Genomic DNA, 56,112 nt, shown 5'->3' on the forward strand with positions numbered 1-56,112 from the left:
CTGTGAAACAAGGCGGTCTGACTTGAGTAGCACGTTTCTACTATGTATGAGAGAATCTGATTGAAGAATATCTTAGGTTTAGACGACCATAATAAGGCTAACGAAGCGAGCACAATACTGTGCTCGCTTCGTTGTGTTAAAAGCCACCAAGGCGTAGTAAAATGATGATTGATTATTTTAAAAGGATGGCTAATAAATGTACGCGGTACAAACTAAGCACCGGATTCCAATCAACTTAAAACAGCTGACAACCCTAGCAGCTACGATGACCCCGACGTTTTTCTTTGAGGGTAGCGATGGGCACACGCTACGAATTGGGTTGGGTGCTGTCAGCGAGCATGTGACATTACCTCACCATCAGGCCTATGCCGAAGCTAGGCAGTGGCTGACCGCAGTTAAAGGCGAATTGCCGATTGGAACAGATGTTGCCATTATGGGCGGCTTTCCGTTTGAAAGTGCCGGGTTGCGGTTAGCGGAGATGGCCGAAGCTAGCGTGTTATTTTTACCGCAATTGTCGTTGCTGAAAGTTGGCCCTGATACGTTCGATGTAACAGCGATTGATACTACAGCCGGTGCAGCCCGTTCTCGCCTAGACCAGTTTCTAGCAGCGGTTCAAGCAACTGTGCCCCGAGTGTCTACCAGAGCGGCCTTGCACCAGGCGACCGAGTTAAAGGTTGAGGCGTTTAGGCGTGGTGTTGAGCAGACGGTCCACCGGTTACAGATGCAATCGGACCTGAAAAAAGTGGTCCTATCCAGACGATTACAGGCTACTGCTGAGCAAGCCTTTCTGCCTGAGACCGAGTGGTTACGGATTCGGCGTCAAAATCCAGAGACCTATCATATCCTACTTAAATCCGGGTCCACGGCCTTTTTAAGCAGTACGCCTGAACGATTGCTCAAAATGACTGGCGATCGGTTTGAGACGGCGGCGGTTGCTGGCACAACGCCCCGCGGTGCTACAACTGATCAGGACGTGATGCTCGGTCGCACCCTACTAAGGGATGCCAAGAACCGATGGGAACACGACCTTGTGGTGACCACGATCGATAGTATTTTACGCACGGCTGGCGTCGTTGCGACGCACCGATCCGAACCAATCTTGATGAAAAATCGCACCGTTCAGCACCTTTATACGCCATTTTCTGGCGTGGTGGGTCAGTCGGTTGACGCGTTTGCGGTGGCCGGGGCTTTGCACCCCACGCCGGCACTGGGTGGGCTGCCTACTGCGGCCGCCTTGACCGTCATTGCAGAAGTTGAACAACAACCACGCGGGTTATTCGGCGCTCCGATCGGCTACGTTTCTCTAAATGGTGAGGCTGAATTTGCCGTTGGTATCCGAAGCGCACAGTTACGAGGAGTCAGCGCAACATTGTTCGCGGGAGCTGGTATCGTGGCCGAATCGGTAGCCGAAAACGAGATCCAAGAAACGCGCCTCAAGTTTCGACCGATGATGGAGACGCTGTTTAAAAGAAGTGCGGAGCAAGGCGGTTAGACCGCGGAGCGTAAGGCAGAAGCCCGAAGAATCCCGGGCTTGGATTCTTGGGGATTTTGGCTTAGGCAGTAGCGGTTTGCCTTGAGGAGCACGTTAAAATAAGAAGTGCGGAGCAAGGCGGTTAGACCGCGGAGCGTAAGGCAGAAGCCCGAAGAATCCCGGGCTTGGATTCTTGGGGATTTTGGCTTAGGCAGTAGCGGTTTGCCTTGAGGAGCACGTTAAAATAAGAAGTGCGGAGCAAGGCGGTTAGACCGCGGAGCGTAAGGCAGAAGCCCGAAGAATCCCGGGCTTGGATTCTTGGGGATTTTGGCTTAGGCAGTAGCGGTTTGCCTTGAGGAGCACGTTAAAATAAGAAGTGCGGAGCAAGGCGGTTAGACCGCGGTACAGCCTATTGCAATCGGTCTTGAAGTACCCGCCAAAAGGAGGTCCCATTGAAATCAAATAATAGTTTAACAACCTATGTCCAACGGGTAATTGATGCACTTGTAGCGCAAGGTGTGACCCGTATCGTCATCTCACCTGGATCCAGATCAACGCCCGTCGCCCTGTTGTTAGCACATAATGCGGCACGCTATCACTTGAAACTCTTTGTTGACGTCGACGAACGGTCCGCTGCCTTTTTTGCGCTTGGAATGGCGAAGGTGAGCCACCAACCGGTATTGTTGGTCTGCACTTCCGGAACAGCCGCGGCAAACTACTATCCCGCAGTCATTGAAGCACAATTAACCCACCAGCCTTTAATTGTGTTGACCACTGACCGTCCCCCTGAATTAACAAATATCGGGGCTCCTCAGGCGATTGACCAAGATCGCCTTTATGGGCAATACGTTAAACAGTTTGCTCAGTTGCCCTTACCATCAGCTGATGCCACAACCCTAGACTACGTGGCGTTTAACGTTCAACGACTGGTGTTAGCAAGCGAAACGACACCGCTAGGACCGGTTCACTTAAACCTTCCGCTTCGAAAACCCTTGATGCCAGATCTGGAACCGGTGGCCGGGCCTCCTGTCGTCCGGAAAATTACGAAGCCGGTGGGGGATCGCCAACTCAGTCCAACTCAATTAACCCAATTAGTGGGCCAATTAAGTGGGCGACGCGGGTTATTTATTGCCGGTCCGCAAGAAACAGCCGATGATTGGTCCGGCCTGGTTCAACTAGCTGAAGCGGTAGGATGGCCCATTTTGGCAGATCCTCTGAGCGGGTTACGGCAGACTGATTCAAGTCTGGTTATTTCTGGGTATGAGCAGCTATTCGCGCCGCCAATCACATTAGCAGCGGCCCAGCCCGAATTGGTTATTCGGATTGGCGCCACGCCAGTATCAGCTCATTTGGCAGGCTGGCTCAAAGCGTTTGATGGCCCCGTGACACTTGTTGACGCTGCAGCGACGTTAGCTGACCATACCCTGGCGACGACGGCAGTGATCCGGACCACGGTCGCCACGCTAGTCACTCAACTGACGGGCCGTTTGGCTGGGGCGCCAGCTGTCTACACTCAGGCTTGGCAAACGCTAGAACAAGTGTACCGCCAGCAAGTCAAGCTCGCGTTTCAAACTGACCAGCTAACGGAAGGCCAGGTTGCTTACACCGTAGCCACGCAGGTGCCATCAGCCAATGTGTTTGTTAGCAATTCGATGCCAATTCGCGACGTTGATCAGTTTGGAATTCCCCAGACGCACTCGTTGAATTGGTGGTGTAATCGGGGGGCTAACGGAATTGACGGGGTTGTCTCCAGCGCGTTAGGAATGGCCGCTGTTAGTGACCGAGCGAATTATTTGGTGATTGGCGACCTTGCATTTTTCCATGACATGAATGGGTTGATGATGGCGCAACGGCACCAGTTGGCATTGACGATTATTGTGATTAATAATAACGGTGGCGGGATTTTCTCATTTCTTCCCCAGGCCGCGGCTGAATCGTATTTTGAGCCCCTATTTGGCACGCCGCAGAATTTGAAAGTATCCGCGGTTGCTCAGTTGTACGAGGCCACCTATGAATTAGTGGCCTCCACGGCTGACCTTCAAGCCGCACTCCAGCAATCTACAACGGGATTACGCTTGATTGAAGTTCGAACGGACAGAAATGAGAATGTGGTCGCCCACCGTAAACTGGCGTCAGCCTTGAAGGCGGAAATGGAGGCTCACCTTGAAAATTAAAGTTTCGCAGGGCCGAGTCAACGTGGCTGTCCATCGTCAAACCACAGCCCCTAGTTGGCTGCTACTGCACGGTTTTATGGGCAGCCATCACGATTATGACAGGGTTGCTAAGCGGCTGCCCGGAACGGTGATTGTCCCGGATTTACTGGGCCACGGTGAGACGGAGGCGAGGGCTGGTGTGGGCTTTGATATGACCACTCAGGTTGCGGTTTTACACGAGTTATTACATCAGAACTACTCAGCGTTGTTACCGCTGACCATTGTCGGGTATTCGATGGGTGGTCGCGTTGCAATTGCGTACGCTGCAAGTTATCCAGCCGACGTTTTGCGGCTCGTTGTCGAAAGTGGTCGGCCAGGCCTGGCGACGGAAGCGGAGCGGTTGGCCCGCCGAGCCCATGATGCACAACTTGCTGACCGCTTGCTAACGGCTGGCTTACCGGCTTTCGTGTTAAAGTGGGAGCAGTTGCCGTTGTTTGCAAGTCAACGCCACCTGTCAGCCGTTGTCCAACAGGCTGTTCGGGTAGGCCGATTGCGTCAAAGTCCGAGCAATCTTGCCCGGAGTTTACGAGAGATGGGCACTGGTCAGCAGCCCAATTATTGGCCAGAACTACCTAAAATAACCGTTCCCGTCACGTTGCTAACCGGCGAGTTGGATACTAAGTTTACGGCAATCGCCCGCATGATGTTAGCTCAACTGCCAAAGGCGACCCATAACGTGATCGCCGGTGTTGGGCACAACGTCCACTTGGAAGCCCCTGACCGGTACGTGGCTAGTCTAGTCAGGGAGGCGTCGTATGAGACTGACTGAGTTACGCGTCTTGCCTGTTGCGGTTCCGCTTCGCCAGCCGTTTCGTTCAGCTCATGAACAGCTAAAAATGCGCCAGTTGACTTTGATATATCTGCGGTCAGATGCGGGATTTGAAGCGGTTGGGGAGCTAGAAGCATTTACTGAACCGGGATACAGCCCGGAGTTACAAGAATCCGAACGGCAAGCGTTGCTGGAACAGTTGGTACCGGTGTTAAAGGCCGCGCCAACGGTGCCAGAGTTAACCGCTGAGTCGCTCTGGCCCAACGTTGCGGGTCATCGGATGGCGAAAGCCGCCATCGAACTCCCCCTTTGGTCACTGAAGGCGCAAGAGGCAGGGTTAACCTTAGCTGAGCTCCTTGCCCGCTCGGTGGGAGATACCGTTCAGCCGGCTATCCCAGTCGGCATTAGTCTTGGGGTGGCTGATTTGGCGACGCAGCTTAAACGCATCAAATGGGCAGTGACTGCGGGCTATTCGCGGGTGAAGCTCAAAGTAGCCGGACTTGATGACCTATCAACGGTTAAAGCGGTTCGGCAGGCTTTTCCGAGACTTCAATTGATAGTTGATGGTAACGAAGCATTCCAATTAACTGATGCGGCGGCCTTAGCCACCCTTGCAGCCGCTGAAGTCATCATGATCGAACAGCCATTACGCGCTGGTGACTTTGTTGGCCATGCTAAATTACAAGCTAGCCTGCCATTTGCAATCTGTCTCGATGAGGATATTTTGAGTGTTGAAGATGTTGAACGGGTTGTTCGGCTGGGAAGTGCCCGCAGTCTTAATTTGAAACCAAGCCGGGTCGGTGGTTTCGCCGAGAGCTTAAAAATTCTCAGGCTCGCTAACGCTCATCAGCTAGATTGCTGGGTCGGTGGTATGGTGGAAAGTTCAGTGGGGCGTTACTACGCGCAGTCGTTGGCCCAACTCAGCTTGTTCAAGTTCCCCGGGGACGTTGGGCCAAGCGAGCAATTCTTCACGGCGCCGTTAAGTACCTGGCAGCCACCATTGCGCAACCGTCGTTTACAACTCGGCGACCAGCCGATGCCCAAATTGACGCCTGAAATGGCAGCCCGGTTCCAGCGACAACGCAACTTGTTGGCCTAAATGCTGATAGAACGCTATTTCGAGCTTGTATTTAGCACTCGTTAAATAAGAGTGCTAAATACTTGAAAGTTTGACCAATTCTGACTATTATAATCATTGAAGGTTAGGAAAAACCTAGCCAATAGATTAAATGGTTTGAAAGGGGATTGTTTTTCATGGCTCGTTATTTAGCAAATCGGAATTTTGATGATTTAGATCCAATGAACTTCTTTGGTGGTCTCGAGAACTTCGGTCGCAACTTCTTTAGTGACAACTCGATGAAGACTGATATCAAAGAATCAGATAAGGATTACGAAGTTTCAGCTGAATTGCCAGGGTTCAAGAAGGATGACATTCATCTGGACTACCGTGATGATACCTTGAGAATCAATGGGGTGCACGATCTGCAACGTCAAGACAAAGATGACGATGGTCGAGTGCTACGCCAAGAACGCAGCTTCAGCAATGTATCGCGCAGTTTCTATCTCCCAGGCGTCGATATTGACCAGGTGAAGGCAACCTATGATGGTGGCGTTTTGAAGCTGACGTTGCCTAAGAAGGCCACGACGAAGGATGATAACCATCAGATTTCCATTGACTGATCACCACTGAATTTAACCTAAAAGAGCTGACCCTAGGGTTAGCTCTTTTTTTGATTCATACAAATTAGACATAATGTCTTGAAAGGCTATTATTAGCCAGTTAATCCAGTTATACTAGGGTTACTTGACTGATTCTAGGGGGATTTTTATGAATACAAATGAGAAACAGTCGCGCAACGGGCGGCTGTTAACTGCTGGCCTCGTTTTGCTATCGGCCAGTGCGCTGATGGCAGTTGGGCAGCGTGCTTCTGCTCAAACGGTTGCGCCACCAACGACGATTAGTACGGCGGTTAATTCGATACCAGCGGCAACAACTAATTCGGCCACGAGTGAGGACCGTCCTGATGAGCCGTCTGAAACGGCAGCCGCTGATGGGGCCAGTCCAGACGTCCCAACAGCTAATCTATGGGGGGTCACTACTCAATTAAAGTTAGAACCTGAAACGGTTGCTGATTCAGCTGATGGGAAGACCCAGGCTGCCGTTACTGATTCATCGACGCCAGCTGGGACTGAAGCGACCAACTCCGAGCTAACCAACACAGTTTCAACGGCTGATGCACAGCCGGTTGACCAACTGGCCCCGGCGTCGACGACGACTGCAACGAATGTGCCGACCTCGACAAGCGATACCGCAACAAAACAAGTGGCCACAACGCCGACTACAGCGGCCACCACGACATCACCGGCAACAGCCGCTACTGATACCAGCTCGCAACCTGTTACTCAGCAATCAAAGACTGATATTAATCTGGCCGGCGAGCCATCGACGCCGAACGTTGGTGTCAACCCGACGCTGCCAACGGATTTGACGGTGGCAAACGTTGGAACATCGACGGATACAGCAGTTAATCCGTCAATGAAAAACCCAATTTACAACTTAGTGACGGACGCCACTAGTTTTGGTGCCGCCCTGCTGTTGTATCCGTTAGTAGCCAGCCGGCAGATGACGCAGGTTGTTTCTTGGGTCCGAACACTGCTATCGCCAGGCCGCTACGATATTTCCACAACTTGGAAACCGCTTGCGGATACTTATGATCCCGCTAATACCCAGGCTTTTTATACGGCTGCTCAAGACTGGTACGATAACGATGTTGTTAAAGAGAAGTGGTCGGTGCCGACTGCTGACGGCAAGGGGCAAGTTAGTGGTGTTTACCTGAAAAACGGGGACGCCAAGAAGACGGTGATCTACGGTCAGGGCTGGACAACTGAGCCGCAATGGATGGGCTATGTTTCCAAGGTCTTTTATGACATGGGCTACAACGTGTTAATGACGTACACCCAAGGTCAAAGTGCTAGCTCGGGAGAGTTCATCACCTTTGGCGCTAAAGATGGCGCTGATTGGTCTAACTGGATAAAAAAAGTTAACGAGGTCAATGGATCCACTGGCGACATTGTGTTGTATGGTCAGTCACTTGGCGCGGATGTTGCGCTCCAAGCAGCGGCCCAGCCGAACTTACCAAGTAACGTGAAGGCTGTGATTGCAGATGCTGGGTTTACAACCTTGCCATCGTTGTTCTATTCATTGTATTCAGGCGCTGCAACGACACTAAACGGCCTGACTTCTAAGATTGGATGGCATTTGAACGGTCAGATTCCATTCCTGCCATTTGATAAACTGGTTCAAAATTTGAATCGGATTAACAAATTCTTTACGGGAGTGACGTTGGATGATGCGTCAGGACTGACAGCGGTCAGCCGGTCAACATTACCCACGTTGTTCATTTCGACGACGGATGACAGCTTCATCCCAACGGCCCAGACCCAGGCGCTGTACAACCAGAGTAGTGCGACTTTGAAACGACTCTGGGTTCTGACTAGCGCAGTTGGTGGTCACGCGTCCGCAACAAATGCGGTCACTGATTATCAGGCGCACGTGGCCGCATTCATGAAAGCGGTCGATGCGATGAATAGTGGTCAAACCATTCAACAGGCAACTGATCAAACACTTGCAGCTTAAGCAATTTAAAAAGTACGGACAACTCAAATTTTTGAGTTGTCCGTACTTTTTGATTTAATGCTAAGTTAGTACTGTTTACCAAGTTCATACACCAATTCCGGTTCATTCCCCGTTCGTTGGTTCTTATTCAAGAGGTCAATCATCCCAATTTCGTCCTCGCTCAAGTCAAAGTCTAACTGGTGATTTTCAATGATGCGACTAGTGGTCTTGGACTTGGGGATAACGGCCACGCTCTCGGCCAGTTGCCATTTTAAGACCAATTGAGCAACTGAAACAGTGTGGTGGTCCGCCATTTTTTTGAGCATTGGGTTATTCAACACCACACCACGGCCTAACGGACTCCACGCTTGGGTCACGATATTGTGCGCGGTATCGTAGGCGACCATGGGTTGTTGAGTTAGGAGTGGGTGCCGTTCAATCTGGTTGACGACGGGCATTTCAGTAGCTTGCGTGGCTAAGAGTTCGAGGTGGGCGATGGTGTAGTTGGAGACCCCAATCGACCGAACTTTACCGTCTTTTTTAAGCTGTTCTAGCGCTTGCCAGGTTTCAAAGAAATGCTCGTGAACGGGCCAGTGAACCAGGACGAGGTCCAAATAATCGGTTTTTAACCGTTTCAATGAATCATCAATGCTATCAATGGCGGGTTGGTAACCCTGACTGAGTTCGGCAATCTTAGAGGTAATGAAGACCTGGTTTCTAGGGATTTGAAGCCGAATTAAGCTATCCCCTAGTAAGTCTTCATTTCGGTAGAGTTGCGCCGTATCGAACAGGTGGTACCCCGCTTCAAAAGCCGTTTTAATGGCAGCGTCCATCTGCTCTTGGGACTCAAGTAAGTAGGTGCCAAATCCCAGTAAGGGCAGTTCGTTTCCGTCAGCGAGTTGAACTGATTGATTAAAAGTTTCCATGTTAAAACCTCCATCTCTGCCTTTCAGTATAGCAAAGATGCGCTGATTTCTTGGAATTTATTTAAAGCCAATCTTTGAAGCCCAGAGTCTTTATCGATTTCGGTATAATAGACTTAACAGAACTGCTGGGGAGGCGACAAAATGGCGATGACAAATCCAGAAATCGGGTTAACGCAGCCCGAAGTTGAGAAACGAGTAGCGGCTGGGCTGCGAAACGAACCTGCGGCGCCGCTGACCCGATCGGTTAAGCAGATTTTTTCTGACAATTTACTGACCTGGTTCAACCTGATAAACATCATTTTAGGTGTTTTGGTCTTTTTTACGGGCAGTTATAAAAATATGCTGTTTTTGGGTGTTGCGATCATCAACACCGGAATCGGCATTTTCCAAGAGGTACGCTCAAAGCGACAGGTTGACAAAATGAGCTTGCTGGCCGAAGCAACCTATCACGTATTGCGTGAAAAAACAACGCTTGAAGTGCATCAGGATGCGATTGTGCAAGACGACATCCTGTTGATTGGTCGTGGCGATCAGCTCCCAGTTGATGCTGTTGTCGTGGCGACTAGTGGGATTGAAGTGGATGAATCTCAGATTACGGGTGAAGCCAATCCCATTCAAAAACGGCCAGGCGATTCCCTAACGTCGGGAAGCTTTTTGGTGAGTGGCCGAGCAACGGTTCAGGTCACCCTGGTTGGTGGCGATAGTTTCATTAATGAGCTATCTAATGAAGCCAAGACGGAGACGACTCGTAGTAGCGAGCTGCTAACTATTATTAATCGGATCATTAAGGTGTTGACCATCGTCATAGGACCCCTAGGGGCAATTTTATTTACTGCGCGGTTGCTTCGTGGTGCGGCACTGGACCAGGCCATCTTAAATACGGTAGCTGCTATGGTCGGGATGATCCCTGAAGGCTTAGTATTACTGACATCTGTTTCCCTTGCGGTCTCAGCGATGAACCTGTCTCGTCGTCGGGTCCTTGTCAGAGAACTTCCCGCTATCGAAGGCTTAGCCCGAGTTGATGTGTTGTGTTTGGATAAGACGGGCACAATCACGAGTGGCAAGCTCGTGTTACGCGATATTGTGCCACTGGCTAACCAATCTTTAGATGATTTACGGCAACTAGTTGGCGGGGTAGCTAACGCCATTAATGATGATAACGAAACGGCAACGGCACTGAAGACCGCCCTACCTAACCCGGCGTGGTCAGCGACGGCCGTCATTCCCTTTTCCAGCACCCGAAAATGGAGCGGTGCTGAGGTCAATGGGCACCGCTATGCCATTGGAGCACCCGAGTTCATGATGCCCGCCTTACCAGCACCATTGAAGAAGCAGGTTGAGGCGCTAGCCCACGACGGATTTCGCGTATTGTGCTTGGCTGAAGTGGCGACAATGACTGGTGACGGGTTAAGTGGCGTCCAGCCCTTGGCGTTGATTAAAATTACGGATGAGTTACGGCCAAATGCCGTGACCACTTTTAACTATTTCGCAAACCAAGACGTGAGTCTCAAGGTCATTTCTGGTGATAATCCGACGACGGTTTCTAATATCGCAGGTCAGGCCGGGATTGCCCATGCCGACCGATTTATCGATATGAGTTCGTTGGGCGACACCATCGACTATGACGACTTGGTGGCGCGTTACACGGTCTTTGGTCGCGTAACGCCACCACAAAAGAAGCAGTTGGTGATGGCTTGGCAGCGAGCAGGTCATACAGTGGCAATGACGGGTGACGGGGTTAATGATATCTTAGCGCTCCGTCAAGCTGATTGTGGTATCGCAATGGCTAGTGGAAGTGAAGCCGCCAAGAGCATTGCGGACTTTGTTTTGATTAACTCCAACTTTGATGCCATGTTGAACGTGTTAAATGAGGGGCGTCGCGTGATTAATAACATCGAACGGGTCGCTGCACTGTATTTGATTAAAACGATGTATTCCGTTGCCCTCAGTCTCATCTTTATCTTTATGGTGAGTGGCTATCCGTTTCAACCAATTCAACTCACACCAATTTCAACGCTGACCGTTGGGATTCCGACGTTCTTCTTAGCCCTTGAACCGAATTACCAGCGCATTACTGGTCGGTTTATGAAACAGGTCATGGTCGTCGCGGTTCCGGCTGCCACTTGTATTGTGAGCTATATTTTGCTGATTTTCCTAATAGGTGGCGTTCAGTTCCACCTGTCGTATGCTCAGACGTCCACGTTGAGTGTGATGCTGACTGGGGCGGTCTGCTTAGTGGCACTTTTGATGGTGGCACGGCCGTTGAACCGGCTGAAAATTGGCTTGGTAGGGTTGATGGCCGTCGCCTTCGTGTTGGTTTTCGTCATGTTTAACCACTTATTTTCGCTTGTTTCAGTCTTCGACTGGCAACTGGCGTTCTACTATGTGCCGCTATTGATTTCAGTTTATCCGGTTTACCTGTTAGTCCAAGAAGTCTTAGGGAAGGGGATTTTCAGCAAAATTCGGTGGAAGCGGGACTAGCCATCTTATTTTCATAACTAGCTAAAATTAATTTAGATGCAGTTATCTAGTTTTATACACTAGATATCGTGTATAATAGAGTTACTAGCTAGAAGGAGGAATTAGCATGGCCGATTTTGATCAGTACCACCGATGGGAGAGTCAGATTCGAAAGATTAAGTTGCCGCACTGGGATGAGTTACCGAAGTTCGACCTCTACGTCGATCAGGTTGTCGCATTTGTTAATGACACGCTGGGGCCGTTGGGAGTTGACCTCATGACTCGGCCGATGGTTAATAACTACGTAAAGCAACAGGTTGTGTTATCGCCGGTGCAAAAGAAGTACCAAACGATGCACTTGGTTGACTTGCTACTGATAGGGTTGTTTAAACCATTATTTTCACTCGAGACGATTCGTAGTGGGATTGATCAGATTACGGTCGGCGATTTCCCTAAGCAGGCTTATGATAACTTTATTGATACGTTGAACCGGGCGCTCGCCCACATGGGCCAGGAAGACAAAGAGGTTCAGCCTGAACCGAAAACGCTGAACGAAAAGCTGATGCAGGTAGCGGTTGAGGCGATTATTAGCCGGATTCAATCGGAGCGGCTGTTAACGATGATGCAAAAGCCCGTCCGGAAAGTCAAAAAACTATAGTAGAAACACAGCGCACTAGACGATAATTCTGGTGCGCTTTTTTGGTTCTGAAAATAAACCCGGCGTTTTTGTGAAAATGAACAAGCTAATAGTAAGAACATTCACAAGACGATAAATAAAGCGCTTACATAACAAGTGAATTTTTGTAACCAATGAAAACGCTGTCGCAACAGTGGTTAAACCGTCAGAAAATATATTGAGAAAAATTGAGCAAAACTATTTACATTTCAAAAAAGCGTGTTATTATAATAAATGTGAAATGATTAACAAGGATATTTTCATTACGGAGGTCATACGATGCTTAAAGAAAATACTAACCAACCAAAAGCAAAAAACGTTAAAGATAACGAAACCCCAGAACAAATGATTAACCGGCTTGTTGATAAGGCCCATGACGCCCTTTGTGCCATGGATGATTTTGACCAAGAAAAAGTGGACCACATTGTTCACCAGATGGCAATGGCTGGTCTCGATAACCACATGATGTTAGCTAAGCTGGCTTACGAAGAAACCGGCCGTGGCGTAGTTGAAGACAAAGCAATTAAAAACATGTTTGCCACTGAGGAAATCTGGAACAGCATCAAAGACGATAAGACCGTTGGGATCATTAATGACGATCACGAACGTCAACTGATTACGGTTGCTGAACCACTGGGAATCATCGCTGGTGTCACACCAGTGACGAACCCAACATCAACCACGTTGTTCAAGTCATTGATTGCAGTTAAGACCCGGAACCCGATTATTTTCGCCTTCCACCCTCAAGCTCAAAAGTCATCTGCTGAGGCTGCCCGTGTCGTTCGCGACGCTGCCATCGCAGCTGGCGCTCCTGAAGGTGTAATCCAATGGATTGAAACGCCATCATTGGAAGCCACAACGGCTTTGATGAATAATGACCGCGTTGCCTCAGTATTAGCCACTGGTGGCCCTGGCATGGTCAAGGCTGCCTACTCAACCGGTAAGCCAGCCTTAGGGGTTGGTCCTGGTAACGGCCCAGCTTACATTGAAAAGACGGCTAAGATCAAACGGGCTGTGAACGATATTGTGTTATCTAAGACTTTTGATAACGGGATGGTTTGTGCTTCCGAAAACAGTGCCATCATCGATGCTGATATTTACAACGACGTTAAAAAAGAAATGCAAGCGCGGAAAGTGTTCTTCATTAAGAAGAGCGATCAAAAAGCGTTGGCGGATGCAATGTATGATCCAAAGCGTGGCGGCGTTAAAGGCCCAATCGCTGGGATGAGCGCAATCAACATCGCTAAGTTAGCGGGACTTGATGTGCCAGCTGATACCAAGGTTTTGGCAGCGGAATTAGACGTTGTTGGTCCAGAAAACTGGCTTTCAGCTGAAAAGCTCTGCCCGGTATTGTCTGTTTACAAGTCCAAGGATCACGCGGACGCTTTCCGGATTGCTAACGACTTGTTACACTTCGGTGGCCTCGGTCACACGGCCTCAATCCACACGATGGATGACGAGTTGGCTACTGAATTCGGTATCAAGATGAAGGCCAGCCGGGTATTGGTTAATACCCCATCTGCTGTCGGTGGGATTGGTAACATCTACAACGAAATGGTCCCATCACTTACCTTGGGGACTGGTTCATGGGGTAAAAACTCTGTGTCCCACAACGTCTCATCATTTGACTTACTGAACATCAAGACTATCGCAAAGCGGCGGAATAATATGCAATGGATTAAGCTTCCTCGAGTATACTTTGAAAAGACATCAGTTCGTTACCTCGACTCGATGCCAGGCATCGAACGGGTCTTCATCGTGGCCAGTCCTGCCATGATTTCTCACGGTTACGTTGACAAGGTTTTAGGCGAACTCAAGCGTCGTCCTAACGAAATTGAATACCAACTCTTCTCCGTGACTGAATCTGATCCAACCACGGATACAGTTGAAAAAGGGACCCAACAAATGGTTAACTTCCAACCTGATACGATTATCGCGTTGGGCGGTGGGTCACCAATGGATGCCGCTAAGGGGATGTGGTTGTTCTACGAACATCCAGATGCAAGCTTCTTCGGCGCAAAGCAGAAGTTCTTGGATATCCGGAAGCGGACTTACAAGCTCGACAAGCCAAATAAAGCACAATTCGTTGCCATTCCAACTACTTCAGGGACTGGTTCAGAAGTCACACCATTTGCCGTGATTACTGACTCTAAGACTCATGTGAAGTACCCGTTGGCCGACTACGCCTTGACGCCAGACGTTGCCATCGTGGACTCTCAGTTTGTTGAAACGGTACCAGCTAAGACCGTTGCCTACTCTGGATTGGACACCTTGACTCACGCCATGGAATCGTTTGTCGCAAACATGGCCTCAGACTACACGCGCCCATTATCACTACAAGCCATCAAGTTAGTCTTCGATAACCTGACTGCTTCTTACAACGGTGACATCCAAGCTCGTGAAGAGATGCATAACGCGGCTACTTTAGCCGGAATGGCCTTTGCCAATGCGTTCTTAGGGGTTGACCACTCAATTGCCCACAAACTAGGCGGCGAATTCGGCCTCCCTCATGGCTTAGCAATTGCGATTACCTTGCCACACGTTATTCGCTACAACTTCAAGGAACCAATGAAGTTAACCATGTGGCCTAAGTACGAATACTTCCGGGCTGATGAAGACTATGCTCAAATTGCTCGTTACATTGGGTTGACTGGTAAGAACAATGAAGAGCTAAAGGAAGCCTTGGTTCAAAAAGTGATCGAATTAGCCCACTCAGTTGGCGTAACTTTGAGTTTGAAGGCTAACGGTGTTGATAAGAAGCACTTTGACGAAACCGTTGATCACTTAGCTGAATTAGCTTACGAAGACCAATGCACGACTGCTAATCCAAAGGAACCATTGATTGGTGAATTACGTCAAATCATGATTGATGAATATGACGGTAAGGGCGTTGAAAAGTAACCCGTCCACAGCTCATGTTTCAAAAAATGCACGATGCCGGTTAGACCGTTGAAAGTAACTGAGACAGGCGGAAACTCTAGGTTTTGAGTTTTTGCCTGTTTCGCTTATACGACTTCAGTTCGTATAGCACGACCCATGTCCACTGAACTTAGTGACCAAAATGATGCCAAGCAAGATGACGGGCCCCGTTTTCGTTCTTGTTTGATCCTAGCGCTGGGGAGCAATTAGGAAAGTAATGAGAATGGGGCCCGTATCATTGGGGTAGGCGTCGTGATGAAGTGCGAATGACGCCTTGGAGAAACAAGAACGATGCTTTCATTAAGTGCACCGTTCTTGTTTTTTTGCATTTTTTTCAAAAAGAGGTATGTGTAATGTGACACAAATTCTTGAAGATGTGATATACTGATAACAGATTAGAAAACGGTTACAAATCAAACAGAACGGTGGTTCTGAACATGACGAACAGTATGTACTTATTGACGCCTGAGGATAAAAACTTCATCTCCCATGTCGTTCGCAACTATCAAACGTTTCATCTATGGGTCAGTGGTACTGATCATCCTCAAGACTTTGATTTGAACAAAGCCCGCTTAACATCGGCTGAATATATGCTTTCGACTATGGCGCGAGCCCATGGAATCCAGTTAGAGGCGCCTAAGCAATTGGCCAGAATTCTGGCGAATGGCAGCTTGGCCGCTGAATCGGCCCAATCCATTAATATTTTGGCCGTAGTCAAGGAACTGGCTGACCTCCTGGATGGGTATGCGGCCCAGTTATCATAAAATTTCACATTTATTTCAACAACCTGTCATGGTTTTGTCACACTAAATTTGGTATTATTATGGTAGTCACATGACGAATGTGACTCATTAAGCAGCGCCTCACTTCGGTGGGGCGCTTTTTAGTGGTTTCGTCTACGACCTGGTCGTTCCTCTCGTCTGGTGTCGCACTCTTTAGTACGGTATACTTAACTCAAGTTACGCGAATTGAAAGGGGTACCGCCATGTTTAGTTATTTTGCCTTAATTACGCTGGTTCAACTATCCGGACTATTGATTCCGTTTATCTGGTTCTTGATCAGCGCTACCAACCGTTGGCGTGTCTGGGGAACAGTGGCCGTTGTGGTCCTGTTCATTGCCAGTTTCGTTAATAACTATTTCGTTCTTCCTGATTTAGCCTATCCATCATTGATTGATGGTTGGATTATGTGGCTTATCGGCGGCTTGATTGTGGTAGTGGTCCTGCGCCGGTTTGTCTTTCGGGTCGGGCGTAATGCGCAACCGGTTACTCGGGAGACCGACAACTGGCTGACGCAGTGGTTCACGCGAATTGGGGTGTCGTTTGGCTGGCTCGGTCGGGTTGCTGGCGCTGCCGTTTTAGCCGTTGTGCTATTTGTTATTCTTGGCAGTGTCTCTGCCATCATTACGCAAATGAACCCGAAGCCGGCCGTTCAGTCCATTAAAACGGATATGAATAATACCACTAAAAATGCGCCGATGCCGGTGATTAAAGACAGCGCGGAAACGCCGGTCGTTAATGCGCCACAGACGGTTTCAACAGATATGAATAACTCACTAAACAGCTTTAAGAATTCTAACGTGTACGATTTGAACCACATGCGGGTTCAAATGTATCAGGGCAAAATGGTGTATGTTGCACCCGTAGAGTTCTCAGGAGGCTTTTGGCGCTACATTCACTATAAGCAAGTGCCAGGCTATTTTATGACGAACGCAACCGAAAAGAATGCGGATCCGAAATTTATTAAAAAGCCGATGAAATACACGCCAAGTGCTTATTTCAATAACGATGCTGATCGCCGAATCAGTGCCCATAGTTTAGGCTACACCATGGTCGGTGATACCGCTCAACTGGAAGTCGACGATAAGGGGACCCCTTACTACGTTCGGACGCTGGTAAAGCCGATTTCGTACTTTAACCGGAACTACGACTACACCCACTATAAAGTGGCCGTTCTCAACACGATCACGGGGAAAGTTAATGTGTACTCGCCAAATGACGTCCCAAGTTTTGTCGATATCACGGTGACCCCTGAATTGGTTGCTAAGGAAGTCACGATGTTTGGAAAATACCGTCATGGTTTCTGGAACGCGACCAGCTTCGGTGGGCATACCGATGTGATGAAACCAACGCAAGCCGGAACTGAAGGCGGCGACAAGTTGACCCCTTACGCTTACAAAGGGCGAATTTACTACTTTACTGGCATGACAAGTGTTAACAGTCACCAGAGTTCAATTCTGGGTTACACGTTCGTTGATGCGCGGACCAACACGTTGCATTACTACCGTGAACAAGGAAACGTGATGACGCCTGAGCGGGCAATTTCATACGCGCAACAGGATATTAACCCCCAAAACTACAAGGGGACGCTACCGTTGCTGTACCGGATTAACGGGGATCCAACGTGGGTTGTTTCTATGCTTGACCGGGACAATAACTCCTTTATGAAGTACGTGTACTTGAAAGCGGATGGAAACAACCAGAGTGGCACCTACGCCGTTGGTGACGACGCACAAAGTACGCTAGCTTTGTTTGAACAACGACTCGGGGCGAAAACTGGAATGAGCACCGGAAAAGTCGGTGAGAAGACGATCTCGGGAACTATTCAACGGGTGGCTAAACCTGATGACAAGACGATTTTGTTCATACTGAAAAATGACAGTCACGTCTATGCTTTAGATACGAGCAGTAAGGACTTCAAGCCAACTGAGCAGTTCTTGCAAGCGGGCGATAAGGTGAGTTTCAAGGCTACGGCAACCGCCTCTGACACAGCGGAGGCCAGCGTCAGCCTGTCGACCTTTAAAAATGATTCGTTAAAAGTTAAATAGGTGATAGCTTTTTGGCGTTACAGTGTTGGCCGACACTGTAACGCTATTTTTGTTGGATTGGAGACGAGGGTGGCAGAGAGGGTGCTTAGGTTTTTCCTAGTGCGCTATTCATAATGTGTGACTCAGTTTATGGAGTCTCTGTCTTTGAAACGAAGCCTCGTGTTAGCTTCGTTTCAAAGATAGAGACTGTTATAGTAGTATTAAGAGCTAACGACGATCTGTAGAATGAAAAATAAAATGGGGATATTTGAAATTTTAACAGGTGGTTGGGAATATAAGTTCAATTTTAGGGGGGATTCAAGTGACAATTGGGGAAAAACTAAAAAAATGTCGAGCCAATACTGCGTTTACGCAGGCCGACATAGCTGAAAAATTACATCTATCGAGGAAAACAATTTCTGGCTGGGAAACGGGACGCAACTACCCGGATATCGGGAGTCTCATTAAGCTGAGCGAAATCTATAAAGTTTCGCTAGAAGACTTGGTTCGTGACGAGCGCATGTTGGAACACTTCGATGAACAAAAAAAGTCACGCGGGCGTGAAAGTAGTATATTGAAAATTTCGTATTGGATTAACGTTGTGTTCTTGATGTTAGAAATCATTGAGGTAATGCGGATAAACGGATTTCATTTCACCCTTATTCCCTTGATATTAACGATTAATCTTATTGTATTTTTGAGTCACTTTGACGGGTGGAATAGGTTCAAAAGTACGTTTTACGTTGTTAAGGTCTTGCTTGTGCTCACGGCGGTATTTATAGTGGCTTCTGTTGTTAGTGTATTGAATCCAGATGTCGTGAGCGCTTTAGCAATCCAAGATGCGTCGGCTGTAAGTGGCGTGATGCTTGCTAGGATGGTCTCTGCAATGCTTCTAACAATTAGCATAGTAGTGGTTATTTTCTTCAGAAACCCCCGTGAATAAAGGGGTCTTCGATACGTAGCTTGCTTACGCTTCGATTTTATTTGATGCTTAGCACAAGTGGCGGTTGGATTTTCCGGCAAGCACAAGTAAATCAGGAGGTAATCACTATGTATCGGAAAAAGGTTGAGACTCAATAAATCCGTCTTCTTAGTATGATCAATGACTTATTAGGTCAAAATTTAAACCCTGAAGAGCGCATCATTTTAACAGCTGCTAAGAAAAGACTTGAAAGATCAGCATATTTACCATCAGTTGTAGGGAATCTGAGAGCGGAACTAACGCCGTTGGCCATCAAAAGGGCGCTTTCTAAGGACGTTGGTCACCTATACTTAATGATTAATAATGATGAATTTTCTCATAGAGGATTCGGCGGTGGATTGGCCTTTATATTTGCAGGAATGTTTAGGTAAATGTTGCGTTTCTCTTCAAGGCGCCATGCTCTGGGTGGGAGTAGCAGCTGGAGCAATTTCACTTGCATTCTTTTAAGGTGGGAAAATTTCTATGTGGTTAAAAATTGGCAAAACAATATTAGTTGACACGTTGATGATGACCCTATTCTTGGTCGTGATAATGCTATTGTTCAAAGGGCCAATCGATTACGTTGTGATAGGTCAATATAAGATTAAATCGTACGTTGTGACGCTATTACAGGTGATCCCGGGGACGCTAATATTTTTTACGTTACTTGAACTTGGATCCACCTGGTGGCAAAAAAGAAACAAAAAATAACTTCTTCGAACGGGTTGCAAAGCATGTCACGTATTTTCACTTATGCTAATTAGTAGCCTGTAAATACATGTGGGCAAAGTGCTCGTATTGCAGTAACCGAATTCTTTGTCAGGGGGGCGAAACGGCTTGAAAACTAAGCAACATCAGCTTAAATTTCAAATGATTCTTTGCGCAATTTGCCTATGTACTAACTATTTCCAGCATACTTGTTAGGTACGTGTCGATAGATTGGTCAGCTGTTACTGGGTGTGTCGCAATAATAATTGGTGTTATCTGGTGGCTTCAACCGAATCACAGAGATGCCTATGCATACTTGATGATAGCTGCATCTGCGTTTGGCGTTTACTTTTTGGGAATGCTGTCTTCTACACCTATTGAGGAACTTCGGCGGCCATTGTCAGCTTTCGGAATGTTGATATTCGCAGTCTTGATGTCATTATTGTTATACCAAGTCAATGAACTTGATAAATAAAGCGCCCATCCGTAGCATCATCATAAATCTGAACAGTGTTATACACGGCGCAAGAAAGCCAGACCCCGATGAAAGGTCTGGCTTAAGGTGCCAAATGCCACCATTTGTTGATGACAGCGGATGAGTGAAGTGAATCGTGATTTAAAACGGCAGTCGCATAATGACGGCCTACTTTAACTTCGAAGCTGAAATAACGCGCCAGGTTGTGGGAATGACAAAGTTGTACTTGCGGCTAGCCACTTGGCCTTCCTCGTTTGTTAGGTTAAATAGCCAACGGTACAGGGCGTTATTAAACCGCCATTTTTTGGTGGTGAGCGTGACTTGACTACGGCTGCCACGATCGATCGTCGTGGTTGTGTGCGCTACGGGGGTGCGCTTAACGGCATTATTACTCGACCGGTAGACCACAATTTTTTCGGTGCCGTTACCGAGGGGTTGTTCAGCAATTGTTGCGGGACCACTTGCTGTCAGTGACTTGAGCCGAACGGTTGTGGTGCTGGCCTGTTGGTGCATGCCCACGTGGCTCAGGTCGTTACTCATCGTTAAGCCAATGAGTGCAATGAGGGCAAAGCCGACAATGATGACACCAAGGTTGCGTCCCGTCCCAGCTGGGGTAAAAATAGCAATCCCTGAGAAGACAAGCACGAGAATAACAAGAATCAGGATAATCATGCGGCTTCGTCCTCCTTTACATGGTATGGCCGATCTTTCAAGAAAAAGGCGAGGCCAAAACCGATAAGCGCAAACAGCGTCGCAGCTGCAAAGGCCATTCGATATCCGAAAATGTTTGCATTAAGTGCCTGAAGACCGTATTTAACCGGTTCAGCGACTTTTAAACTCGCACTTGGGAGGTTGGAAGCCGTCACGTTGGACATAATGGAAATCATGACGGCTGTTCCCATCGACGAGACAACTTGACGCATGGTGTTATTGACCGAAGTCCCATCGCCCAGTAACCGGAGTGGTAACGCGTTAATTCCGGTTGTGGTCACGGGCATGTTGACCATGGTGACCCCAAACATCCGAATGGCATACATGATGGTGATGAATAAAATCGGTGTTTTATCCGTAATGGTTAGGAAAAACATCGAACCAATGAGGAGTAAAAACATCCCGGTAATCGCCAATCGTTTGCCGCCAAGTTGATCGAAGATGCGCCCCGTAAAGGGACTCATGATTCCCATCATCACAGCGCCGGGAAGTAAAATAAGGCCAGATTGAAAGGCCGAATCACCCCGAACCGTTTGAATATACAGGGGTAGGATCATTTCGAAGCCAATCATGGACATGTTGACAATGGCAACTAAGATTGCCGACAACGTAAAGGCTGGCGACTTAAAGACCTTGAGTTGCAAGATGGGGTTACTGATCCTTAACTGGCGCACCGCAAAGAAGATGGCAATGATCAGGCCAGCAATGAGCGGTCCGTAAACGATGGGTGCGCCCCAGCTGTTATCCCCAACACTTGAAAAGGCAAATAACATCCCGCCAAAACCGGTGGTTGAGAGCAAAACAGACAGCCAGTCAACCTTAACAAAGTGCGTTTTGAGCACCTTACGCAGCGTGAACTGACCGACAATGAAGACTGTTCCGGTAATGGGCAAAATAACCAGGAACAAGGCGCGCCATGTGTGGTCTTGTAGGATCCAACCGGACAGGGTCGGACCAATGGCAGGGGCTAGCCCAATAACCAGCCCGGCCGTTCCCATGGCCGTGCCCCGCTTAGCAGGTGGGAAAATAGCGGCCATAATGGTTTGAAAGACGGGCGCCGAGATACCAACGGCTGTTGCTTGGACTAATCGACCAACCAACAAGACGGCAAAGGTAGGGGCAAAAAAACAGATTAACGTGCCGGTGAAGAAGGTCCCCATTGCGGTGAGGTACAGCCGCTTGGTGCTGAACCGTTGTAATAAAAAGGCCGCAATGGGAATCGTGATACCCATTACTAGCATGAAGCCGGTTGTTAGCCACTGAACGGTGTTAGCAGAGATGTTGAAGTCTCGCATCAGCGTCGGAAAGGCAGTGGTGAGGATGGTTGACGTCAGGAAGTTACCAAAAGTTCCGACTAGTAGGGTGAGTACCATCACCAGTCGGTTGTAAGGCTTACCGTTAGCGTCAATGGTTTGAGCTGAGTCAAGTTGATCAGCCATGTCGATCACTTCTTTTCTAATGAATTCACAGTAAACTAGTATAGCATTTTAACGGGTCCGACGCGACGCCAATGGTTGACAATATCAACGAATGGCACCTAAAAAAAGCGCTCATGTCTGCAATGACGCAGGCGTGAGCGCTTGATAACGTGATTAAGATTACTTGTCAGCGGCTTCGGCTGTTTGGATCTCGGCCAACGTCGGGATGGAAGGATGAGCGCCCAACCGTTGAACCGTGATTGAAGAAGCCCGGTTAGCGAACCGGATTGCGGCTGCCATGTTACTAAAGTCGGGGTTGAGTTGGGAACTTAAGGCGCCGATAAACGTGTCACCAGCGGCAGTTGTATCCACAGCTTTCACCCGGAAAGCATCAACGAAACCGTAGTTGTCATCATTGACGTGGTAGAAGGCCCCTTTGGCCCCCACCGTGATGATGACGCACTTGGCCCCCGAAGCGTGAAGCTTATTAGCGGCTTCAATCATGGAAGCTTCGTCAGTGACTTCAACACCAGTCAACGTTTGAGCTTCCGTTTCGTTAGGTGAAATAATGTCGCTAACGGCTAACAGCTCTGCAGAAATTTTTTCTGGCGCTGGGGCCGTGTTGAGAATGGTCATGACATTGTGCTTCTTAGCCAGCTTAAAAGCAGCTTCGGCTGTTTCAACGGGCGTTTCGAATTGGGTGATAATGAAGTCACTGTTGGCAATGGTGTCTTCAGCAGCTTTAACATCATCAACGGTCAGTTGTTGGTTAGCACCACCGTAAACTAAGATGGAGTTTTGACCATTATCGTCCAGTAAGATGAAGGCTTGGCCAGTCTTGGCATCCTTCGTTACCGAAATTTGATCAACGTTGACGTTTGAATCCGTCAGCGAATTGATCATAAACCGGCCGTTTTCGTCGTCGCCAACTTTACCGATAAAAGCGGTCTCGGCGCCAGCTCGACCGGCGGCAATGCCTTGGTTGGCGCCCTTGCCGCCACCGGCAAAGGTTTGGTCGTGCATGGATAGCGTTTCCCCTGGCTTAGGCAGGCGTGGGATAGTAAGAATGGTGTCGACGTTTAAGCTCCCAATAACAGTTACGCGATTGGTCATAATGAAAGTCCCTCGTTTCGATAAGGTTATAATTTTAAGTTAAGTAAAACGTTTTACGTATTCAACACAAAGTAATATAACAGAAAATGTAAGCCATTTCAAGCGATGATGTGAAAGAAGTTCAATTTGATCGGTTTCCCGGACGCACTGCAATGGTTAGCTGACGGTATTTAAGTGGGGTAATCCAGGGGTTAAAATGTCGAGAATTTTTTTAGTCTGTTCCACCGTTAGCTGACCAGGCGCTGAGCTGTGGCGAACCGTCGCAAACGTCATAACACTACCAAAGGTTGCGCCCGTAACCCGGGTAACGGCACCTAGGTCGCCCATGGCCATGGAGATAATCGGCTGTGTCAGCTGATCTGCGACGGCGTGCGTTGCGGTCATTAAGTTGAGCACGTCGTCGTTTGATTGAGGCATGACCGCTAATTTAACGAAGCTACCGTGACAGGTCGCCATGGCGGTCAATAAATCAGTCATCTTAGGTAACGTTGGTGTTTGGTCAAAGTAGTGTTGACTGATGATAGTGGCGACGTTGTTGGCCGTTGCCAGCGCAATTAGATGCGTTATCGTGCTCTTGGCTCGGTGCCATTCTAAGTCAATTGCGGCGATCGAACTATTAGCGATGAGTTGGGTGTAGAGGGTCTGATAATCACTGTCTGAAATTTGCCGCTTGCCACCTTGAGTTCGGTCGCGCAAGGTGACAATAAGGGGCAATTCACCGAGAAGGGTCACGAGCCGGTTAGCCGTCGCACAGATGGCTTCGGTATCCTCTAGGTTGTTGAGGTAGTCTAAGCGCCATTCGACAACGTCAGCGGCAGTTGAAACAATTTCGCCGGCCTGGGCAATGACGGTGGTGACGTCACTACCAGTGATGGGAACGCAGATCTTGGGCGTGCCAGTTCCGAGCGATAAATGTTTAAGGTTGGTCGGTTTCATGATCAGGGTTATCTCCTTTTGTCTAATCTTTTTATCATTATTGAACGATAGCATGTTGTGTTCAAGAATACAAGTGCGTGGCCTTCAACCCGAAATTCGCGATTTCAGCAAATATGTGGTAAAACAAAGCATTGAAGAACTTTCATGGACTTTTAATCTTAATCGGGTATTCTATTTCAACAACGATATTTGGAAAGGTGACTCAACTTGGAAACGACCGAACAATTAGCTTTAATTCAGGATTATACCGTTCAACAACTATCGGGGGATAAATCCGGCCATGGGTTGGACCATATTCACCGGGTTGTGACGAACGTGAAAATGTTACTGGCAGACGAACCCTCAGCCAGTTATTTGATAACCCTTACCGCTGCGTATTTACACGACGTTATCGATGATAAATTAGTGTCAGACGTTGAGGCCGCACGGCAAGGTGTGATTGAATTACTGACGCAAGCAGCCTTTTCGCAACCCCAGATCAACACGGTGATGTTGATTATTGATAATATGTCATTTAGCAAGAGTCTGACGACAGATCGTCAGCCACTTCCCATTGAAGGCCTGATTGTTCAGGATGCGGACCGGCTGGATGCCATTGGTGCCATTGGTATCGCGCGGGCTATTTACTACGGTGGCAAGCACGGCGAAAAAATTTATGATCCCACTGTTAAGCCACGGACGTCCATGACGAAGGCGGAATACCGGAATCTAGCGAACGAAACCATTATCAACCACTTTTACGAAAAGCTGTTTAAGCTGGCCGACCAGATGAATACGCCGGCGGCTAAGCGCATTGCGCAGGCTCGCCAAAAGGTGATGAGTCAGTTTGTCAACGACTTTAAGTCCGAATGGAACGGGATGGCTTAACGTTCAACTAGGTCGGTGAAGGACCCATGGACCAGCTTCGCCATGGCCGTGGCTTCAATGCGAACGGAACGGCCTATTTGACCGGAGGAAACGACGATTTTACCCTGTTCTTGGGCAATATTGTCGATGTAAATCGGGTATTTGAGCTTTTCCCAGATCCCAATGGGGGTGTTCGCACCATGTTCGTAGCCGGTGGTTTTAACCAGTTCTTTGAGGGGAACCATGCTGACCTTCTTGTTACCGGATGCCTTAGCTAACTTCTTTTCATCGAGGTGTTCGTCGACGGGAACAACGCCCACAACGGGACCGGTGGTTTTCCCGGTCAATACGAGCGTTTTATAGATTAAATGGTCGTCAGTTTCGGTTTGCGTGAGGTCCAATGTGGCAACGTCCCCATCCTCGTAGGTGGGAAAGACGAGCTGCTCGTACGGGACGTTATTTTTATCAAGGATTTGTTCAACGAGCGTCTTGTGCAAACGGGACGCTTTTTTCTTTTTTGACATGGTAGCCATCTCTTTCTTCTATGATTTGGACCAGTCCACGATAGACTTTGAATAGGACCAATTTTTTAAATAGTTCGTTTCTTTATATGCCTATGGGCGAAAATCTGTTATACTCATTTTGACTATAAAAGTTGGTTGGTTGCAAGGAGATATCATGAAAGACCTAGTTTATCGAAGAGTGCTGCATGATTTGAAGGCGCGCATCCATGACAATCAGTTTCCAAACAAACGACTACCAGATGAGCGAAGCCTGAGTGAAGCATACAACGTTAGCCGCAGTTCAATCAAGCGGGCCCTCGAGGTATTAGCGAACCAGGGCATTATTTTTAAAAAACGTGGGTCGGGCACCTTCATCAACCCACTCTATATGAAAAACCAGACGATTTTCCACTACGAGGGAACAAATCTGGGGATTACGGATAGTTTTAAGAGCGACGGCCAAACGCCCAACATTAAGTTGTTAGACTTTCAAGTTGTTCCGGCAACAGCCGAATTACAACAAGATTTATTTTTGGAATCCGGAGATTTTGTCTACGAGATCAAGCGATTGCGGCTTTTTGACGATCAGCCGTTTATGATTGAACACGGCTATATTCCGATTAAGATTGCGCCGGAACTCTCACAGAAGGTCGTTTCGGGATCGATTTTCAACTATTTGGAAGACGAGCAAAACAAAGTGGTGACTAAGTCGTTTATGACCATGCGAGCTGCTCCGTCTACCAGTGATGATCAGAAGCTATTAGGCCTGTCTGCGGTCGAACCGATTGCCATCATGGAAGGCATCTTCTTCTTGGATGACGGAACGCCGTTTGAAGTGTCAAACATGCGGTTGCGCTATGACTATTTTAACTACAATACGTTTGTAACGCTAGATGAAGAGTAACGATTGTGAAAAAAGATGACGGTGGTCATCTTTTTTTGTGTAAAATTGGCGAACGAGTGCGTGGACGATAAGCGGTTAAACTGCCATAATTTAGTTAGAACTATTTTAGCTAAAAAGACCGCTTTTATAATTGGACCGTATCAATTTTATTAAAGGTTGACTTTTTGGCTAAACGTTCTATTATGGGGGTGTAAACTCGATGGGTTAAACCACCGAGCGGCGCTTCAAGATGCAGTTGTTAGGCGTAGTTGTTGTCTTATATCAATCAAAGGAGTGTTACTCTAATGGCAGTAGATTACGATTCCAAACAATATTTAGCAGGTGTTGACACGTATTGGCGAGCCGCCAACTACTTATCAGTTGGGCAGTTATTCCTGCGCGACAATCCGTTGCTAAATCGCGACTTGACCGCTTCAGACGTTAAGATCAAGCCAATTGGGCATTGGGGAACGATCGTTTCTCAAAACTTTATTTACGCTCACCTCAACCGGGTGATTAAAAAGTATAACCTGAATATGTTTTACATTGAAGGTTCTGGTCATGGTGGTCAAGTGATGGTGTCTAATTCCTATCTTGACGGGAGTTACTCAGAGATTTATCCAAATGTCAGCCAGGACGAAGCGGGTCTCAAGAAGTTGTTTAAGCAATTTTCATTCCCTGGTGGGGTGGCTTCTCACGCTGCACCAGAAACGCCAGGTTCAATCCACGAAGGTGGTGAACTTGGTTATTCACTTTCTCACGGGACAGGGGCGATTTTAGATAACCCTGACGTCATTGCCGCCGTTGAAATTGGTGATGGGGAAGCTGAAACGGGTCCCTTGGCCGCTTCCTGGTTCTCAGACAAGTTCATTAACCCCATTAAAGACGGAGCTGTTTTGCCAATCATCAATATGAACGGGTTCAAGATCTCAAACCCAACTATTCTTTCCCGAATGTCAGATGAAGAACTGACGAATTACTTCACCGGGATGGGCTGGGACCCACTGTTTGTGGAAGTGGCTAACCCTGACGATCACGCCCCAGTTCACGTTGATATGGCCAAGACAATGGACAAAGCCATTGAAAAAATTCAAGCAATTCAAAAAAACGCTCGGGAAAACAACGACGAGACGTTGCCACACTGGCCAATGATTATTTTCCGGTCACCAAAAGGTTGGACGGGTCCTAAGGAGGACTTCAGTGGCAACCCAGTCGAAGGGTCATTCCGAGCTCACCAAGTGCCACTACCAATTTCGGCAAGCAGTATGGAACATGCTGATAAACTGGTTAGTTGGATGAAATCTTACAAACCAGAAGACTTCTTCAATCCGGATGGTACGATTAAGCAGGAAGTTCGCGACTTTGCGCCTACGGGTGATCAACGGATGGCGGTTAATCCAATTACTAATGGTGGGATTAAGCCAGAACCGCTGAAGTTGCCGGACTATAAACAATTTGCGTTGAAGATTGAACAACCTGGTGCGACTGAAGGTCAAGATATGATCGTCTGGGCCGACTGGGTTGCTGAAGTGATGCGGTTGAATCCGTCTAGTTTCCGGGCCTTTGGACCTGATGAAACCAAGTCTAACCGCTTGTACGCAGCTCTGGATCAAGGCAAACGGCAGTGGATGGAAGATATTCACGAACCCTATGATGAAAACATGGCCCACGAAGGTCGAATCTTGGATTCTCAGCTTTCCGAACACCAAGCTGAAGGATGGCTTGAAGGATATGTTTTGACAGGCCGCCACGGGTTCTTTGCCACCTATGAATCATTTGGACGGGTGGTTGATTCCATGCTGACACAGCATATGAAGTGGTTACGTAAGGCGTCAGAACAATCATGGCGTCATGATTACCCATCATTGAACTTCATTGATACGTCGACCGTCTTCCAGCAGGACCACAACGGCTACACCCACCAAGATCCTGGGATGTTGACCCATATGGCTGAAAAGAAGCCAGAGTTGATTCGCGAATACCTGCCAGGTGATGCAAACACGTTGCTGGCTGTTTCTGACGTGGCCTTTAGAAGCCGTGAAAAGATCAACTTACTGGTCACTTCTAAGCATCCACGACCACAATGGTTCTCCATAGATGAAGCAACCAACTTGGTTCACAACGGTTTAGGTTACATTGATTGGGCATCAACTGATCAAGGTCAAGAACCCGACATTGTCTTCGCTGCTGCGGGTAGCGAACCAACTTGGGAAGTCTTTGCGGCCGTTTCACTGTTGCACGATGAATTCCCAGAGATGAAGATTCGGACGATCAACGTGGTTGATATCTTGAAGTTACGCTCACCTAAGGATGACCCTCGTGGCTTAAGCGACAAGACCTTTGACCGTTACTTCACCACGGATAAGCCAGTAATCTTCGCCTTCCACGGGTATGAAGACTTGATCAAAGACATCTTCTTCGATCGTCATAACCACAACTTGCACGTGCACGGTTACCGTGAAAACGGTGATATTACCACGCCATTTGATATGCGGGTTCTTAACGAACTTGACCGGTATCACTTGGCCCAAGATGCTGTTTTGAGCATTCCAGAATACGCCGTTAAGGGTGCCTACTTCGCATCTCGAATGGATGCTAAGTTGGCCCAGCACACGGCTTACATCCGTGAAAATGGGACGGATATGCCGGAAGTGAACGATTGGAAATGGCAACCGCTGAAGTAATGAGGTTGCCGGGTTAGTAAGCGATTTAAAAGTTGCCACACCTGACGATGAAGTGCCATCCAAAAGTTAGCCAAACGCTAACTATTATGAGGCGCTTCAACGACAGGGGTGGCAATTTTTTAGTTATTTTATTAGTTAGCGTTGACATTAGCTAACTAACGGGTTACGATACCTGTTGTTAGTTAGATACAAATAAGACTAACTAACCTAAAGAAGGCGAACTAATGATGCAATATAGAGAGAGTCACTTCGAACCATTTGATGATTTTACAGCGACGTCGGCCGGTGAAGCACTGTTAACGTCGTTTAACCACGTCTTGCACCAAGCAAGTCGACCGCAAGACAAGCTGGATTGGTTGATGCTTCGAACGGGTGATGACGAAGGATTAGGGGAACTTGTTGAGATTCCGACCAACCATGATGCAATGGTGTGTTCAAGTTTTCAGAACCATGATGACCGAATCTGGACGATGCCCTACGATCAACCAGGAATGCTAATGATCGTTGACACAGCAGCCGGAACAGGTACGGATTTGATAGAGAGCCTATTAACGGTGTGCGAAGCGGTTGACGAAACCGACGACGTAGACTGGGTCATGTTACAACGCGATCAGCAGATTTGGCTGCTGGTTTTTGCCACGGCCATTAGCCCACTCAAACGGCAATTTAGAGAGCTGATGATTGCTAACGACGATTGCGAATTGGAGGCAGTGGTGAGTGTCAATGTTGTTGCTTCAGGCTTTCAAATGGATTAAACGGGTATAGTTAGTTTTATTTGACAAAAGCTAACTAATAAAGTATCATATTGTTAGTTAAAGAGTTCCAGTCCTAACTAAATAAAAATAAAAGAGGTTATCAAAATGGCATACGATTCTCAAGAGTTACTCCGACAATTTGGTCGACTCATGCGGACGTTCAAGCAACAGGGCTTTTCAGCAATGTCGAATCGTTCGCGCCAATTTTGGGCCAAACAACCGGAACGTGGCGCCTTTCGCGTCTTACATTTACTTCACAAACAAGATCAACTAACAAATTCACAGATTGTCGAGGCGTTAGATATTCGGCCAAGTTCTGTGAGTGTGATGGTTAAGAAGCTCGAAGATGACGGGTTAGTTGAGCGGCACGAGTCTCCTGACGACAAGCGGGTGAGCTTGATTTCTCTGACGGAGAAGGGCCAAGCGCTCATTACTAGTTCTCACGACTTCAAAAACGAATTTGCAGATTCGTTATTTGACGGGCTTGACGCGGCTGAACAAGAACAACTTGGGACGCTACTTGCTAAGTTGACGGACAGCCTGCAGGATAAGTTCAAGAAGTGGGACGACGGCGCCGAACGGCCAGAATTTTTTGACAACATGCCGGAACAATTCTACCGGGGGCATGGCTTTGGCCCGTGGGGTGGACATGGCCACCACGGTCATCATGGTCACCGCCCAGATTTCAGAGGTTTTGGTGGTTTTGGTTCCGATAGCGACAAGCCAAGTAAAGATTAACTTTTAATGGAAGACCCCGAGCGTCCAAATTGGTCGTTCGGGGTCTTTTTGGTATGATGAAATCAAGTTTTGAACGGAAATGGGGGTTTCATTAATGTTAAATTACCGTGAACAAGCCAGTTGGCCGAACGCCTTTGGTCAACAGCAATCGCCCATTCGGCTTTCATCAACGCTTGGGGCCAACGAAGGACCGAGCTTGCCGATCATGGTGAAACGCAGCCCGTTACTGACCACGGTCACCAATGACCAGACGACCATTAAGGTGATAGGAAACGGCACAACGCAGTTCTTTAACCGCCCAAGTGCCTTTCAACAAGTTCATTTTCACGTTCCAGCGGAGCACGTGGTTGACGGACATCAGGCTGCAATGGAAATTCACCTTGTGCATGAGACTGGTATTGGTCAAAAGACGGTGGTGGCCCTGTTCGCTGAACTGGGGGCCAACAACCAGCCACTACAGCGCCTCATCGACGCCTTCGACGCGGCTGCGGCCGTTCCAGTTAACCTGCCCCTAACGGACTGGTTACCCCAGACGCCACGCGGGTTTCACTATTTGGGCTCACTGACGACGCCACCGCTGAGCGAAGGCGTTGAATGGTTCGTGATCACAAATGTGGCCGTTACGCTGAGCCAGGACCAGTTAGATTGGTGGCAGGCGCACTTTCCGGCCAATAACCGGGCCTTGCAGCCGTTGAATGAGCGGATCGTTGAACGTTACGGAGTAAAGTAATCGGGGGTCGGGGCAGTCACCGTGATGGTTTTGAAGTCAAATGGCAGTGGGAGTACGACTTGATAACTATGCAGTAGTAAGTGGTGCGCATCATCGTGAGCGTATAGGGGGTCACCGATAATGGGGTGATCGATGGCGGCTAAGTGGACCCGGATTTGGTGCGTTCGCCCCGTTTCGAGTTGGACGGCAACCAAGGTCGCGTCAGCGGTTTCCTTAAGGACTCGGTAGTGGGTCACGGCTGCTTGGGCTTGAGGACCATTGACTAGCCGCTTCCGTTTATCCTCTGGATCACGCCCAATTGGCAGTGAGATGCGGCCATGCTCAGCTAGTCCAGTGCCGTGGACCCAAGCGCGGTAAGTACGACTGACTTCTTTTTTCTTAATTGCGGCGACTAACGGGGGAATGACAGCTGGGTTTTTGCCGACAATCAACGCCCCAGAGGTCGCCTGATCGAGCCGATGGACCATGAATGCTTGCTGATGGCGGGGGGCCAAGTAAGCCGCCACATGATTGAGCGTGCTGCCCAGTTCACCGGGTTGGTTCGGATGCGTTTTACTGCCGGCCGTTTTATTGACCACCAGCAAGTTGTCGTCCTCATAACAGATTCTGACAGTGGCAGCACTATCGGGAGTTATCCGGCTTTCGGGTAATCGAAAATCGGCCCTGACAAACGTCAAAGCGACCGTGTCACCGGCTTTAACCGTGAAGTTAACGGGAAGGTACTGGTCATTAACCAGGACCCGCTGCCCCCGTTTAAGGCTGTAAATCAGATGTTTGGGCAGCTGCCAATCCGTGGCTAACAGTTGTCGTAGGGGCTTTGTTACAAAATCAGCCGGTAACGTTTTGGTAAGGGACCACTCAGTAAACATGTTAAAACCTCCAATCGAGTAGCTGGCCGAATAGTAAAAGCGGCGGTGCCAGATGATTAAGTCATCCAGGAACCGTCGCTTTTTGAATCAGTAAGAGTCAGCCAAGGGGCGGACTCAGATTGAGTTAAATCATTATGATTTGCCTAACTTCGCAAGGGCAGCGGGTTTAACGATCAAAACATCGCAACTGGCTGAGCGGCTCACGTAATTGGTCACTGAACCGACCATTAACCGTTCAACGGCCGTTAATCCAGTTGAACCGATAACGATTAATTGAGTCCCATGATCAGCCGGAAATTCCCGAGCAATAACGGGTTTTGGATTGCCGAAACGAACGTGGATATCGACGGATTTAACGCCGGCATCAATGGCTCGTTGCTTCAATTCATTCAGCCGTGATTGAACATCTTCTGATAACTTGTAAATGACGTCGCCACTAACGGCGCCACCGTAAGTGTCACTAAATTGATTGACTTCAAGCACGTTAAGGATGTCCAAGTGAGTATCGTTTAACTTAGCGACTTCAATCGCCTTGTCGAGAACCGGTTGGGTAGCCTTGGACCCGTCAACGGGTGCGAGAATGTTTTGGTATTGTTGGTTCATATGCGCCACTTCCTCACAATTCATTTATCTTTATTAGATGAAACGTTTGTAAGCACCCCGTGGTTTTCAAAAAGACGTTAACCACTTGTACTTCCACTACTAGTTTACCATAAACCAGGAAAATGCTTTAGGAAAATGCGAAAGTTAACCCGGGGATTTTTGAGAAAATGTGAATATTGACACAAATATGGGGGCTTTGACCGCTTTCAGAGTGGCTAGCAACAACTTGAAATAAAGCGGTTTCTTTTTGGCCTGAAAGGTGCCAAAATGTAAGTAAATTTTGCTAAGAAGGAAGTGCCGCCATGTATTATCACAATATGGAATCACGAGATATCGGAGTCAACTTAGCAACGGAACAGTATCTGATGAACGCCAAAAATTTTGATGAGCCATTGCTGTTGTTTTATTATCAGGATCCCTGCATCATTGTGGGCCGGAATCAAAATACACTGGAGGAAATCAATCAGGACTATGTCACCGACCACCACATTGCGGTCACTCGCCGGCTATCCGGTGGCGGGGCGGTCTTTGATGATTTGGGGAACTTGTCGTTCAGCTTTGTGGTGGATCGAAATGACGACCGGTTTGGTGACTTTAAGGCCTTTACAGCACCAATTGTGACGGCTTTAAAGGACATGGGCGCGACCGGGGTAACCGTTTCGGGTCGAAATGACATTTTGGTCGATGGTAAGAAGTTTTCTGGTAACGCCATGTACGTGAAGGATGACAAAATGTTCTCTCACGGGACGCTGATGCTTGATGTCGACCAATCCGTTGTCGCCCATGCTCTGAACGTGCCAGCTGATAAGATGGCGTCTAAGGGAATCAAGTCGGTTCGGTCGCGAGTGACGAATCTCAAGCCGTACTTAGACTCGCAATACCAGTCGTTAACCGTGCCGGAATTTCGCGATCTTTTGATTAAAAAGGTCTTTGGGGTCAGCGACTTGGCGGCTATTCAGGATAAACAGTATCGACTAACAGAGAAGGATCGGATGGCCATTCAAGACCTCGTTGATCAGTATTATCACAATTGGGACTGGGTTTATGGCAAGTCACCGGAGTTCACGGTGAAAAGACGGCAACATTTCCCATTTGGCACCATCGATGCCCGGTTACTTGTTAAAAACGGCCGGTTGACGCACGTGACTTTTTTCGGGGATTTTTTTGGTGAAAAGGACGCGAACGATTTGGCTGAGCGGTTAGTGGGAACCCGCTACGAGGCCCTTAGCCTTGAAAAAGTGTTGAAAACGGTGAACGTGAACGATTATTTTTCGGGAATGGATCAGGCGCGGCTTGTGCAATTTTTATTATAAGGCTATTAAACGGGACTTTTTCTTTCACGACCCCCTGTAACCGTTTTCAGAAATGTGATAGACTGATAGTGGTTATTGGAAGATAGATTGGTTATGACATTTGAAGGGAGTTTGGACCATGCGCTACGTCTCAATGAAAGCTCATGATATTGGCCGTAACTTAGCCACAGAACAGTATTTGATGAACAATAAGGATTTCGGGGAACCGTTACTTTTGTTTTACTACGAAACGCCGTGCATCATTGTTGGTCGAAATCAAAATACGCTAGAAGAGATCAACCAAAAATACGTAGATGAACATCACATCACGGTCACTCGTCGGTTATCGGGTGGCGGTGCGGTTTACCAAGACCTTGGCAACCTGTGCTTTAGCTTTGTGTTGGACTCTGATTCTGAAGAATTTGGGGACTTTAAGTCCTTCGTTCAACCTATCGTCGACGCGCTGCACCAAATGGGCGCCAAGTCAGTGGAAGTATCCGGCCGGAATGACATCTTGGTTGATGGCAAGAAGTTCTCAGGTAATGCAATGTATACCAAGAACGGCAAGACTTTCTCCCACGGGACGCTAATGCTGGATGTGGATCAAGACGTGATTGCCAACGCCTTAAACGTTCCGGAAGATAAGATCAAGTCAAAAGGCATCAAGTCGGTTCGCTCTCGAGTAGCTAACCTCAAGCCATACTTGGCACCAGAATACCAAAACATTACGGTACCTGAGTTCCGTGATATTTTACTGAAGGAGTTATTTCACGTTGATAGCCTTGACGAAATCAAGGATAAGGAATACGTGGTCACGCCTGATGAACAAACAGAAATTGATAAAATTTACGAGGATTATTACAACAACTGGGACTGGGTTTACGGCAACTCGCCCGAGTTTACCGTCAAGAAACGGCAACATTTTGATGCCGGCACGATCGACGCGCGGTTCCTAGTGGATCAGGGTAAGATCAAGTCAGTCACGTTTTATGGCGACTTCTTCGGACCAAAGGACGCAACGGAAATCGCGGACTTGCTGCAAGGCGTTCGTTACGATAAAAAAAGCGTTACAGAAGCCCTAGCAGAGGTGGATACAAATCAGTACTTTATGGGAATTCCTAAGGAGCAGTTGGTGGCGTTGTGGACGGAGTAAAAGAGTGCGGAACAAGACGGGTTGATTGCGGAGTGTAAGGCGCTTTATCGGAAAATCCCGGGTTTGGATTTTTTGATAAAGTGCCTTACACAGTAGCAATCAGTCTTGTGGAGCACGTTTCGGCTAGATAGCAGAGAACCACACGGAGAATCCAGGGTTTGGATTCTCTGGGCTTTCGGCTTACACAGTAGCAATCAGTCTTGTGGAGCACGTTTCGGCTAGATAGCAGAGAACCAAACTATTCTAGTCTAGCTCACCCGTTTTTCCTCAATAAAATAAACGCGTAGTGTGGGCCATCACACTGCGCGTTTATTTTATTCAGATGAGGCAATCAAAAGCATCCCCCAATTTTACCCAACCACCTCAGAACTCCTGCACGCTATCTCAGGGTATGCTACAATTTGACTAGCGCTTGAGCAAAGGATGTTTTGCATGTTAAAAAAACAATTAATGATGTGGGGAATCGTTTCCTGGGGATTATTCACGGCTGTCAATTTGGCCATGTCACTACCCCTCGTCCGGTTATCTCACGGTCAGTCAACGATGCTTGATTTCTGGAAAGTGACCGCGATTTCACTGGTCTTGTATTTGCTACCCTTGATTTGGGGAGCGGCTGGGCATAATTCCGGGTTTTACATTCTGGGATTGGTCATCGCGGTTTATACGATTGCGACAGCCAACGTGATTATTGCGATGGTAACGGGCAGTTCGGCTACAATGCTCATCAAAACGGCAATGATCGTAGGAGCTGTGGTCGTTATCGGAGTGAACCTGTACTGGCTGATTTTAGGTTTTCGCTATCGGAAAACACTGGATGAAAAGCGTGACGATGCCCTGTATCATAAGCTTAATGAGCGTCATAATGATAAACAAAAAGAGGTCAAATAATGGAAATTTCAGTTGAAACGTTAACCGAAACGCTCGAAGAGGGGAATTACAACGTCAAGGAATTCACGACGAGTTTGGCAGATGTGGCTAAAAAGGGGAGTGCGGCAGTTCTCCAGCCACTAGTTGATAATATGGCAACTGCAATTCAAAACACCCAATTAGCGCAAGCCAATCTGTTATTTAGTGATGCTGATATAACGGTCCGTCTGGAAAATAACGTCATCAACCTCCCGTACCAAAATATCAATCCCATGAAAAAGATGCTGGCTCCGGAAGCGACGATGGCTGTCAATGTGTACAGCATTATCGAATCACCAGATGTGAATGTATCATCGCTGCGAATTGATAAAGTCGCTTCAGCAGATGATTTCGTGAAACACGTCGACGAAATGGCAGCAGGTGTGGCCACTTGGTTGGATGATAAACTGACGATCATTAAAAATCATGAGGATAACGCCGAAGAAGCAAAACAACCTAAAAAATCGTAATTCACATTCCAGCGTTTTCGTGTTATGATGCTTTTATGCGATGAGTCGAGAAATCACGCTGCTTACTGGCAGTCCGCACAAGCGGCTTGGTGAAACTTTCGAACAGCGGGTACGTGTTCCCACCGCATTGTGGGGTACCTTGGCTTAAAGGAAATGTGGATTTCTGAGAGCCCTTAGGCTGGGAAAAGAGGTCAGTACGTTGAGTACTGGCCTCTTTTTTTTGGTGCATTTGGTGGGACAACCGGATCTGATTGCCATAGCGCTGCAACGATGGCCCGGAAAGCGGGATGAGTCTGATGGATCTGATGGTGGTTGAGCCCAGGGAGGATGGTCGTTGTCACCCGAGCGCCAGAACCAGCGAATAGTGGCTTGACCGCCACCGCCTCACCAATTTTTGTTTCGCCATCTCCCGCGCGATGTTGCAACTTACCGATGAGGTTAAATATTTCAAGCTGTGGTTGGCGACCAAGCAGGTCACGCCGTTTCAAAAGGTCCGCATATTGTGGGGCGCGGAACCGGGGTAAGCCGGTCAGCGGCAACTCTGTGTTGTCCGCGCCCTCGTTGACTGGCACGCCAAGCAAGACGAGCTTTTTTAGAATCGGCAATGTTTGGTTGGCTTCCGAAAATAAAACGTTTAACATGGCATTACCGCCCCACGAATGGGCGACTAAGTGATACTCGGTTAGGCCTTCGTGGACTTGGAGGAATCGTAAAATGGTTGCTAACTCCTTTCCATGGGTCCGGTAGCCAGCTAAGCTATTCGCAAAAATAACCTGAATCAGTGGATTATTCGCGATTCTTGAGAGGTGGCCCGAGGTGTGAATTTTGCCAGTTGGCCCCACGATAATTGTCATGACTTTTGTGGCTGCGTTGTGGTTTTGAAAAGCGGCAATCATGGAATTGTAGGAACGACCACTACCCAACCAGCCGGGAACAAAAAGGGTGGGTACCGCTGTATAGTTCAGATCGGAACGCCGACTGGTTAAGGGCTGGGGGCGAACTGATACTTGATTGAGCCGGTAGAAGGCCGCACCAGCTGAGACTGTGATCCCGAGGGCGGCTAAGGCCCAGGTCCAATGAGGTTGCAAGTGAACACCTCCGTGTAATAACGATTACCAACATTATACGCGCTAAAAGACTGAATCGGGGCAATGTTTGTTTCGCTAAAGCATAAGACCGATTCTTTGTCGTCACAGGCATTCACTGGCATAATATAAGTACAACATGGGGGGATTAATGTGAAAACTGTCTGGCAAAAGTTAAGTCAATGGTTTGACCGTTACGCGACGGTCTTGAAACTACTATTCGTTGTTTCGGTACTGATTTTTGTTGTGCGTGAGGTTGGCCGAATTTTGCGAGAGGTGAACGGTCAACAAATCCGTCAAAGTCTGGCTTCGCAAAGTCCGCAGTCACTTGTTTTGATGTTGGTGTTAGGATTCGTATCAGTTCTGCCGATGTTAGGGTATGATTTTGCCATCACGGAATTGCTGCCAGGGAAGTTTACCAAGCGCTACATCGTCAAAAGTGGCTGGGTCGTCAATACATATACGAACATCGCTGGGTTCGGTGGGTTATTAGGGGGAAGCCTCAGAGCCCTGTTTTATGCCAAGGAAGCCTCCAAAAAACAGATTTTAACGGCGATTTCGAAGATTGCCTTATTCCTGCTATCGGGGCTATCGGTGGCGAGTGCGGTTTCGCTAGTCTTGATTTTTGGCTTACATCAAGGGGCCGTTTACGGTCGTTATTGGGTGTGGCTAGCTGCCGGGGCGCTTTACTTTCCGGTCGTATTTATCATGACTCGGACCACAAAGGGTGAATTTTTTGCGGACTTGACGCTGCCTCGCCAAGGGCGCTTACTGTTGAGTTCGACTTTGGAATGGGCAGGCTGCGCAGGCTTTTTCCTGGTTATCGGGCATCTATTGGGACAATCCTCGATGTTGGCCGTTTACCCCATGTTTGTCGTCGCGTCCCTGTTTGGGGTTATTTCAATGGTTCCTGGTGGCCTAGGGTCCTTTGACGTCGCCATGATTCTGGGCTTACAAATGGTTGGCGTTAACGCCAGCGTTGCGGTGGTCTGGCTGGGTCTCTACCGGGTGTTTTACTACGTCTTGCCGTTTTTGGTGGGCACGTTTATCTTGGTCCACGACATGGGTCATCAACTAAACGAACGGTTTAACGGCTTACTTAAAAATGCCATTTCCCGCGGGGCCCAGCTCTTTTTGACGGGCTTTATGTACTTTTCCGGCATTATGTTACTCCTGTTTTCAGTATTGCCAGACGTGGTCCTTAGTAACCGACTGTACTTGCGATTAGTGCCGTACATGGTGATCTATCTCAGTCAGTTAGCCAACATCGTGATTGGGTTCTTGCTGATTGGGCTGGCTCGGGGAGTCAGTGCGCGCGTCAAGCGGGCCTTTTGGCCGACGGTTGTGGTGTTGGTAGTCTCGATTGCCAATACGCTGAAAGCTGAGAACTTCCCGGTGGCGGTTGCGATTTTCTTAGGGATTGTCTTAGTGAGTCTCTGGTTGTCGCGGCACCAGTTCTACCGGGAACGGTTAACTTTTTCGTGGGGTGGTAATCTGGCGATATTTGTCATTTTCGCTGGGACGTTTGCTGTGTACAGCTTATCTGGGTTGTACATGGCCAATATTTGGCACCCGCACTTCCGGTTAGCGCAGCACCTCTTGTTCCCATCGGCCCGGATCTGGTTCGCTGGCTTTCTTGGTGTCTTTTTGTCGGGGCTGGTACTCATTTTGGTCTTTCGCTACCTCGGTGCAAAAAAGCCGCCGTTTTTAACCGCGCCGTTTGACGCCGACCGCATTTGGGCTGTTATTCGCCAATTCGGCGGCAATGAAATTAGCCATTTGGCATTTTTACGGGATAAACAGGTGTACTTCTACCAAGAGGATGGCACGGACAAAGTCTTCTTCTTGTTCCGCCAAAAGGCTAACAAGTTGATCGTGATGGGCGAGCCAGTCGGGGAGGCCGCCAGTTTTTCAAAGGCCATTAATGCGTTCATGACGGACGCCGACCGGTACGGCTTCTCGCTGGTCTTTTATCAAGTGGATGAAACCTTGACAATTCAGCTGCATAACATGGGGTTTGACTTCATTATGGCTGGGGAGGAAGGGCTTGTTGACCTCTCTGACTTCACTTTAGCCGGAAAGCGGCATCGTGGTGAGCGGGCGTTAGTCAATAAGTTTGAACGTGAAAATGGCACGTTTGAAATTATTCAGCCGCCGTTTGATCAGCCAACCCTTGACAGTCTTCATAAAATTTCTGACGAGTGGTTAGGTGATCAAGTTGAAAAGGGCTTTTCGCTGGGGTATTTTGATGCTTATTACCTCAATCAGGCGCCGATTGCCGTGGCACGGAACGCAGATGGTGACATTGTGGCGTTCGCCAATATCATGCCAACTGGCAATCACGATACCACGTCAATTGACTTAATGCGCTACGGAAAAGATGCGCCGTCTGGAGTCATGGATGTGTTGTTTGTTAACCTATTTTTAGAGTCGCAAAAGCAGGGCTTTTCGTATTTCAACCTTGGCATGACACCGTTGTCTAACGTGGGGGATTCTCGGTTTAGCTTCTTCGAAGAACGCGTGGCTCACCTGATTTACGAATACGGCAATAGTCTGTACGCCTTCCAAGGGTTGCGGGCCTACAAGGAAAAGTATGTCGATAAGTGGGTCCCGAAGTTTATTGCTTACCGGAAACGGACGTCCGTTATTTTCACGATGTTGCAGATTTTTACCATCGTCAACAAACGGTCAGGATCGGCGATTAGAGAGACACCGGCCTTCTTGCCACACCGTTTTAAAGGACGGAGTAAGAGTTGACAGTTTTAAAAATGAGTGTATTATGAGATTAATCTCATAAATTGGCGTTGACGAGAAGAGTAAGTCAGGGAACCTGTTAAGAGAGCCGTCCACGGTGAGAAGCGGCCAGGCAAAGCGACTGAAGATGATCTCAGAGCTAGAATTGGGGTGTCATGATGATGCTACCAATTCCGTGGGCAATCGATATCTTGCGGAGTCTCTCATTTTTAATGACGGACTTGCCAAGACTTGAATTGCGAGATTTAAGTAAATATCAGGTGGTAACGCGTTGCCTTCGTCCCGATCAGTGGGGCGAAGGCTTTTTGTTTTGGAGGAGGAATTCGGATGGACTTAAAACAAGCACATATTGAAACGATTTTAGCGCAGGCGGGGAATCGAACGGATGACGTTAAAACGGGGGCGGTGTCGACCCCAATTTATCTAACAACCGCATACCGTCACGCCGGGCTGGGGCAATCTACCGGGTACGATTATTCCCGGGAAACTAACCCGACCCGTGACGTCTTACAACAAACGCTAGCACAGCTTGAAGATGGGGCTGGCGCATTTGCCCTAAGTTCGGGCATGGCGGCGATTCAACTCGCCTTTTCAACGTTTAAAACCGGTGACACTATTGTGGTTTCTGATGATCTTTACGGTGGCTCGTTTCGGTTCTTTGACTTCCTTCACGAGAACTATGGGCTCAACTTTGAGTTGTGGGACGGTCAGGATAACGATCGGCTGACCCAGCTGGTCGCCGCTCCGGCCACCAAAGGCATTTGGCTTGAGACCCCGTCCAATCCAACGATGAAGTTGATTGATATCCAAAAAACGGCGTCGATTGCGCATGAGCATCACGTTAAGGTTCTGGTGGATAATACGTTTTATACCCCGTTGTTACAACGCCCGTTGCACGATGGGGCCGACATTGTTGTCCACTCTGCGACCAAGTACCTGGCGGGGCATAATGACGTTTTAGCCGGGGTGGTAGTCTGTAAAACTCAGGCAGATTTAGCCGCGTTGGATCGCAACCTTACGACCACCGGAGCGGTCCTTGACCCGTTTGACTGTTGGTTGTTACTGCGGAGTCTTAAGACGTTACCGTTGCGGTTAGCCCAACACGAACGATCGGCCAAGGCGATTGCGCAAAACTTGCGTGACAATCCAGCTGTTGACCAGGTGCTTTACCCTGGCCACGGCGGAATGATCAGTTTTTACCTCCATGATGAGTCGTGGGTAGATGATGTTTTGCAACACTTAGGCATCATTTCATTTGCCGAATCACTGGGGGGTGCGGAGAGCCTGCTGACGGTCCCGGCTATCCAGACCCATGCCGACCTGACCGAAGAAGAGCGTCAAGCAAAGCACATTACTAAAAACCTCCTCCGATTGTCCGTGGGACTCGAAAATACCGATGACTTAATTGCCGACTTAACCCAGGCGATTCAAGCGGCGCAACACAGCATTGCAGCAGGAAAGGATGATTAATATGAGCGACCAACACTATTCAGATTCAACGCAGGTGATTAAAACGACGACGAAACCCGACCCGACAACGGGGGCCATTAATCCACCAATTCAACTCAGTTCAACGTTTGCCCAACCCGGCTTGGATGACTTTGGTCCGTATGATTATTCCCGTTCTGGCAACCCCACCCGTGACGTTGTGGAAGAAAGTATTGCGGCGTTAGAGCACGGCGATCGGGGCTTTGCTTTTGCCACCGGAATGGCCGCTATTTCGGCCGCCTTTTTAACCCTTCATCAGGGTGATCATGTGGTAGTGACAAACGACGTCTATGGTGGGACATTTCGGCTGGTGACCGAACTGTTGCCCAACTACGGGATCGACTATACGTTTGCGGACTGTAGTGACCCAGTGGCGTTAGAAGCAGCGATTCAAGAGAACACCAAAGTGGTCTACATCGAGACGCCGTCGAACCCAACGTTAGCGGTGACGGATATTGCGCAAGCTGTCAAGATTGCACATGCCCACGATGCCCTCGTTTTTGCCGATAACACGTTTATGACCCCCATTTTTCAAAAACCGTTAGACCTCGGGGTTGACCTGGTCCTTCATTCGGGGACTAAATTTCTGGCCGGCCATTCAGACATTTTAGCGGGCCTCATCGTGACGAAGACCCCGGAGCTAGGCGAAGCAGTGTACTTTGTTCAAAACGCCATGGGCGCGACACTGGGCGTCAGTGATTGCTGGTTACTGTTGCGGGGGATTAAGACCCTTAGCGTGCGAGTCAAAGCCGAAGCCCGAAATGCCCAGGCGATTGCAGAATGGTTCCAAACGCAACCGCTAGTTAAAGCCGTTCACTACCCAGGATTGGCGACGGATCCCGGTCACGCCATTCAAGCAAAGCAAGCGACGTCGGGTGGCGCCGTATTATCCTTTGATGTGGGGAGTGAAGCTAACGTTGCTGAATTAGTAAACCACCTGAAGATTCCAGTATTTTCCGTATCGCTGGGCGCCGTGGAAACGATTCTGTCCTACCCACCCAAGATGTCGCATGCCGAGCTCTCTGCGGCGGAACGTCACGCTCGCGGCATCTCAGACGGCCTATTACGGCTGTCGGTTGGGGTTGAAGACGTGGCCGATCTAAAAGCGGACTTTGCCCAGGCTTTTGCTCAAATCAGTCATCAACAAACCGTCAAATAACCCAGGACAATCCCCGAAATAGCCTCGTTTGTTCGAGTCACTCGTGGTAGAATGTAACGTATTAAGACACATTTAACTAAATGTGCAATTTCTGAATTGGAGCGATAGTATGACTCACGTTCTTCTGTTAGGGGCTACTGGTTCACTTGGTACGGTGGTACGTCAGTATTTTAAAGACAACACCCAAGATGAGTTAACGATGATGGTTCGCCATCCGTTAATGCTACAACGGGTGGATGCCAACCGTGAAACCGCAGTGACTGGAGATGCGTTGAACCGCGATGACTTGGCGCAGGTGATGACCGATGTTGACGTCGTGATTGCCTGCTTATCCGGGCGGTTACCGGATATGGCGCGAAACATTGTTGATGCCCAGATTTCGGCTGGCATCACCCGCTTGATTTTTGTGACGGCAATGGGGATTTATAACGAAATTCCGGAAACGGTTGGGTTGACTGGAAACTTAGAGATTAACCCAATGCTCATCCCATACCGGGAAGCGGCGGACATCATTGAAGCGTCCCCGCTGAATTATACGATCATTCGGCCTGGTTGGTTTGATAATCAAGATGATCTGAACTACCAAACGACTAAAAAAGGCGACCCGGTTGCCGGCCATGATGTGTCACGCAAAAGTGTCGCTGATCTCATGGTCAAATTGGCGCACGACAGCCAGCTTGGGCACCGAGAAAGTCTGGGAATTAACCGAATTGGTTCGTAACGACCGCTTGTTAGTGTGTCCATTTTCAAGTCGTTGAAGGTCCGTCCGCAGCTAGGGGCGGACTTTTTGTTTTGATAAGCAAAGAATGGTATTCTGACGTCAAAAGCACAGGTTTAATTTCACTTCATCTAGGGGCTTTTGAACGGGAGATGACGACAAAGATGTTAGTTCGATACAAAGATCAACCAGTTAGTGTCTGGGAAATTAGTCGGACGAGTGAGCGGCCCGACTGGGTTGAGACTGCTTTGGCTAAAAAGGAGATTTTTTGGTTAGATAACCGGGTTCGAATTCTCATGAGCAGCTTAAATCCGCCGTATCAAAAAAAGCATCGACTGGGGTCTGGCGGGACCGTTGGTGGCGGTGTCGATGCTCTTGGTGTCTACGCTTATGGGGACGTTGGGGATTTTCTGGATGCGACGAATCAACGGGTTGTTTCCCGAAAGAAATTCTTGGCCATTTATCAAATTGTGGAAGATGAATAGTCGTGACTAGCTATTGAGACCGCCTAACTAACTGTTCGTTGGTTAGACGGTGATTGGCCAGTTTTGACTGGAATGACGCAAATAAACATCGTGAAAACGTGCGTCCATTTCCCGTTTAGGGTATGCTTACTCTATAGGAAAAACGAGGGGGATGGGCGCAATGAAACTGAAGCGATTAATGGCGTTGTCACTATGTTTGCTGGTTGGCGGCGTCGCGACGTGGGATGGCGGGTCATCGGCGCAGGCGGCAAGCACGACCTGGCAGTGGGTCAAGACTAAGAAGTATCCGGATGTGGCCTATCATCTGAAGGACGCAACGAAAAGCGCGACAATGTGGGATTTGAAACACAATAAAAAAATTCATAACTTGAAGAATTATCCGAAGACGACCTGGTACTTGTCCCAGAGTGTTAAATTACAGATGGGCAAGAAAAGTGGCATCTATTACCTCGTCAAAAACAATACGAATAAGGTGGCGGGGCTCGTCTACCGGGATTACCTGAAAAAAGGGGTCAATCCGGATGATAAGTTGGCGAACGATCCTGCTGTGAAGGCTTATGGTGGCAATCTCGCTGGCATTAAGTCGTTCCGGGAAGAAAAAACGTTACAGGTCGATATTTTGGCCCTATTTCCCGGCACAATCTTGAATGATGCGTTAAGTGCGGATGCTAAAACGGATTTGAATGCCGCGCCAGAGCTAGGGCGGAAGTATTCGGCGACGAATAAAAATGCCAAGGCGATTGGGATTTTTTCACCTTATAACTGGATCAAGACGACGGCTAAAACGGATTACTCGAAGCTGGTTGCAGACGCGTTGACTGCTCAGGGTTACACGGCCGCTAAACGGCGGAATTATAAAGGTTACCAGATTGGCATCTACGCGACCCCTCACGGTTATGTGACGGGTTATAAAAATTGGGTCAGCGGCTATGGTTCTTGGGGAATCTATTTGGTGCCGACCGCGGACTAGGAGTGAATCAAGATGGAATTAACGCTGATTATTGACGGGCAACAAGCTCGATTAACATTACCGGAGCACCAAGGCCAATTGGTGTTGGGCACTGGTAAGCCAGCGACAACCACGGCCCCGCACACGACGTTATGGCTTAAAGCGGGCCGCCTCATTGGCATTGACACGTTACCAGCGGGCAAGCAGGCTGACCGGTTCATTCAGATTCAACCGGGTTGGGATGTCGAAGTTGGGTACCTTGCTCAACGGTTCAGTGACGTCGCGGTTGACCGCGGGAGCGTCAAGGTGCCCTTTCTAACGGGGACGGTGCCCGGCCACTTGGTTCCGGCCATTGATGCGTTTGTTGACCAAATAATGGTGGTGTTACAGGCGCTGGGCTTTGACCAATTATTTGCCAAGCCGGTTAAAAAGGGGCCAGCCAAGGCTCAACACCGGTGGCGAAAAGAACTGGCGGACGTTGCCTTTCAAGTTGCCTATGACGACAGTGAGGCAACGGTTTACTGGCAAAAGCGCAACGAAATGCGCATTGAAAAAGGGGCAACGCTGCGGGCAACGGCTCGCAAGAATAAGGATGGCAGTACTGGTCTGGGCGAGCGGATGGGTGAACGAATTCGTCTGGAGCATGCAGCCGCAATCGATGGAACGACGACCACTGAAGACGTGGTTTTAAAGAGTGTGAACGAAGTTGGGTTATTCTTGTACTTTGGTGGCACGAACGGTTGGCTACAGTTAAAAAATAATGATGGTGTGACCCTTGATGCGTTATCAGTCGTCGAGTAGATCGATTAAATAACCCTGCAAACCCCTTTTGGCGTTTTGGCAGGGTTGTTTAGTTTTTTTGTCACTATAAGCGGAAAAAGGTGGCGGCATTCAAGTCCGTTCTCTGCTACACTATAGAAAAACGGAGGTGGGAAAATGGCTCAAATTTGGTACCAAACTCATGATTTTGGTGATGGCGAACAGATCGTGGCAGCCACGGATGACGGGATTGTCTTCATCGGTGCGCCAGAGGCTGGGACCGCCGAGTTAACGCACTTTTTTAAAACAGCAACCGTTCGCCAAGAGGCAACGGTATTGATTGAGCAGGCCGTTCAGCAGTTGCGTGAGTACCGGGCTGGTCAGCGGCAACATTTTGATGTCGCAACGATGGTGCTGGCTGCTACGCCGTTCCAACGCCAGGTTTGGCGGACGCTGACCCACATTCCGTACGGCCAGACGGTCAGCTATCAACAATTAGCCGCCAAGATGAACCGCCCTAGCGCCGTTCGTGCAGTGGCCAGTGCGGTCGCTAAGAATCCGCTCATGGAAATCGTCGCCTGTCACCGGGTGATTCTAAGTACTGGTCAAACGGGGCAGTACCGGGGTGGCGCCACGATGAAGGCGCGGTTGTTGGCGATGGAGAAAAAAGCGTAAATTGGGGGAAGACAGATGGTCACGATTCGAGACATTGCGGAGCGAGCAGCCGTATCAGTTTCAACTGCGTCCCGGGCTTTAAACAATAATCCGCGAATCAGTCGGGAAACGCGACTGAGAATCCAGTCGATTGCGACTGAGATGGGGTACCAGCCAAATTATAATGCGAAAACCTTGACGAACGGTGAGGCTAACGCAGTTGGTGTGATTTTCCCGCCTGGTGACATGAGTACAGCGGCAAACCCCTTTTTCGTGGATTTGTTGATGGGCATTAACACACAACTTCGCCTGCGGAATGCGGTTTTATCCGTTGCGATTGCCAATACGACTGAAGAACTGACTAAAAATGTCTTGGCACTGATTTCGCAAAGTCTCATTCACCACTTTATCCTCCTTTACTCTAAGGCGAATGATCCAGTGGTTGAACTGCTGAAAAGCCAAGGTGTTCAGTATGTTTTGGTGGGCGACCCAACCCAAGATAATGAGCGCTATGTCAATAATAATAACCGCTTGGCCGGCGCCAAAGCGCTAGAATACTTGAATCGACACTTCAATAGTCGGCATGTTTTGTTTGTCGAATCTGAAATGGAACAAGGATTTGAGAAACAACGCCGCTTAGGATTCGAATCGGCGGCGCAGCAACTGGGCGTTAAACGTGAATTATTAAAGTTACCCGATAAGGCAATGCAGCATCTTGATCAAGCAGTCGCTCAATATCTGGATAATCGCCGAGATATTGACGGGATTATGACGACTGATGATCTCATTGGGATGATGGTCTATCAGCTCACGCGGCAGCAGTTAAATCGGCAGGTGCCCCTCATTAGTTTTAACAAAAGCCAGTCAAACATACTGATAGGTGATCAAGTGAGGTTTGTCGAACTTTATCCCCAACACATGGGTGAGGCCGCTGTGCGAGTGCTATTTTCCGAGACCAAGCAGTTTGAGATGCTACCCTTTACGATTGAAAAGGTTTGATAGGCGTGACGATGATTGGCTCCGACCGACTTGGATGGTTAGGGCTTTTTTATTTTAAAAAAATTAGTGCAAACGGTTGCAATTTGGTGCAAGCGGTTGCATAATAAACAATTGAAAACGTTTTCTTTATTGTTATTTCAATTATTCCCATCCCTAAGGAGGGTGAAAATATGTCTGAGTCAAAAAACGAAACCGTCCAATCGGGTACGTCAAAAAAAGATTTATTACCAACGCTGCCGATTGCGACCATCTTTTTAATCAACTTTGGGTTTCTAGGGGTCCAGATGGCCTTTCAGCTACAAAGTACTAATATGGGGCGGATTTTTCAAACAATTGGGGCCGACCCCACTAAGTTAGGCTTCTTCTTTATATTGCCGCCACTGGCTGGCATGATTGTTCAACCGCTAGTGGGCTATTTCTCGGATCGAACGTGGATGCCACGACTAGGTCGCCGGATTCCCTATCTTCTCATTGGGGCGATTGTTGCCATGATTGTCATGTGTTTACTCCCTAATGCTGGTAGTTTTGGCTTTGGATTTGGGTCATTGGCCGCCTTATGGTTTGGGGCAATCACCATTTTATTTATGGATGTTTCCTCAAACGTTGCGATGCAGCCGTTTAAAATGATGGTTGGTGATATGGTCAATGAAAAGCAAAAGGGGTTTGGCTACGCCATCCAGAGCTTTGCTTCAAACGCAGGGGCGTTACTGGCTAGTCTATTTCCGTTTTTGCTCACCGCAATCGGTATTGCTAATACGGCAACAAAGGGGAAAGTCCCAGATTCAGTGGTCTTTTCATTTTATGCCGGAGCAGTCATTTTGTTACTCTGCTGCTTATTGACGGTTTTTCGGGTAAAGGAATATGACCCCAAAACCTATGCTGAATACCACGGGATTGACGAAACGTCTGCTAAGGCAAACAAGAAGAGCATTTGGGGCACCTTGAAAGCCGCACCGAAGATTTTTTGGACGGTTTCGATTGTTCAATTCTTCTGCTGGATGGGATTCCAGTACCTATGGACTTATGCAAACGGGGCCATTGCCGATAATGTTTGGGGCGTCACGAACCCAACGAGTGCCGGTTATCAAGCCGCTGGTAATTGGTATGGTGTCATGTCGGCGGTTCAGTCGATTGCAGCTGTTATTTGGGCCTTAATTCTGTCGCGGGTGGGGAACAACCATCATAAAGCGGCTTATGCGTTTAGTTTGATTTGCGGGGCCCTTGGGTTTGGTTCGATTTACTTTGTTCATGACAAATACGCTTTGATTATTTCGTTCAGTTTGGTGGGAATTGCTTGGGCGGCGATGAACGCCTTTCCGTTTACTTTCTTGACGAATGCCATTGACGATTCAGCTAATATGGGCACCTATCTCGGGCTGTTTAATAGCTCAATTTGTTTACCTCAAATTGTCGCTTCCCTAGCCAGCTTTGCCATTTTCCCAATGTTAGGGTCACACATGCCAGTGATGCTCCTGCTTTCGGGTATTTTCTTAGCTGTTGGTGCGTTGAGCGTCGGCATCGTAAAAGAGGTCTGGGCACGTAAGTCTGAAGCTTAATCTTTAGGAGGATCAGAATGAAACGAATTTTTGAAATTAATCCCTGGCACATTGTGACCCATGAGTTGTCGTCGGAAAATAAGCGACTTCAGGAATCAATGACGAGTTTGGGAAACGGCAACATGGGAATGCGTGGTTTCTTTGAAGAAGGGTACTCAGGCGACAGCCTCTCCGGTATTTACCTGGGAGGGGTATGGTATCCAGACAAGACCCGGGTTGGCTGGTGGAAAAACGGGTACCCAGACTACTTTGGCAAGGTCATCAACGCCGTGAATTTCATTAAATTAGGCGTCTTAATTGATGACGAGCCTGTAGATCTGGCAGTTGATCAGATTTCTGACTTTGAACTCGACTTGGATATGAAAACGGCGCGGTTAACCCGCCGGTTTACAGTGAATAAAGGTGATAAACAGGTTGCGTTTACCTTCGACCGCTTCATTAGCGTTGCGCAAAAAGAGTTGGCAGTGATCCAAGTTCACGCCAAGAACGTGGGGCAACAGCCAGTGACGGTGACTTTCAAGTCGGCGTTGGACGCTGATGTGGAAAACGAAGACGCCAATTACGATGAACGGTTCTGGGACGTCTTGGCGAAACGCGTTGACCAGAAGTCCGGGTCCATTGTGGCCGTGACTAAGGAAAATGCATTCGGCACGCCGCGGTTCACCGTGGGTATTAAGATGACGAATGAAAGCCGATTGGCCGCTCAAGGTGGTAGTGAGCCAACGGAAAAAGAGGTTCAAAATACCTTTAGTGGTGTGATGAACCCCGGGGACGAAGCGACGCTCACGAAGCGGGTGGTTGTGGTCACGTCTCGGGATTATAATAGCCAGCCGGAACTTGAAACCGCGATGAGCCAACTTAGTGATCAAGTAACCAACCAGTCATTTGATGCGTTGCTGACGGCTCATGCGGACGTCTGGGCTGTGCGTTGGGCAAAATCCGATGTTCAAATCGAAGGCGACGATGGGGCGCAACAAGGGATTCGCTTTAACCTCTTTCAGCTCTTTTCGACCTATTATGGCGAGGATAGCCGATTAAACATCGGGCCAAAAGGGTTCACTGGTGAAAAATATGGCGGGGCGACGTATTGGGATACCGAAGCATTTGCGATTCCGGTCTACCTCGGGATTACGGATCCGCAGGTCAGTCGTAATCTGTTGATGTATCGTTATCAGCAACTAGACGGCGCCTATCACAATGCGCAACAACAAGGCCTTAAAGGGGCCCTGTTCCCAATGGTGACCTTTAATGGCATTGAGTGTCATAACGAATGGGAGATTACCTTCGAAGAGATTCACCGGAATGGTGATATTGCGTTTGCCATTTTTAACTACACGCGCTACACGGGTGATACGAGTTATGTGTTGAATGAAGGTAGTAAAGTCCTGACGGAGATTTCTCGTTTTTGGGCGGATCGGGTCCACTTCAGTGAACGGCACCAACAGTACATGATTCATGGTGTGACCGGTCCGGATGAGTATGAAAACAACGTTGATAACAACTGGTACACAAACTACCTGGCGCAGTGGACACTTAAATATACGTTGGAAATTTTGGCACAAGTTTCGGCCGGCGTTGCGGAGAAGCTCAACGTTTCAGATGACGAAAAAAATCACTGGCAAGATATTGTCGATCGGATGTACTTGCCACACGACGAAAAATTGGGGATTTTCGTTCAACACGATGGCTTTTTGGACAAGGATATTCAACCGGTTTCTTCTTTACCAAAAGACCAGTTACCGTTGAATCAAAACTGGTCATGGGATAAAATTTTGCGGTCACCTTATATTAAGCAAGGCGACGTTTTGCAAGGCGTTTGGGACTTTATTGACGACTTCACGCCAGAGCAGAAGAAGGCTAACTTTGATTTCTATGAGCCGTTAACGGTTCACGAGTCAAGCTTGTCGGCTTCGATTCATGCTATTTTGGCAGCTGATCTACACTATGAAGATAAGGCGGTTGAGATGTATGAACGCACAGCTCGTCTTGATTTAGACAACTATAACAATGACACGGATGACGGGCTACACATCACGTCAATGACGGGAAGCTGGCTGGCGATTGCGCAAGGGTTTGCCGGAATGCGGATTCGTGACGACCAACTGCACTTTGCACCGTTTTTACCGAAGAAGTGGACCAGTTATCAGTTTAGAATTGTGTTCCGAGGACGGTCAATTAATGTGAAGGTTGATCAATCCGGGACCAGTTTAACGTTATTGGCGGGCGAACCGCTGACAGTGGACCTTAATGGCCAAAAGGTGCAACTTTAACGACTGTCTGATGACTTGACGCGTTCTCTAAATCGTACCAAAAACAATGATTAATTAATCTTCAAGCCAAAAAACACCGATTCGGTTTTCGAATCGGCGTTTTTAATCGGCCATAATTAAAGCTAAACGGCAGGATTCTTCGCAACGCCACTCACGGCCGCCTTCATCTGGCGCGTGTAATCGCGCAACTTGGCGGGAGCCTGGGTGCCGTATTCGGCCACGATATTGACGCAGGCGCTACCAACGATGGCGCCATCCGCAATGTTGGCCATCTCGGCGGCTTGTTCTGGGGTGTGAATCCCAAAGCCGATTGCGGCGGGGACATCTGTTACTGCTCGAATTTGGGCGATGAGGCCGGTCAGATCGTTGTTAAACTGGCTTCGTTCTCCGGTTACGCCAAGTGAGCTGACCACGTAGATGAAGCCGGTTGCGGCACCCGCAATTTTAGCGATTCGATCCCCAGAAGTCGGAGTGATGAGTGGAATGATGTCGACGTTGTAGCGTTCGGCAATCGGAGCCAGTTCGTCGCGTTCTTCAAACGGCAAGTCGGGAATCACTAAACCGCGGATGTCGAGTTCCGCACAACGCTGGCAAAATGCGTCGTAACCGTACTGAAAGACGATGTTGACGTAGGTTAAAAAGGCAATTGGCACGGCAGTTTGCTTGCGTGCTTCAACGACCATATCAAAGACCCGGTCCATCGGCAGATCAGGGTCATCCTTTAAAGCCCGCAGGTCAGCGGCTTGAATGACGGGGCCGTCAGCCACGGGATCTGAGAAGGGCACCCCAAGTTCCACAATATCGGCCCCGCCTTCGGCTAGCGCGACGATGTTTTGGACCGTAGTGTCAAAGTTTGGGTCGTTAGCAGTAACAAATGGAATAAAGGCTTTTTGATTGGTAAAAACTGGTTTTAATTGACTATTCATCGATGGCCACTCCCTTGTATTTGGCGATTGAGGCCACGTCTTTGTCTCCACGACCGGAAAGGGTGCAGACAATGATTTGGTCCTTGCGCATGGTTGGTGCGATTTTTTGAACGTAGGCGACAGCGTGGCAGCTTTCGATGGCAGCCACGATGCCTTCGGTTTTAGCGATGTATTCAAAGGCGGCAACGGCCTCATCATCGGTGACACCGACGTATTGGGCACGGCCGGTTGCGGCTAAGTGGGCGTGTTCTGGCCCCACGCCAGGGTAATCCAGACCGGCCGAAATGGAGTAAACCGGGTTGATTTGGCCGGTTTCGTTTTGCAGGAACATGGACTTCATACCGTGGAAGATCCCGTCAGAACCCCGTTCAACCGTTGCTGCAGTGAGGTTAGTATCCACGCCTTTACCCGCAGCCTCAGCACCGACTAATTGGACGCTGGGGTCGTCGATGTAGTTGGCGAAACTGCCGATGGCGTTGCTACCACCACCCACACAGGCAACGACCATGTCTGGTAACTGACCGGTTTGGTCCTGCAACTGCGCCTTGGATTCCTGGCTAATGATACTTTGGAAATCGCGGACCATCAACGGGTATGGGTGTGGACCGGTAGCGGATCCCATCAGGTAAAAGGTATCATCGACCCGGGTCGTCCAGTCTTGCAACGCCGCGTTAATGGCATCTTTGAGGACCATTGACCCGCTGGTGACGGGGTGCACCTTGGCGCCCAATAATTCCATCCGGTAGACGTTTAACTTTTGGCGGTCGGTGTCCTCCTTACCCATGAAGACCTCACATTCCATTCCAAAGTAGGCGGCAATGGTGGCCGTGGCGACGCCGTGTTGCCCAGCGCCAGTTTCAGCAATTAAGCGAGTCTTACCCATATGCTTCGCCAGCAAGGCTTGACCGATAACGTTGTTAATCTTGTGGGCCCCCGTATGGTTGAGGTCTTCGCGCTTCAGGTAAATCTGGGCGCCGCCGAGGTCTTCTGTCATGCGTTTAGCATAGTACAGCAGTGATGGCCGGTTCGCATAATCGACTAAGAGATCATGTAATTCGGTTTTGAAGGTCGGGTCGTTTTTAAAATGCTCGTAGGCTTTCGCCATGTTATCGAGTTCGTTCATGAGGGTCTCAGGAATATATTGACCGCCGTATTCGCCGTAGCGACCGGTGGTATTAGGGTTCAATGCTAAGTTTAATTCAGTCATAGATGAGGGGTCCTTTCAGTTGATAGCGTGTGCGATTTTGATGATTTCTTGAATCTTAGCCGGGTCTTTTTGGCCCGCTGTTTCAACGCCAGAGCTCACGTCAACCACGTCTGGGTGAACGATTGAAACGGCGTCGATAATGTTTGTGCTGGTTAAACCGCCTGCCAAGATCAATGGGTGAGCGGCTTTTGGAAGCCGGTGCCAGTCGAGTGGAATACCGGATCCAGCGCCGCTATCAAGCATGGTGTAATCCGCCTGGGTTGGCGTCACCGGCGCGTCAGGTTGATAAACCTGAAAAACCTGAGCACCACCGGCTTGTAGCGCTTGGACGGTGGTTTCTGGTTCGTTGCCGTGAAGTTGGACGATTTGAATGGCGCCGGCTTGCACCGCGGCCATCATTTCGGCCAGGGGCGCATTCACGAATACTCCCACGGTAGGAATGGCTGGGTCAATGAGACTGCGAAAAGTGAGGGCCGTTTTTAAGTCGATTTGCCGGCGACTTTTGGCAAAAACGAATCCCGCAAAATCCGGTTTAAAGGTGTTCACGGCCTCGGTATCAACCGACCGCATCAGACCACAGATTTTAATTTGCGTCATTGGACGGTCACTCCCAGTAAGTCGGCAATTTTTTGGCGCTTGTCAGAGGCGCGCATCAGGGTCTCGCCAATCAGGACGCCGTTAACGTTAGCCGCCTCCAACGCAGCGACATCTTGGCGATCGTGGATCCCGCTTTCGGCGATGAACGCCACGTTAGCGGGGACCAATGGTCGTAACTTGAGGCTGTTGCTCAGCGAAACGGTAAAGGTTTTGAGGTCGCGGTTGTTCACACCAATCATTTTTGCGCCAGCAGCCAAGGCCGTTTTAATTTCGGCTTCGTCGTGGGCCTCAACCAGAGCGGCGAGGCCAAGCTCGTGAGCCAATGCCAGGTAGCTGCTAAGCTGTTGAGGCGTTAGGATGGCAACGATTAATAAGACGATGCTGGCCCCGGCAGCCTTGGCTTGATACAACATGTAGTCGTCAATCACGAAGTCTTTCCGCAAAACGGGAGTGGTGACCGTGTGAGCGATTGCGTCGAGGTAGGCGATGTCCCCCTTGAAATAATCGGGTTCCGTTAAAACTGAGATGGCGGTGACCCCGGCAGTTGCGTAGGCAGCTGCGATGTCAACGTAGGGAAAGTCAGTCGCAATCTGGCCCTTGGAAGGGGAGGCTTGTTTGACCTCACCAATCAGGTGCATTCCCGGTGCCGTAAACTGGTCGTAGACGAGCTGTGGCGACTTAGTAGCGGCCTGAGCCGCACGTTGTTTCATTGCCTCCAGGCTGACTTGTTGTTTTTCAACTTGTAGTCGGCGGCGAGTGGCCGCCACGAGATCATCTAGAATCATGCGACCGTGGCCTCCTTGGTTAATTCAATAAATTGGTCTAACTTCTGAGCGGCTTTTCCGCTGTCGATGGTAGCAGCAGCTAAGTCGATAGCTTCTTGCATGGTCATTTCCGGATGGGCAGTGTACAGTGCCAACCCAGCGTTGAGGAGGACCACATCTCGCTTAGCGCCCAACTGACCGTTTAAAATATCACGGGTGATTGTGGCGTTTTCGGCGGGGGTGCCGCCGACTACATCGGCCTTTTGAGCCCGCTTTAGGCCAAATTGTTCAGGTGTGATGGTCATTTCAGTTAAGTGGCCATCCCGCACTTCGATCACGTGGGTCGGCGCTGAGATGGACACTTCGTCCAGCCCGTCAGTCCCGTGAACGACCAAGGCGTTTTTAACGCCGAGTTCGGTCAACACGTGGGCCATTGGTTCGAGCAGGCTATCATCATATACGCCCAGTAGTTGCATGCCTGCGTGAGCCGGGTTCGCTAGCGGTCCCAAGATGTTAAACAGGGTCCGAATTCCTAGTGTCTTTCGTACCGGGGCAACGTAGCGCATCGCTTGGTGGTACTCTTGGGCAAATAAGAAGCAGATGCCGATCTTGTTGAGAATGGCTTCGCTTTGTTCAGGGGTGACGTTGATGTTGACGCCCAAGGCTTCAAGAACGTCAGCGGCGCCGCTCTTTGAGGAAGCCGCCCGGTTACCGTGTTTGGCGACGGGGGTGCCAGCGGCAGCGACAACCAATGAGCTTGTGGTTGAAATGTTGAACGTGTTGGCGTGGTCGCCGCCTGTTCCGACAATTTCAAGGACGGGTTCGCCAGCCTTAAACGTTAGGGCGTGGTCGCGCATTGAGTCGGCTGCGCCGGCAATTTCAGCGACGGTTTCGTGTTTAACGGTGAGGGCGGTCAATAAGCTTGAAATTTGAATATCACTAGCCTTGCCCTCCATAATTTCGTTCATTACGTCGTTCATTTCGGCGAAGGTTAAGTCAGTCCGGTTTGCGACTTTGGTAATTGCGGTTGCGATTGTCATTTGAGTCATAGTTGATTCCTCCAGTTAGTTGAGTTGGGTGAGTGATCGGCTGATAGGTGATTAACTGGAATTGCCATCGTTTGATTGTCATG

Annotated in this window: 49 protein-coding genes; 35 read left to right on the plus strand and 14 right to left on the minus strand. The window is 48.8% G+C overall.

The annotated features are described in order from the left end of the window. Positions 1-196: 196 nt before the first annotated feature. From FC96_RS11715 to FC96_RS11740, 6 genes are all read left to right on the plus strand, one after another. Entirely contained in the window at positions 197-1,492 is a 1,296-nt protein-coding gene (locus FC96_RS11715) for an isochorismate synthase (RefSeq protein WP_056943135.1), read from the plus strand. A gap of 431 nt (positions 1,493-1,923) precedes the next feature. Beyond that, a complete protein-coding gene (gene menD / locus FC96_RS11720; RefSeq protein WP_056943136.1) occupies positions 1,924-3,645 on the plus strand; it encodes a 2-succinyl-5-enolpyruvyl-6-hydroxy-3-cyclohexene-1-carboxylic-acid synthase in 1,722 nt (573 codons plus the stop codon). Then, a complete protein-coding gene (gene menH / locus FC96_RS11725; RefSeq protein ID WP_056943137.1) occupies positions 3,635-4,453 on the plus strand; it encodes a 2-succinyl-6-hydroxy-2,4-cyclohexadiene-1-carboxylate synthase in 819 nt (272 codons plus the stop codon). The genes menD and menH overlap by 11 nt, the downstream gene beginning before the upstream one ends. Further along, positions 4,440-5,552 (plus strand): o-succinylbenzoate synthase, encoded by a 1,113-nt coding sequence (gene menC, locus FC96_RS11730; RefSeq protein WP_055679799.1) that lies wholly within the window; start codon positions 4,440-4,442, stop codon positions 5,550-5,552. Before menH ends, menC begins: the two co-directional genes overlap by 14 nt. Positions 5,553-5,707: 155 nt before the next feature. Further along, positions 5,708-6,133, plus strand: a complete 426-nt coding sequence (locus FC96_RS11735; RefSeq protein ID WP_055679798.1) for an Hsp20/alpha crystallin family protein — start codon at positions 5,708-5,710, stop codon at positions 6,131-6,133. A gap of 148 nt (positions 6,134-6,281) precedes the next feature. Next, positions 6,282-8,090, plus strand: coding sequence for an alpha/beta hydrolase (locus tag FC96_RS11740; RefSeq protein ID WP_056943138.1), 1,809 nt, complete (start codon positions 6,282-6,284; stop codon positions 8,088-8,090). Positions 8,091-8,155: 65 nt separating this feature from the next. Here the strand turns inward: FC96_RS11740 and FC96_RS11745 are convergent, their stop codons facing one another. Then, the gene (locus tag FC96_RS11745) at positions 8,156-8,995 is read right to left on the minus strand and encodes an aldo/keto reductase (protein ID WP_056943139.1); all 840 of its coding nucleotides are present in this window, start codon (positions 8,993-8,995) and stop codon (positions 8,156-8,158) included. A gap of 141 nt (positions 8,996-9,136) precedes the next feature. On the opposite strand from FC96_RS11745, the gene FC96_RS11750 reads away from it, so the two are divergent. From FC96_RS11750 to FC96_RS11785, 8 genes are all read left to right on the plus strand, one after another. Further along, positions 9,137-11,476 carry a cation-translocating P-type ATPase gene (locus tag FC96_RS11750; protein ID WP_056943140.1) on the plus strand — a complete coding sequence of 780 codons (2,340 nt, stop codon included), beginning with the start codon at positions 9,137-9,139 and terminating at the stop codon, positions 11,474-11,476. Between the two features lie 106 nt (positions 11,477-11,582). Next, positions 11,583-12,113, plus strand: a complete 531-nt coding sequence (locus FC96_RS11755) for a DUF1836 domain-containing protein (RefSeq protein ID WP_056943141.1) — start codon at positions 11,583-11,585, stop codon at positions 12,111-12,113. A 297-nt stretch (positions 12,114-12,410) separates the two neighbouring features. After that, positions 12,411-15,032 (plus strand): bifunctional acetaldehyde-CoA/alcohol dehydrogenase, encoded by a 2,622-nt coding sequence (gene adhE / locus FC96_RS11760; RefSeq protein ID WP_056943142.1) that lies wholly within the window; start codon positions 12,411-12,413, stop codon positions 15,030-15,032. Positions 15,033-15,487: 455 nt separating this feature from the next. Further along, positions 15,488-15,814: a hypothetical protein gene (locus FC96_RS11765; protein WP_055679795.1), complete on the plus strand. Its 327-nt coding sequence runs from the start codon at positions 15,488-15,490 to the stop codon at positions 15,812-15,814. Positions 15,815-16,035: 221 nt separating this feature from the next. Further along, positions 16,036-17,877 (plus strand): hypothetical protein, encoded by a 1,842-nt coding sequence (locus FC96_RS11770; RefSeq protein ID WP_056943143.1) that lies wholly within the window; start codon positions 16,036-16,038, stop codon positions 17,875-17,877. A gap of 301 nt (positions 17,878-18,178) precedes the next feature. Continuing rightward, positions 18,179-18,799 carry a helix-turn-helix domain-containing protein gene (locus tag FC96_RS11775; protein WP_056943144.1) on the plus strand — a complete coding sequence of 207 codons (621 nt, stop codon included), beginning with the start codon at positions 18,179-18,181 and terminating at the stop codon, positions 18,797-18,799. 152 nt (positions 18,800-18,951) lie between these two features. Then, positions 18,952-19,209 (plus strand): bacteriocin immunity family protein, encoded by a 258-nt coding sequence (locus FC96_RS11780; RefSeq protein WP_055679793.1) that lies wholly within the window; start codon positions 18,952-18,954, stop codon positions 19,207-19,209. Between the two features lie 91 nt (positions 19,210-19,300). Beyond that, entirely contained in the window at positions 19,301-19,528 is a 228-nt protein-coding gene (locus FC96_RS11785; RefSeq protein WP_056943145.1) for a hypothetical protein, read from the plus strand. 640 nt (positions 19,529-20,168) lie between these two features. Here the strand turns inward: FC96_RS11785 and FC96_RS11790 are convergent. The 4 genes from FC96_RS11790 to aroD all read right to left on the minus strand — a co-directional run bounded on the left by FC96_RS11790 (position 20,169) and on the right by aroD (position 24,178). After that, a complete protein-coding gene (locus FC96_RS11790; protein WP_056943146.1) occupies positions 20,169-20,672 on the minus strand; it encodes a DUF4811 domain-containing protein in 504 nt (167 codons plus the stop codon). Beyond that, the gene (locus FC96_RS11795; RefSeq protein ID WP_056943147.1) at positions 20,669-22,150 is read right to left on the minus strand and encodes an MDR family MFS transporter; all 1,482 of its coding nucleotides are present in this window, start codon (positions 22,148-22,150) and stop codon (positions 20,669-20,671) included. The genes FC96_RS11790 and FC96_RS11795 overlap by 4 nt, the downstream gene beginning before the upstream one ends. Positions 22,151-22,309: 159 nt before the next feature. Continuing rightward, entirely contained in the window at positions 22,310-23,242 is a 933-nt protein-coding gene (gene rbsK / locus FC96_RS11800; protein ID WP_056943148.1) for a ribokinase, read from the minus strand. 156 nt (positions 23,243-23,398) lie between these two features. Further along, positions 23,399-24,178 carry a type I 3-dehydroquinate dehydratase gene (gene aroD / locus FC96_RS11805; protein WP_056943149.1) on the minus strand — a complete coding sequence of 260 codons (780 nt, stop codon included), beginning with the start codon at positions 24,176-24,178 and terminating at the stop codon, positions 23,399-23,401. 207 nt (positions 24,179-24,385) lie between these two features. Between aroD and FC96_RS11810 the strand changes: the two genes are divergently transcribed. Continuing rightward, positions 24,386-25,045, plus strand: coding sequence for an HD domain-containing protein (locus tag FC96_RS11810; protein ID WP_056943150.1), 660 nt, complete (start codon positions 24,386-24,388; stop codon positions 25,043-25,045). Here the strand turns inward: FC96_RS11810 and FC96_RS11815 are convergent. Then, positions 25,042-25,548: a YbaK/EbsC family protein gene (locus FC96_RS11815; RefSeq protein ID WP_056943151.1), complete on the minus strand. Its 507-nt coding sequence runs from the start codon at positions 25,546-25,548 to the stop codon at positions 25,042-25,044. The genes FC96_RS11810 and FC96_RS11815 overlap by 4 nt on opposite strands. Before the next feature lie 154 nt (positions 25,549-25,702). On the opposite strand from FC96_RS11815, the gene FC96_RS11820 reads away from it, so the two are divergent. From FC96_RS11820 to FC96_RS11840, 5 genes are all read left to right on the plus strand, one after another. Further along, entirely contained in the window at positions 25,703-26,431 is a 729-nt protein-coding gene (locus FC96_RS11820) for a GntR family transcriptional regulator (RefSeq protein ID WP_056943152.1), read from the plus strand. A gap of 284 nt (positions 26,432-26,715) precedes the next feature. Then, complete coding sequence (locus FC96_RS11825; protein WP_056943153.1) at positions 26,716-29,094, plus strand: phosphoketolase family protein; 2,379 nt, start codon at positions 26,716-26,718, stop codon at positions 29,092-29,094. 224 nt (positions 29,095-29,318) lie between these two features. Beyond that, positions 29,319-29,849, plus strand: coding sequence for a hypothetical protein (locus tag FC96_RS11830; RefSeq protein WP_055679789.1), 531 nt, complete (start codon positions 29,319-29,321; stop codon positions 29,847-29,849). Positions 29,850-29,954: 105 nt separating this feature from the next. Beyond that, complete coding sequence (locus FC96_RS11835) at positions 29,955-30,587, plus strand: MarR family winged helix-turn-helix transcriptional regulator (RefSeq protein ID WP_056943154.1); 633 nt, start codon at positions 29,955-29,957, stop codon at positions 30,585-30,587. Positions 30,588-30,681: 94 nt separating this feature from the next. Continuing rightward, positions 30,682-31,317 (plus strand): carbonic anhydrase family protein, encoded by a 636-nt coding sequence (locus FC96_RS11840; RefSeq protein ID WP_055679787.1) that lies wholly within the window; start codon positions 30,682-30,684, stop codon positions 31,315-31,317. On the opposite strand, the gene FC96_RS11845 is transcribed toward FC96_RS11840, so the two are convergent. Beyond that, the gene (locus FC96_RS11845; RefSeq protein WP_056943155.1) at positions 31,302-32,186 is read right to left on the minus strand and encodes an RluA family pseudouridine synthase; all 885 of its coding nucleotides are present in this window, start codon (positions 32,184-32,186) and stop codon (positions 31,302-31,304) included. The two genes, FC96_RS11840 and FC96_RS11845, sit on opposite strands and share 16 nt — an antisense overlap. 132 nt (positions 32,187-32,318) lie before the next feature. Beyond that, complete coding sequence (locus tag FC96_RS11850; RefSeq protein ID WP_055679786.1) at positions 32,319-32,789, minus strand: universal stress protein; 471 nt, start codon at positions 32,787-32,789, stop codon at positions 32,319-32,321. A gap of 302 nt (positions 32,790-33,091) precedes the next feature. Between FC96_RS11850 and FC96_RS11855 the strand changes: the two genes are divergently transcribed. From FC96_RS11855 to FC96_RS11870, 4 genes are all read left to right on the plus strand, one after another. Then, positions 33,092-34,102 carry a lipoate--protein ligase gene (locus FC96_RS11855; protein WP_056943156.1) on the plus strand — a complete coding sequence of 337 codons (1,011 nt, stop codon included), beginning with the start codon at positions 33,092-33,094 and terminating at the stop codon, positions 34,100-34,102. A 118-nt stretch (positions 34,103-34,220) separates the two neighbouring features. Beyond that, positions 34,221-35,234, plus strand: a complete 1,014-nt coding sequence (locus FC96_RS11860) for a lipoate--protein ligase (RefSeq protein WP_056943157.1) — start codon at positions 34,221-34,223, stop codon at positions 35,232-35,234. Between the two features lie 432 nt (positions 35,235-35,666). Beyond that, positions 35,667-36,122 (plus strand): hypothetical protein, encoded by a 456-nt coding sequence (locus FC96_RS11865; protein WP_056943158.1) that lies wholly within the window; start codon positions 35,667-35,669, stop codon positions 36,120-36,122. Beyond that, positions 36,122-36,610: a hypothetical protein gene (locus FC96_RS11870; RefSeq protein ID WP_056943159.1), complete on the plus strand. Its 489-nt coding sequence runs from the start codon at positions 36,122-36,124 to the stop codon at positions 36,608-36,610. Before FC96_RS11865 ends, FC96_RS11870 begins: the two co-directional genes overlap by 1 nt. A 191-nt stretch (positions 36,611-36,801) precedes the next feature. Here FC96_RS11870 and FC96_RS11875 read toward each other — a convergent pair whose 3' ends face one another. After that, the gene (locus tag FC96_RS11875) at positions 36,802-37,698 is read right to left on the minus strand and encodes an alpha/beta hydrolase (RefSeq protein ID WP_056943160.1); all 897 of its coding nucleotides are present in this window, start codon (positions 37,696-37,698) and stop codon (positions 36,802-36,804) included. Positions 37,699-37,848: 150 nt separating this feature from the next. Between FC96_RS11875 and mprF the strand changes: the two genes are divergently transcribed. The 11 genes from mprF (at position 37,849) to FC96_RS11930 (ending at position 51,486) form a co-directional block, all read left to right on the plus strand. Further along, entirely contained in the window at positions 37,849-40,452 is a 2,604-nt protein-coding gene (gene mprF / locus FC96_RS11880; protein WP_056943161.1) for a bifunctional lysylphosphatidylglycerol flippase/synthetase MprF, read from the plus strand. A 324-nt stretch (positions 40,453-40,776) separates the two neighbouring features. After that, complete coding sequence (locus tag FC96_RS11885; protein WP_056943162.1) at positions 40,777-41,919, plus strand: PLP-dependent transferase; 1,143 nt, start codon at positions 40,777-40,779, stop codon at positions 41,917-41,919. Position 41,920: 1 nt separating this feature from the next. After that, complete coding sequence (locus FC96_RS11890) at positions 41,921-43,096, plus strand: aminotransferase class V-fold PLP-dependent enzyme (protein WP_055679781.1); 1,176 nt, start codon at positions 41,921-41,923, stop codon at positions 43,094-43,096. 109 nt (positions 43,097-43,205) lie between these two features. After that, positions 43,206-43,817 carry an NAD(P)H-binding protein gene (locus FC96_RS11895; protein ID WP_056943163.1) on the plus strand — a complete coding sequence of 204 codons (612 nt, stop codon included), beginning with the start codon at positions 43,206-43,208 and terminating at the stop codon, positions 43,815-43,817. Between the two features lie 161 nt (positions 43,818-43,978). Next, positions 43,979-44,299: a hypothetical protein gene (locus tag FC96_RS11900; RefSeq protein ID WP_056943164.1), complete on the plus strand. Its 321-nt coding sequence runs from the start codon at positions 43,979-43,981 to the stop codon at positions 44,297-44,299. Positions 44,300-44,459: 160 nt separating this feature from the next. Then, the gene (locus FC96_RS11905) at positions 44,460-45,269 is read left to right on the plus strand and encodes a hypothetical protein (RefSeq protein ID WP_056943165.1); all 810 of its coding nucleotides are present in this window, start codon (positions 44,460-44,462) and stop codon (positions 45,267-45,269) included. A 12-nt stretch (positions 45,270-45,281) separates the two neighbouring features. Next, a complete protein-coding gene (locus FC96_RS11910) occupies positions 45,282-46,049 on the plus strand; it encodes a hypothetical protein (RefSeq protein WP_056943166.1) in 768 nt (255 codons plus the stop codon). Between the two features lie 135 nt (positions 46,050-46,184). After that, entirely contained in the window at positions 46,185-46,682 is a 498-nt protein-coding gene (locus FC96_RS11915) for a methylated-DNA--[protein]-cysteine S-methyltransferase (RefSeq protein WP_056943167.1), read from the plus strand. A gap of 15 nt (positions 46,683-46,697) precedes the next feature. Beyond that, complete coding sequence (locus FC96_RS11920; protein ID WP_056943168.1) at positions 46,698-47,660, plus strand: LacI family DNA-binding transcriptional regulator; 963 nt, start codon at positions 46,698-46,700, stop codon at positions 47,658-47,660. Positions 47,661-47,830: 170 nt separating this feature from the next. Continuing rightward, the gene (locus FC96_RS11925; RefSeq protein WP_056943169.1) at positions 47,831-49,216 is read left to right on the plus strand and encodes an SLC45 family MFS transporter; all 1,386 of its coding nucleotides are present in this window, start codon (positions 47,831-47,833) and stop codon (positions 49,214-49,216) included. Between the two features lie 17 nt (positions 49,217-49,233). Then, positions 49,234-51,486, plus strand: a complete 2,253-nt coding sequence (locus tag FC96_RS11930; protein WP_056943170.1) for a glycoside hydrolase family 65 protein — start codon at positions 49,234-49,236, stop codon at positions 51,484-51,486. Between the two features lie 122 nt (positions 51,487-51,608). Here the strand turns inward: FC96_RS11930 and trpA are convergent, their stop codons facing one another. From trpA to trpD, 5 genes are read right to left on the minus strand one after another with little or no spacing between them, the layout of a single operon-like run. Next, a complete protein-coding gene (gene trpA, locus FC96_RS11935) occupies positions 51,609-52,412 on the minus strand; it encodes a tryptophan synthase subunit alpha (protein WP_056943171.1) in 804 nt (267 codons plus the stop codon). Next, positions 52,405-53,619 (minus strand): tryptophan synthase subunit beta, encoded by a 1,215-nt coding sequence (gene trpB, locus FC96_RS11940; RefSeq protein ID WP_056943172.1) that lies wholly within the window; start codon positions 53,617-53,619, stop codon positions 52,405-52,407. Before trpB ends, trpA begins: the two co-directional genes overlap by 8 nt. A 15-nt stretch (positions 53,620-53,634) precedes the next feature. Next, complete coding sequence (locus FC96_RS13220; protein WP_056943173.1) at positions 53,635-54,216, minus strand: phosphoribosylanthranilate isomerase; 582 nt, start codon at positions 54,214-54,216, stop codon at positions 53,635-53,637. Beyond that, positions 54,213-55,001: an indole-3-glycerol phosphate synthase TrpC gene (gene trpC / locus FC96_RS11950; protein ID WP_056943174.1), complete on the minus strand. Its 789-nt coding sequence runs from the start codon at positions 54,999-55,001 to the stop codon at positions 54,213-54,215. Before trpC ends, FC96_RS13220 begins: the two co-directional genes overlap by 4 nt. After that, entirely contained in the window at positions 54,998-56,020 is a 1,023-nt protein-coding gene (trpD, locus tag FC96_RS11955) for an anthranilate phosphoribosyltransferase (protein WP_056943175.1), read from the minus strand. The genes trpC and trpD overlap by 4 nt, the downstream gene beginning before the upstream one ends. Between the last annotated feature and the right edge of the window lie 92 nt (positions 56,021-56,112).

This window comes from Secundilactobacillus kimchicus JCM 15530, from assembly GCF_001433995.1.
GTDB classification, from domain to species: domain Bacteria; phylum Bacillota; class Bacilli; order Lactobacillales; family Lactobacillaceae; genus Secundilactobacillus; species Secundilactobacillus kimchicus.

What these genes read in the sequence shown, in the direction of transcription:
- FC96_RS11715 (WP_056943135.1), top strand. Translation starts at nt 197, where the DNA reads ATGTACGCGGTACAAACTAAGCACCGGATTCCAATCAACTTAAAACAG.
- menC (WP_055679799.1), top strand. Translation starts at nt 4,440, where the DNA reads ATGAGACTGACTGAGTTACGCGTCTTGCCTGTTGCGGTTCCGCTTCGC.
- FC96_RS11735 (WP_055679798.1), top strand. Translation starts at nt 5,708, where the DNA reads ATGGCTCGTTATTTAGCAAATCGGAATTTTGATGATTTAGATCCAATG.
- FC96_RS11740 (WP_056943138.1), top strand. Translation starts at nt 6,282, where the DNA reads ATGAATACAAATGAGAAACAGTCGCGCAACGGGCGGCTGTTAACTGCT.
- FC96_RS11745 (WP_056943139.1), bottom strand. Translation starts at nt 8,995, where the DNA reads ATGGAAACTTTTAATCAATCAGTTCAACTCGCTGACGGAAACGAACTG.
- FC96_RS11750 (WP_056943140.1), top strand. Translation starts at nt 9,137, where the DNA reads ATGGCGATGACAAATCCAGAAATCGGGTTAACGCAGCCCGAAGTTGAG.
- FC96_RS11755 (WP_056943141.1), top strand. Translation starts at nt 11,583, where the DNA reads ATGGCCGATTTTGATCAGTACCACCGATGGGAGAGTCAGATTCGAAAG.
- adhE (WP_056943142.1), top strand. Translation starts at nt 12,411, where the DNA reads ATGCTTAAAGAAAATACTAACCAACCAAAAGCAAAAAACGTTAAAGAT.
- FC96_RS11765 (WP_055679795.1), top strand. Translation starts at nt 15,488, where the DNA reads ATGACGAACAGTATGTACTTATTGACGCCTGAGGATAAAAACTTCATC.
- FC96_RS11770 (WP_056943143.1), top strand. Translation starts at nt 16,036, where the DNA reads ATGTTTAGTTATTTTGCCTTAATTACGCTGGTTCAACTATCCGGACTA.
- FC96_RS11780 (WP_055679793.1), top strand. Translation starts at nt 18,952, where the DNA reads ATGATCAATGACTTATTAGGTCAAAATTTAAACCCTGAAGAGCGCATC.
- FC96_RS11785 (WP_056943145.1), top strand. Translation starts at nt 19,301, where the DNA reads ATGTGGTTAAAAATTGGCAAAACAATATTAGTTGACACGTTGATGATG.
- FC96_RS11790 (WP_056943146.1), bottom strand. Translation starts at nt 20,672, where the DNA reads ATGATTATCCTGATTCTTGTTATTCTCGTGCTTGTCTTCTCAGGGATT.
- FC96_RS11795 (WP_056943147.1), bottom strand. Translation starts at nt 22,150, where the DNA reads ATGGCTGATCAACTTGACTCAGCTCAAACCATTGACGCTAACGGTAAG.
- rbsK (WP_056943148.1), bottom strand. Translation starts at nt 23,242, where the DNA reads ATGACCAATCGCGTAACTGTTATTGGGAGCTTAAACGTCGACACCATT.
- aroD (WP_056943149.1), bottom strand. Translation starts at nt 24,178, where the DNA reads ATGAAACCGACCAACCTTAAACATTTATCGCTCGGAACTGGCACGCCC.
- FC96_RS11815 (WP_056943151.1), bottom strand. Translation starts at nt 25,548, where the DNA reads ATGTCAAAAAAGAAAAAAGCGTCCCGTTTGCACAAGACGCTCGTTGAA.
- FC96_RS11820 (WP_056943152.1), top strand. Translation starts at nt 25,703, where the DNA reads ATGAAAGACCTAGTTTATCGAAGAGTGCTGCATGATTTGAAGGCGCGC.
- FC96_RS11825 (WP_056943153.1), top strand. Translation starts at nt 26,716, where the DNA reads ATGGCAGTAGATTACGATTCCAAACAATATTTAGCAGGTGTTGACACG.
- FC96_RS11830 (WP_055679789.1), top strand. Translation starts at nt 29,319, where the DNA reads ATGATGCAATATAGAGAGAGTCACTTCGAACCATTTGATGATTTTACA.
- FC96_RS11835 (WP_056943154.1), top strand. Translation starts at nt 29,955, where the DNA reads ATGGCATACGATTCTCAAGAGTTACTCCGACAATTTGGTCGACTCATG.
- FC96_RS11840 (WP_055679787.1), top strand. Translation starts at nt 30,682, where the DNA reads ATGTTAAATTACCGTGAACAAGCCAGTTGGCCGAACGCCTTTGGTCAA.
- FC96_RS11845 (WP_056943155.1), bottom strand. Translation starts at nt 32,186, where the DNA reads ATGTTTACTGAGTGGTCCCTTACCAAAACGTTACCGGCTGATTTTGTA.
- FC96_RS11850 (WP_055679786.1), bottom strand. Translation starts at nt 32,789, where the DNA reads ATGAACCAACAATACCAAAACATTCTCGCACCCGTTGACGGGTCCAAG.
- FC96_RS11855 (WP_056943156.1), top strand. Translation starts at nt 33,092, where the DNA reads ATGTATTATCACAATATGGAATCACGAGATATCGGAGTCAACTTAGCA.
- FC96_RS11860 (WP_056943157.1), top strand. Translation starts at nt 34,221, where the DNA reads ATGCGCTACGTCTCAATGAAAGCTCATGATATTGGCCGTAACTTAGCC.
- FC96_RS11865 (WP_056943158.1), top strand. Translation starts at nt 35,667, where the DNA reads ATGTTAAAAAAACAATTAATGATGTGGGGAATCGTTTCCTGGGGATTA.
- FC96_RS11870 (WP_056943159.1), top strand. Translation starts at nt 36,122, where the DNA reads ATGGAAATTTCAGTTGAAACGTTAACCGAAACGCTCGAAGAGGGGAAT.
- FC96_RS11885 (WP_056943162.1), top strand. Translation starts at nt 40,777, where the DNA reads ATGGACTTAAAACAAGCACATATTGAAACGATTTTAGCGCAGGCGGGG.
- FC96_RS11890 (WP_055679781.1), top strand. Translation starts at nt 41,921, where the DNA reads ATGAGCGACCAACACTATTCAGATTCAACGCAGGTGATTAAAACGACG.
- FC96_RS11895 (WP_056943163.1), top strand. Translation starts at nt 43,206, where the DNA reads ATGACTCACGTTCTTCTGTTAGGGGCTACTGGTTCACTTGGTACGGTG.
- FC96_RS11900 (WP_056943164.1), top strand. Translation starts at nt 43,979, where the DNA reads ATGTTAGTTCGATACAAAGATCAACCAGTTAGTGTCTGGGAAATTAGT.
- FC96_RS11905 (WP_056943165.1), top strand. Translation starts at nt 44,460, where the DNA reads ATGAAACTGAAGCGATTAATGGCGTTGTCACTATGTTTGCTGGTTGGC.
- FC96_RS11910 (WP_056943166.1), top strand. Translation starts at nt 45,282, where the DNA reads ATGGAATTAACGCTGATTATTGACGGGCAACAAGCTCGATTAACATTA.
- FC96_RS11915 (WP_056943167.1), top strand. Translation starts at nt 46,185, where the DNA reads ATGGCTCAAATTTGGTACCAAACTCATGATTTTGGTGATGGCGAACAG.
- FC96_RS11920 (WP_056943168.1), top strand. Translation starts at nt 46,698, where the DNA reads ATGGTCACGATTCGAGACATTGCGGAGCGAGCAGCCGTATCAGTTTCA.
- FC96_RS11925 (WP_056943169.1), top strand. Translation starts at nt 47,831, where the DNA reads ATGTCTGAGTCAAAAAACGAAACCGTCCAATCGGGTACGTCAAAAAAA.
- FC96_RS11930 (WP_056943170.1), top strand. Translation starts at nt 49,234, where the DNA reads ATGAAACGAATTTTTGAAATTAATCCCTGGCACATTGTGACCCATGAG.
- trpA (WP_056943171.1), bottom strand. Translation starts at nt 52,412, where the DNA reads ATGAATAGTCAATTAAAACCAGTTTTTACCAATCAAAAAGCCTTTATT.
- trpB (WP_056943172.1), bottom strand. Translation starts at nt 53,619, where the DNA reads ATGACTGAATTAAACTTAGCATTGAACCCTAATACCACCGGTCGCTAC.
- FC96_RS13220 (WP_056943173.1), bottom strand. Translation starts at nt 54,216, where the DNA reads ATGACGCAAATTAAAATCTGTGGTCTGATGCGGTCGGTTGATACCGAG.
- trpC (WP_056943174.1), bottom strand. Translation starts at nt 55,001, where the DNA reads ATGATTCTAGATGATCTCGTGGCGGCCACTCGCCGCCGACTACAAGTT.
- trpD (WP_056943175.1), bottom strand. Translation starts at nt 56,020, where the DNA reads ATGACAATCGCAACCGCAATTACCAAAGTCGCAAACCGGACTGACTTA.